Genomic DNA, 57671 nt, shown 5'->3' with positions numbered 1-57671 from the left:
GCACGCGGAGGAGGTCGCGTCCGGCGCGACGCTGCCGTCGCGGGCGTTGAGGAACCTGTTTCATCACACCGAAGTGCATCTGAACGTGGAATGGCGCGACCTGACCGATCAGGGCTGGGACGCCGTCGTTCGCGACGATGCCGGCCGCGACCTCCCGATCCGCCGGACCCCGTTCCTCCGGGCCCGGGAGGTCTGGGTGCGGGCCGTGGATCTCGACAACGGCGGATCGTTCCGCGATTTCCCGCCCGAGTTCCTCGACCGGTTGCGCGACGAGATCGTGGCCGGATGGTCTGCGTCGGGGGAGGGCCCGGACCTGGTGCTCGCCGCCTCCGACCGCTCCGAGACCGTCTCCATCGGGTCCGGTGCCGGGCCGACGGTTTCCGGCCGCCAGGCGGATCTGGTGCGCTGGATGACCGGACGCGGGACAGCCGGCGTGGCGAGCTCAGCCGGTGAGTTGCCGGCCCTTCCTCTCCATCGCTGATTGATCAGTCTGCCCGGCCCGACGGCATGTCTCCGTCCCGCCAGCCAGCTACGTGCAAGCTCCGGTTCGCAAAACGGTAGCAACTGCGCGCATCGTCTCCGTTCTGCTTGCAATCGCACCGCGTGATCCGGACATCGTGAAAAAAATGTGGCACCCCTGCCACTTTTTTGCCGACATTCGTGGTCGGTCGCGACTAAGAACGGAGCAGCAACTGACGTGCAGCGGTTACGCACGGCGCAGGCAGATTGGATTGGATTGTTCGGATGGGGCGTATGAACGAGAAGACCGGTTCGAAAGGTCGCGTGCCCGCCGACGCAGACGAACCGGGAGATCGGTCCGTTCCCCAGCGCACCGCCAGGCCCGGCCCGGGACGCGGCAAGATCAAGCGGATCGCATCCTCGCTGCTGTTCCAGTCCACTGCGCTGGCCGGGACGTTCGCCGGCATTCCGGTTCCGATCTACTCCCGCGCCTATGCCCAGTCGGTCACGTGCTCGCCGTCCCAGTTGACGAGCGAGACGGCGTCCAACATCGACTCAGATCAGTTCTACGACAGGAACGGGCAGGTTTCGGGTCAGACCGTTTCCTGCACGATTTCCGCGGGTGCGCTGACCACGCCGCAATACGCCTATGGCGGCCCCTACATCGCGCTGCTCAACGTGGGCGCCGGCGGCTCCGACACCTATCGCGGCAACACGTATAACGTTCATTCCAACTGGGCGTGGGACGGCCTTGACGTCAAGATCACCAACAACGCCACGATCACGGTCACTCAGGCCGCCGACACGAAGCTGCTGATTCAGCCGGGGAGGGACACGTCCGGCAACTTGATCCCCTACAGCGATATGCGGATTTCCGGCAAGCAACGCGTTGCGCTGTCGGGCGTCAGCCTGGGTGCGCTCAACTGGAGCGGATCGCGCGACAACATCGAGACGGGTGCGGGCAGCGGGGGCGCCGTCACGATCGTCAGCACCGGCGACGTCTCCAGCACGGTCGGGGGCGGCATTCTCGCGCTGTCGAAAGGCGGAACCAACAAGCACGCCCACGACAAGGGGAAATATCTGGCAGGGTGGGCCGGGCAGGTGACCGTCACCTCGAAGGGCACGGTATCCGGAACCACGTTCGGCATCGCGGCGCTGAGCATCGGCGGGCCGTCGACCTATTCGAGCGACGACGACTACAGCTACGGCGGCATCTCCGAGCAAGTCTACGTCTATGCCTATCAGTCGGTCGCGGCGACCAGCAGCGGGCCCGCAATCGCGGCCGTCTCCTATGGCGGCAACACGCCCTACAACATCAATCAGTTCGGCGACCATGTGGGATACGGCCCGACCGCCGGCATCAACCCGGGCGCCAACGCGGGTGACGCTACGGGGGGCGTCAAGGTCGTTGTCGGATCGACCGCGTCTCCGATGACCGGATCGATCACCACCACATCGGCCGGACCGGTCAACGCCTACGTCAACAACAACAACTGGCAGCTCACTCGGAACACGGGTGCCGGCATCTTTGCCATCGCCCGGTCTGGCGACGGAATTCCCGGCGGCGGGAAACGTGCGTTCGGTGCCGGCTATTCCGCCCGCGTCCAGGTCACGGTCACCGGCAGCGACACGACCCGGATCACGACCAAAGGAGCGCATTCGCCGGGCATCTTCGCGGTGAGCCAGGGTGGAACGGCGTACCAGTCGGGCAAGGACGATCACGAACAGCAGGGCGGCCGGGGATATCTGGCCTATGTGACCGTCTCAGGCGGCGGGGCCATCAGCACCGCCGGGGACTACTCAACGGGCATTATCGCCCAGTCGCTCGGCGGCGGCGGGTCGTCCAATTACAAGGGCACGAACAACTGGGGCGGGAAAGCCGGTAACGTCAACGTCACCAACGACTTTTCGATCACGACCCAGGGCACGCATTCCCACGGCATTCTTGCCCAGTCGGCTTCCGCGGCCGATGGCGATGGCATCTACACCTATTCCGGCAAGGGCCAGGTCACCTGGGGTGACACCTCCAGCAACGGCTCGACCAGCGGCACGGTAAGAGTCACCAATACCGGTGACCTCGCGGTCCACGGGGTCGATTCCCACGGCATCGTCGCGCAGTCCATCGGCGGCGGCGGGGGCACGCTGCGATCCACCGCGGCGCTTTCGACCACGGCCCAGGGCTCGGTCGATGTTCTTCCCTACAGCTCGAACACCTCCGGCGCCTATCAGACCGTGGGCGGCCAGAGCGAGGGCTCGGTGCCCGGCTCGGTCTATGTGACCAACCACGGCACCATCTCCACCTACGGCGGATATTCCAAGCCGAGTTCCGGCAGCAGCACGTCATCCAGCTCCAGCAGCGATACCCTCGCGCTCGGTGGCGGCATCGCGATCCTGGCGCAGTCGATCGGCGGCGGCGGCGGCATCAACTCCGGATCGGGCGCCAATGGCGCCGTCGGCGCCGGCACCGGCAGCAGCGATGGGTCGGGCAGCGACGGCGCATATGTTCACGTCGTCAACTACGGCACGCTGACCACCCAGGGCTCGGAAGGCCACGGCATCGTCGCCCAGTCGATCGGCGGCGGTGGCGGCCAGGGGCGCAACAAGAAGGGCCTGTTCCACTCGGTCGGTGGCCAGGGCGGTCCGGGCGGCGACGGCGGCAAGGTCTTCGTCGAGCAGAAACAGAATTCCATCACGGTCAGCGGCGACTATGCCCATGGCATCATCGCGCAATCGGTCGGCGGCGGCGGCGGTGTCGGCGGGCAGGCGACGGCCTGGGGCCTGTTCGGGTCCAGTGCAACCGGCGGCAAGGGCGGCGGCGGCGGCGACGGCGGCCACGCTCAGGTGACCCAGTGGACCAAGGACAGCGCGCTGACCACCAGCGGCGATCACGGCACCGGTATCCTGGTCCAGTCGATCGGCGGCGGTGGCGGTGTCGGCGGCAACGCGAAAGCGGACAGCATCGGCATCGGGGTGAGTGTTGCCGTCTCCCACGGTGGCAGCGGCGCGAACGGCGGCTCCGGCGGTGAAGCCAAGGCGTTCCTGAACGGATCGGTGACGACCAAGGGTACGGATGCCCAGGCGCTGGTGATCCAGTCGATCGGTGGCGGCGGCGGCAACGGTGGCCAGGCGACCTCGAAGGCAATCGCGGAAGGCGTCCCGGTCGACGAAGACGACGACACCGTCTCGCTCACCGTCTCGATCGCGCACGGCGGGTCGGGCGGAGCCGGCGGCGACGGCGGCGAGGCGTTCGCCACGCTCTATGACACGGCCTCGATCACCACCGAGAAAGATGGCTCTGGCGCGATCGTGGCCCAGTCGATCGGTGGCGGCGGCGGCAACGGCGGCGATTCCACCGCCAGTTCCTCCGCGCAAACCATGAACAAGCTTTTCGAAGGCAAGAACGACGACGAGGGCGAGGGCCCGAAGAACTTCTCGCTCGCGGTCAACGTGGCGCTCGGCGGGACGGGCGGCGCGGCCGGCGCTGGCAGCACCGTGAAGACCTATAACGACGGTGTGATCATCACCAAGGGCGGCTATGCCGACGGCATTCTGGCCCAGTCGATCGGCGGCGGCGGCGGCAATGCGGGAACCGGCTCGGGGTCCACCAAGAAGGCGGACGCCATCAAGTCGGCGGCCGTGAACGTCGACATCGGCGGCGACGGCGGCGGCGGCGGCGATGGCGGAAACATCTATTCCGCGCTCCATGGATCCAAAGCGGCGATCACCACCTACGGTCACGTCTCGCGCGGCATCATCGCCCACTCGATCGGTGGCGGCGGCGGCAACTCGTCCGGCGGCGGCGGCATGGGCGACGGCGACTGGAACGTCGGCCTGACCATCGGCACGGGGTCGGACGGCACCGGCGGCGGCACCGGCGGCAGCGTCAATGTCTGGAGCGAGGGCACCATCGTCACCCACGGCGACTGGTCGGACGGCATTCTGGCCCAGTCCATCGGCGGTGGCGGTGGCGCGGCGGGCTCGGGCACGTCATCGCTCTCCATCATCAGCGACAACAAGGACGATGACGGCGGAGACGACGGCGGCGGTGATGACGAGGATGCCGCCGAGGCGACCTCGGTGTCGGCCTTCGCGCTGACGGGGGCGTCCGAGGACGGCGAGGATGATGGCGGGGACGACGACGGCGGCGATGACGATGGCGGCGATGACGATGACGACAACCTGACCCTCGGTCTGACCATCGGCATGACCGGCGGATTTGGCGGCGACGGCGGAACGGTCACGATCGGCGTCGACAAGGGCAACAACAACGCCATCGTCGGCACGGGCACCATCAAGACCTACGGGGCCCTGTCATCGGGTATCGTCGCCCAGTCGGTCGGTGGCGGCGGCGGCGCGGCTGCGGTGTCTTCCGGAAGCGACGATTCCGACGACGGCGGCTCGTCGGGCGGCAGTTCATCCAGCAGCAGCTCCAGCGACAGCAGTTCCGGCTGCGAAACGAGCAGTTCCAGCAGCTCCAGCGGTTCGGGCGGCGATGGGTCGGACGATTCCGACGACAAGGATTCCTGCGCGCAGCTGACGATCGGCGGTTCGGGCGGCAGCGGCGGCGCCGGCGGCAAGGTCGAGGTGCACGCGGGCTCGATCGCGACCGAAGGCTTTTCCGCCCACGGTATCATCGCCCAGTCGATCGGCGGCGGCGGCGGTGTCGGCATCTCTTCGGGTCTGGCCGTCGACAAGGTTCACATCAAGCTCGGCGGTGGCGGAAGCGGCGGCGGCGGACAGGGCGGAGGCGTCACCGTCAGCACGCTCTCCGGCGCCACGATCCAGACCAAGGGCGAAGCGTCGCACGGCATTGTGGCCCAATCGGTCGGCGCCGGCGGCGGCCTCGGCATGGTGGCGCTCGGCACGTCGAGCAAGGTCAACGACGATACGTTGAAGGACATCCTCAACGTCACGCTGGGGACCGGTGCCGACCAGTCCAGCCTGAACGCGCTCGACGGCGGGACGGTCTCCATCGACCACTACGGGTCGCTCAGCACCGGTGGCGAGCGGGCAGTGGGCATCGTCGCCCAGTCGATCGGTGGCGGCGGCGGCTTCGTCACGGCTTCGGAATCCGTGCTGAGTTCGGTCGCGTTCGAGAAGGACCAGTCGCGGGGGGCGGGCTACGGCGTCACGGTCACCCTGCACGAGGGCTCGTCGATCGTGACGACCGGCGACGGCGGCGTCGGCATTCTGGCCCAGTCCATCGGCGGTGGCGGCGGTGTCGCCGCGGACCTCAACGCCAAGCTGAACACGTACTATGTCGCCTACGACCAAGGCACCTACACGGCGAGCGACTACAGCGGCGATGGTCGCCATTCGAGCGCCGTCACGGTCTCGGTCAATTCCGGCGCCTCGATCACGACGTCGGGCAATTATGCCCACGGCATCATCGCCCAGTCGGTGGCCGGTTCCGGCGGTATTTTCGAAAAGAACGGCAAGACCTATGCCGGCTCGCTCCACCGCAACGGCCCCAATACCCAGGCGAGCGTGAGCGTGACGGTCGACGGCACCGTGACCACCAAGGCCGACAACGCCTGGGCGGTCTGGAGCCAGACGCAGGACCAGTCGGTGACCCTGACGGTCGGGTCCACGGGCATCGTTTCGGGCTCCACGGGGGCCGGCGGGGACGGCGGCGCGGCCTATGCAGCCGTGGACAGCGGAGGCACCGCGACGCTCGACAACTCCGGCACCCTGACCGGCAATGTGATGGTGTCGAAGGGCGGCCAGGTGAAGTGGTCGAAGGACTACGGCGCGAGCTCTGCATCGGCGGCGGACGGTGCCGTGCGGCTGAGTGCTGCGCCGCTCACCGGGCAGTCGCTGTTCCTGAACCAGGGGCGCGGCACCTTTGCGACCGGCGCCATCGCCGATGTCGACACCATCCTGAACGCAGGCTCCCTCAATATCGGCGGGACCGACCGGTTCCAACAGACGCTCGTAACCGGCGATCTGGTCGGCGTGGGCACCAGCGACCGCGGCAGCACCTACGATGTGACCGCAGCGCGGCTGGACCGGGCCTTCGCCGCCTTCTCCTATCTGGACGGGTTGGAGAAGAAGGTCTGGCGGGACGAGACCGGCAGCCGGGGCGGCCTGATCGAAGGGCTCGACCTCGACATGGAGTTCGGCGAATCTGACAGCCTTCTTGTTCGCGGCGACTTCGCGGGCACGTGGGGCGTGGCCCTGTCGCCGGAGGCGCTGCTGCCGAACGTGCGGACCGAGTTCCTCAAGGTGGAAGGGACGAACACGTCGGACATCTCCGTCCTGCCGGGCCTCGTGTTCTCCTTTACCCGGCCGGCCACATCGTCATCCGGCTGGACCGGTTTCCAGGTGGAGACGGCGAACTTCGCCAATACCGGCGTATCGCTCGGTCGGAACGCGGCAGAAGCCAGCCGGGGGCTGCAGAGCGCCTGGGACCGGATCGCGGACGGCTCGGCCCAGGCGGTGCGCTATTCCCGCGACGAGATCTCCATCGCCAATGCCTTTGCCGCCTTCCATGCCGCCACGCCGGAAACGCTGGAGAGCATGTTGAGGACGGTCGCCTCGGAGACCACCGTGGCCGGGCCGGCCGGCGCGCCCCAGAAGGCGATCACGGCGGCAACCAGCGTCCTGTCCTGCCCGGCCTTCACCACCGGCACGGTTCTGCAGGAGGGCGAATGCGTCTGGGGCCGCTTCCTCGGCGGTCGCGCGGAGCAGGATCCGACGCCGGATTCCCGCGGCTACAAGGAAGAAACCACCGGCATGCAGGCCGGTGGGCAGAAGGCGCTCGGGGGTGGCTGGTTCCTCGGCGGAAGCCTTGCCTACGAGGAGTCCTGGCTGCGCAACGACGCCGGCAGCGAGAAGCTCGAGGCGAAGGCGTTTACCGGTGCGGCCGCGCTCAAGAAGGAGATCGGGCCGTGGCTGTTCGCGCTCGCCGGTGGCGCGGGATACACGTGGAGCGATTCCTCGCGCTATCTCGCCCTTGGTCCGCTCTCGGCGGTCGCCGAGGCCGAACCCAAGACGGCGACCTTCTTCGGCAGGGCGCGCGCCTCCTACGAGTTCGCCTTCGAGCAGAATTTCTACATGCGTCCGATGGTCGACCTCGACGTGATCACCGTGCACCAGGGCGGGTATCGTGAAAGCGGCGCCGGCGGCCTGAATCTGGTCGTCGACAGCGCCACGGAGACCATGTTCGGCGTGACGCCCGGGGTCGAATTCGGGTCGCGCTTCGATATGGGCGGAGGCCTGCCGGCGCGGCTGTTCGCGGGCGTCGGCGTGTCCTTTCTGTCCGACGACAGCTGGGACTCGACGGCCCGCTTCGCCGGCGTCACCAACATGGACAAGTTCACCACGGCGATGCCGATCGCCGACACGGTCGGGCGGGTGTCGGCCGGTATCGACCTGCAGAAGGTGCACGGCATGCAGCTCAAGCTGCAGTACGATGGCTCCTTCGCCGACGGCTACCAGTCCCACGGCGGCTCGCTGCGCTTCGGCTACCGGTTCTGACCGCCGAAGTGCGACGGCCGCTGTCGGCCGCTGTCGCTCCATAGGAGCTTCCGGCGAGGGCTTCCCGGCATTGCATGTCGGCGGGGGCTGACGCCCTCCGCCTTGTGATCTGCTTGCCCGCCTTGCCCGGACCGCCTGCCCAACCGCGCGCCAGTCGTGCCGGATGAGCAAGGCCATGCCGAATCGGCATAACGAACGCATTCAAATGCAATGGATGCGTTCCGCGTCAGCCTCTAGCCTTTCCGTCAAGTGCCGTCGAAATCTGCGGGTTTGCGAGTGTCAGGCCGCGAGGGGAGTGGCTGAGCGTGCGGGAGACAATCAGATCGGGCTATGCCTTTGCAGGCGGCCGACGGACCGGGGTGGCGCCAGGGGCGTCGCATTGCCCGGTTGTGCGGCCATGCGGTCCCGGCGGCATGGCTTGATCGGATCCCGCGTGGTCCGGCCTGGCCGCCTTGCGGATCGGTCCGGATCCTCCCCGCTCTCTCGCTCACCTTGTCATCCCTTGCGGATATTCGCTGTCCCGGAATGCGCGCTGCGCCCCGCATTCGTCGCGCCCGCTTGATCCGTGACCGCCTAGAAAAGAAACGACCTTCGACCAGAGACCAGGAGCAGAGCCATGTACAGGAAGCTTCTCACCGGACTATCGGCCGCGGCGCTGACGCTCGCCATGGGCGCCGGCGCCCAGGCACAGCAGGCCGCGATCGGGACGCTGCCACAGGGGGCGCTGGGCTATTCCATCGCGGCCGGTGTCGCCAACGTGATCACGCAGTTCTCCGACCTCACGTCCACGGCGGTTCCGACCGGCGGCTCCAACGTCGTCCTGCCCCAGGTCAACAACGGCGAGATGGAGTTCGCGACCTCCAACACGGTCGAGGCCGTCTACGCGGTGACGGGGACAGGTAATTTCGAAGGCCGGCCGCTGGAGAACCTGCAGGTCGCCGCCGTGCTGATGCCGTTCACGGTCGGTGTCGTGGTGCGCGAGGATTCCGAGTACCAGAGTGCGGCCGACCTCAAGGGGCAGCCTTTCCCGACCGACTATTCGGCGCAGAAGTTCGTCGAGATGTGCCTGAAGGCGACCCTGGCAGCCGAAGGCCTGTCCGTGGAGGACTTCGAACCGGTCTCCGTTCCGAACTTCGCTCGGGCCGTGGATCTGATGGTCGCGGACCGGGTTGCCGGCGCCTATTCCGCACCCGGTTCCGGCGTCATCCGGCAGGCCGATGCCGACGTTGGCGTCCGCTTCATCGGCATCAAGCCGACCCCGGACGGAGAGAAGGCGATGCAGAAGATCGCGCCCGGCTCCTATTTCGCCGAAGTGGAGCCGTCGCCTGCCGCAGCAGGCGTGAAGGAGCCCGTCACGCTGCTCGGCTACGAGTACACGCTGATGGTCGGCGCGGACGTGCCGGAGGACACGGTCTATCAGGCGGTCAAGGCGCTCTACGAGAATCCCGATGCGCTGTCCGCCGCCCACGGTATCTTCAGGCGCTGGGACCCGGAGCGGATCTACATTCCGCTGGACGCGCCCTATCACCCCGGCGCGATGAAGTTCTACCGGGAAATCGGCCTGGCGCAGTAGTCCCACCGGCGAGCGCCGAGACGAAACCATGCGGCCCCGGCCGGCCTCCGCCGGCCGGATGCGCCGGTGGTCGCCGGCACGAGCCCGTCGCAACGCCTTCGGTCCGGCCGGACCCATGGCCGCCGGGCCCGCCCGGATCGCTCTTGAAATTCATCGGGCCGTGTTCCGTCATTCGGATTGACACAATCCGAACCGGACGTGCGGTGCCGGCCCCGGGGTTTGCACAATGTCCCAAACCATCTATCGCCGCACCGTCGAAGCCGTCCGGGCCCTGCTTTCGGTCGCGTTGCCGCTGCTTGCATTCGCCTTCATCCTCGGCCTCCAGAGGCGCATCGGACTGGCCATCTACGACGAGCAGTTCCTGGCGGCGATCCTGGCGATTGCCCTCGCGCTCGCCTTCCTGGCGCATCCATTCAGGCGGGCGAAGGGCGAGGGCGCCGCACTGCCGGCCTGGCACGACCTCGTCCTGGCCGCACTCGGGTTCGCCGCGCCCGCCTATGTGGCCGTGCGCTATTCGTGGCTTGTGGACGAGGCGGCGTTCGATCCGAGCGTCGCCCTGATCCCCGGAGCCCTGGTGATCGTTCTTCTTCTCGAAGCGCTCCGCCGCACGGCCGGACCGGTCCTAACCGGCATCACCGCGGTGTTCGTGGCCTACGGACTCTGGGGCAATCTCGTTCCGACCCCGCTGCAGGGCCGCGCGATCGCTCCGGAGCGGCTGGTGTCCCAGGTCGCCTTGGATCCGAACGGAATTCTGGGCACTCCGCTGATGATCTCCGCCACGGTGGTGGTGGCCTTCGTGTTCTTCGGCCTGATCCTGACCCACGCCGGCGGATCCACCTATTTCACCAACCTGTCGGTCGCCCTGATGGGCCGGTTCCGGGGCGGTTCGTCGAAGATCGCCATCGTGGCGTCGGGTCTGATGGGGTCGATTTCCGGCAGCGCCGTCTCCAATGTCGTCTCCACCGGTGTGGTGACCATCCCGCTGATGACCCGGGGCGGCTACAGGTCGCGCACGGCCGGCGCCATCGAGGCGGTGGCCTCGACGGGCGGACAGCTCATGCCGCCGATCATGGGGGCGGCCGCCTTCCTGATGGCGGAGTTTCTGCAGGTGCCGTACGGCGAGGTGGTCCTGGCCGCGCTGCTGCCGGCGGTTCTCTACTATGCCGCGCTGTTCATCCAGGCGGATCTGTTCGCCGCGCGCCACGGCATCCGGGCGCTGCCGGCGGCGGAGATCCCCGCGGCAGGGCCGACGTTCCGCTCCGGGTGGTTCTTTCCGATCCCATTCGCCGTGCTGCTCGGCGGGCTCTTCCTGCTCCACATCCAGGTGGAGGAGGCGGCGCTCTGGTCGACCGCCGCGCTCGTGCTCCTGGCCTTCGGGATCGGCTTTGCCGGCCGCCGCATGGCTCCTTCGGCCCTTCTGAAAGGGCTCCGGGAAACAGGTCTGGTTTCCCTGTCGGTGGTTCTGATCTCTGCGGCAGCCGGCATCATCATCGGCGTGCTCAACCAGTCCGGGCTCAGCTTCAATCTGACGCTGCTTCTGACCCAGCTCGGCCAGACAAGCGTGATCCTGCTGCTTCTGATCGCCGCCCTCGTGTCGATCGTCCTGGGCATGGGCATGCCGACCGTCGGCGTCTACGTGCTTCTGGCGACCCTCGTCGCCCCCGCCCTGGTCGAGCTCGGCATCGAACCGATCGCCGCGCACCTGTTCGTCCTTTATTTCGGCATGATGTCGATGATCACGCCGCCGGTCGCGATCGCAGCCTTCGCCGCCGCCGGGCTGGCCGGCTCCAACCCGATGCAGACGGCGCTGGAGGCGACCCGGCTCGCCTGGCCGGCCTTCATCGTGCCGTTCCTGTTCGTCGCGGCTCCGAGCCTGCTCCTGATCGGCTCTGTCTGGCAGGTGGCGCTGGCAATCGTGACCGCGCTGGCCGGTGTGTGGCTGGTTTCGGCCGGCATGATGGGCCACTTCGTCGACCGGCTCTCGGCTTTCGAGCGGGTTGGCTTCCTTGCCGCCGGCGTGTGTCTGCTGATTCCGGCGACGGCCTTCGACGGGGCGGCCGTTCTGGAGATCGCCGGAGCTGCCCTCGCGGCCGGTCTGACGGCCTGGAAGCTTCGGCGCGGCCCTCGGCATGCTCCGATTTCAGACGGAAACGCATGACCCTGGAGCACGGCCCGTCGCCGATGCGCCATGACATGTCGATTTGCTCTCAGGGAACTTTCCGATCCACCGTCGCTCCCGCGGAAGGGGAGGTGGTGGGCGCACACGGACTCGAACCGTGGACCCGCTGATTAAGAGTCAGCTGCTCTACCAACTGAGCTATGCGCCCGGAAAGGTCACCCGTATAGGGGGCCGGCGCGGAGGATGCAAGGGCCCTTTCCATCGGGTATCCGATTACGGTCTTCCTGTGGACGGAATCGGGCGGGGATGCGAGCCTCTCTTTCCGCGATCTTCTCTGCGGGTAGGGTTATCGTCTAGAACCGGACTTCGGGAACCTGAAGAACACGGTTTCGACGTGGACTGGGGAGTAGGCGTGCGCACCTTTTGGCGGGGCGGGACGGTGCGGATCACCGTCGCAACGGTTGTCTTGTCGTTCGGTCTTGGAGCGGCTCCGGCGTCGGCCCAGTTCAACCGACCCGTGGAGGCGATGCTGTCGGCCGCGGTCGAGGGCTATATCCGTCCCGGATATGCCGCGCTCGCGGACGCCTCCAACGCGCTGCAGACGGCGACGGTCCGCTACTGCGCGAATCCGTCCGATACCACCCGCGCGGCGGTCGACGAGAGCTTCGGACGCACCGTCCAGGCGCTGGGCGCGGTGGCGTTCCTGGATTTCGGGCCTGCGAGCATCAACCAGCGGCTGGAGCGGCTGAAGACGCCGGCGCCGGCTGCCCCGGAGGATGGCGCGGCGCCTCCGGAACTGGTTCCCGGCGAGGAGGGCAACGGTCCCCAGGATGTCGGCGCGCTGTCCCAGGAGCCGCCGGAGCTTCAGGGCCTGCCGGCCTTCGAGCGACTTCTTGTCGCGGATCCGGCCGAAACCGGCAGCGATCAGTTCAACGAGACCTGCCGGGTCGCCGGCCTGATCGCCGCGAACGTGAAGTCGATCGCCACCGCGCTGGATTCCGAATGGACCAAGGATGGCGGGTACGGGGACTGGCTCACGTCGCCGGCCGCGGACAACCCGGCCTACGCGCGGTCGGAAGATGCGCTCCTGGAGGTGCTGTCGGCCTTCTCGCGCGGGGTGGACAAGGTCCATGCCCGCCTCGGACGAATCGGTCTGAGCGATGAGGACACCGACGCAGACCGACAGATCGGACCGTTCGGACAGGTCGATTTCGTCTTCCTGCTCGACCAGGCGCAGGTGAGGGGGCTCGGGCAGTTCTATCAGGCGACCGATCTTGCCGGCGCCACCGAGCCGCCGCTCAACGAGCGCGCGGCCTGGATCGAAGCCAAGATGACGGAGGCCGCCGAAGGTCTGGCCGCGATTCCGGCCGATACCGTGGACCAGCCCGACGACGAGACGATCGAGCAGATCGCCGCCGCCCGCAGCGCGCTTGCGGAGGTCTCCGAGGCGATGCGCGGGCTGACCGCGGACCTCGAACTGGGTCCTGCCAACTGAGGCAAGGCCGGCTGCCGGAGCCGATTGTTCAGGATATTCAGACCGGAGCAGCTCGGTTTGCCGTCGAGCGGGTACGAACCGGGCAGGCCGGCCTGACGGACCCGGCCGTCAGCGCACGGTCGCGACGATCCAGCGGACCATGTCGCTCACCACCTGCTGATTGGCGCGGTCCAGCCCACCGACAGCGGCCTGAACGGAATCGCCCGAGGTGGGCTGTTCGGCGGTGAAGATGCGGCTGGCGACCACCCGTCCGTTGCGGTCGTCCAGGATCTTGGCCGACACGGTGACCGCGGCCCGGTCGGAGCCGGTGGTCTCGGCCTGGAAGGCGCGGATTTCCGTGACGATCTGGTAATTGATCAGCAGGCTCTGGCCCGGCAGGCCCACGGCGCGCACGCGGTTCGTATTCTGCAGCGCCTCGGCGAGCACCGCCTGGAACACGACCGGAAGCCGGTCGGCCCACTGTACGCTCGGATAGTAGGACAGGGTCGAGGGTGTGGGCCGGACCGCGATCATGTTCGTGTCGAGGGCGTCGAGGGCGACCGGCGTGGCGACCAGGAGCTGGGAGTTCACGCGACCGCGCAGATCCGAAATCTCGCGGGGCGCGTCCAGCGTGTAGATCGCTTCCACCGAGGGGCCGCCGCCGCCGAGGGCCGCGCAGGCCGACAGGCCCGCCGCGAGAAGCGGTGCCAGGAAGACCCTGAGGCCGGGACGTCGGGCCGGCATCGCGCCGCTCCTCGATCCGCCGATGAACTGCTGAAGTCTCAAGCGTCCGCTCCCTCGCATCGCCCGGTCACCGTCTCTGCGGTTCGTAACGCGGACCGTTGGGCCCGCCGAAGATGACCCGGCTCGGATCGCGATCGATGTTGCTGAAGGTCCGCTCGATCTCGCGCAGGGTCTGGCGGGCCTGGGTCATGACGCTGGCGAAATCGTCGACGCCCGTCGTCGAGAAGCGGGCGAGACCGGACGAAATCGTGCCCGCGCGGCTCTCGAACTCCTGGGCGACGACCTTGATGGCGCGGGCGGCCTCGGTCGCCTCCTGGATGAAGCCCTGGCCGTCACCCTCGACCATGTCGGAGACCTTGTCGACCAGCGTGTTGACCCGGGTGGAGGCCGCGTTGAGCTTGTCGGAGATCTCGCGCGCGTTCTCCGCGACATGGTCGACGGTCGGGGCCTGGGCCTGAAGCGAGTCGGCGAACGTCCGGGCGCTGGTCGCGGCCTCCTTGGCGTTGACCAGGATCGCGGAGATGTCCTCCGAGCGGGCGGAGACCGCCGTCGTCACTTCGCGCACATTGGCGAGGATCGTGCGGACTTCCGAAGGATCGATGGCGGCGATCAGCCCGTCGAGGCGGTCGGCGGCCGGCTGCAGGCTGGTCAGGAGCGAATCGGCGCGATCGGCAACGTTGGTGGCCGACGCCATGAACTGCTCGATCTGGCCGTTGTTGTCGGAGAGCGTCTGGGACACCGTGCGCAGGTTGGCGGCGCTTTCCCGAGCGTCGGCGATGAAGCCGTCGATGTCCTGGGACCGGTCGGAGAGAACGGTGGTGATCTGGCGCAGATTGCCGACCACGGCCTGCACGTCGTCGGGATTGACCGCCCCGATGATGCTGTCCACGCGATTGGCGGCCGGCTGCAGGCTCGCGACCAGGTCGTCGGCCCGCTGGGCGACGCTTCCCGCAGACGCCATGAACCGCTCGATCTGGTCGTTGTTGTCGGAGAGCGTCTGCGACACTTCACGCAGGTTGGCAGCGCTTTCGCTGGCGTTCTCGATGAAGCTGTCGATCTGGTCGCGCCGACCGGCGAACATGCCGATCACGCTGTCGACGTTGTCGACGATGCTCCGGACCGCGGTCGGATCGACGGACTGGATCAACTGGTCCACGTCCGTGAGCGCCGTGTTGAGGCCCTGAGCGAACTGCTGCAGGTCCTCGGCCGCCGAGGACACGTTGGTGATCACGCCCTGGACGCTGTCCTGGAAGCGGGTGAGGTGCTCGCTGAAGGTGACCACGTTGTCGACCACCGTCCGGACGTCCTCCTGGGAGACTTCGCCCAGGAGATCGTCGGCGCGGGAGACCAGCGATTCGACGCGCGGGGCGACGTTGGCGATCGCGTCGCCGGCATTGCTGATGTCGGTGATCAGCTTCGCGAGATTGTCCGAATTGTCCGCGAGCGCCTTGGAGAAGGTCTCCACGTTGGAGACGGTCTGGGCGATGTCGCCGCGGTTTTCCTCGATGATCCTGTTCAGGTTCTCGACGGTCGTGTCGGCCTTTTCCAGAATGTCGCGGGCGCCCTGCAGCAGGTCCTGAATGGCCGAGCGCTGGGCGGTGATCTTGGGCACGCCGTCCTGGGCGAACAGGGACTGGGAGTCGGCCTTGCCGCCGGACAGCGAGATGTAGGAGACGCCGGTCAGTCCCTGGACCCCGAGCTCCGCCTTGGTGTCGGTCTTCAGCGGCGCGTTGCGGTCCACCATCGCCCGGGCGAGGACGGTGGGGGATTCGGAGCTGACGAAGCCGAGATTGGTGACCTCGCCGATCCGGATGCCGTTGAAGATCACCGGACTGCCGACGGACAGGCCCGTCACCGGGTCGTCGAACACGACCTGGATCTCGGTGCGCTGGGTCGAGTTGCCGGAGGAGTACAGCCAGTAGACAAAGCCGAGCGCGCCCGTCACGACCACGATGACGAACAGACCGACGGCAATGTAATTCGCGCGCGTTTCCATGCGTTAGCTTGCCAGCCTGCTGCCACGGACACCGTGAAAATAGGACCGGACCCAGGGATGGTCCGATTTCAACATGTCGTCCATCGTCCCGGTGAGAAGCACGCGCTTTTCGGCGAGGACGGCAATTCGATCGCACACGGTATGGAGGCTGTCGAGGTCATGGGTCACCATGTAGACGGTCAGGCCGAGCGTGTCGCGTAGATTGCGGATCAGGATGTCGAAATCCCCGGCGCCGATCGGGTCGAGCCCCGACGTCGGCTCGTCCAGAAAAACGAGTTGCGGATCAAGCGCAAGGGCGCGGGCGAGGCTCGCCCGCTTGACCATGCCACCGGAGAGTTCGGAGGGAAAGCGCTCCGCGGCCTGGCGCGGCAGTCCGACCAGCTCCAGCTTCAGAAGGGCGAGCTCGTCCATCAGCCGCTGGGACAGGTCCATGTGCTCGCGCATCGGGACCTGGATGTTCTGCTTGACGGTGAGGGACGAGAACAGCGCGCCCATCTGGAAGAGCACGCCCCAGCGCTGCTCCAGCTCCGACAGTTCGCTCGGCGACTGCTGGTCGAGATCGTGGTCGAACACCTCGATCGTGCCGCCCTGCTTGGGGATGAGCCGCAGGATCGTGCGCATCAGCACGGACTTGCCCGTGCCGGAGCCCCCGACGAAGCCGAGGATCTCGCCGGAATAGACGTCGAGATCGAGCTTATCGAGCACGAGGCTGTCGCCGAAGCCGACGGTGACGCCGCGCGCCTTCACGATGACCTCGCGGTCGGAATCGGGGCGACCCGCGTCCGAAGGCGCGCGCGCTTCCGTGGTCGGCTGGTTGGTTTCGGACTCGGCCGCCATTCAGATTCCCATCGCGGAAAAGAAGATGGCGAACAGCCCGTCCACCACGATGACCATGAAGATAGCTTTGACCACCGACGTGGTCGTCTGCTGGCCGAGCGATTCGGCACTGCCGCCCACCTTGAGGCCTTCCGAGCAGGCGATCAAACCGACGATCAGCGCCATGAACGGTCCCTTGGCGAGGCCGACCATCAGCTCGTGGATCGAGACCGCCTGGTGGAGGCGCTGGAGGAAGGCTTCCGGCGGGATCGACATGTAGGTCCAGCAGACCACGGCGGCCCCGGTGAGAGCCGCAATGTTGGCGATGAAGGCGAGCAGAGGCAGCGCCAGCATCAGCGCCATCAGGCGCGGGATGACCAGGATCTCGACCGGATCGAGACCGAGCACCTTCAGGGCGTCGATCTCCTCACGCATCTTCATGGAGCCGATCTCGGCCGTGTAGGCGCTGCCGGACCGGCCGGCGACCATGATGGCGGTCAGGAGCACGCCCATCTCGCGCAGGACCAGCACGCCGACGAGGTCGACCACGAACGTCTCGGCCCCGAACTGGCGCAGATAGAAGCCGCCCTGCTGGGCGATGATCAGCCCGATCAGGAACGACATGAGCGCAACGATGGGCACCGCGCCCCGGCAGGCCCGGTCGAAGTTGGCGAGGATGGAAGTGAACCGCAGCCGGCCCGGATTGAACAAGGCGGCCGCGAGTCCGATCCCGAACGCGCCCAGGATGCTGATGACCGACACGGCGTCGCGGGCAATTTCCTCGGTCTGGCGACCGACCGTCTCGAGCCCGTTCAGCAGCGACACGCTGCGCCGACGCGGTTTCCACTGCTTCGGGACGTGGGCCTCGATCTCCGAGAAGAGCGATTCGAAGCGTTCTTCGACGTTGACCAGCTCGACCCGGATCCCGCGGAACTCCAGTCGTGCGCGCAGCCGGTGAATGAGCCACGTGCCGGCGGTATCGAGCGCCTCCACTCCGGCCAGATCGATCGTGACCGACTGGGCGTTCGGCAGATCGACCGATTCCACCAGGTCTTCCGCGGCACGCGCGGTCTTCAGCGTCCAGAATCCGGACACGGACACGGTGGGCATGTCCGCGTCGGCGTCATCGACGGTGAGGCGCGCCTTGCCAGGTGCCGACTGTACATTCATGCCCGAACTGCTGGTCCCGTTGGATGTGCCCCGTCGGGCATCTGGAAAAGCGTCTCCAAAGTGTTAGTGTCTCGCGCGTTCCGCGTCGAGATCACGTCTCCGCGCGCTTGCGTCATGTTCCCAAATTTGGAGCCACCATGGAGCTCAAGCACCCTTATCTGTTGTTTCTGGGTGACGTTGCCGACTCGCTCGCCGCCAAGACCGCCCTGGGTATCGTCGACTGGCGCCCCAACTGGTGCGTCGGGCAGTGGCGCCTCGAAGGCTGCAAGGCCGATGCCGGTCTGCCGGAGATGGACGCGCGCGCTGCCGCCGAGGCCGGCGCCAAGACCATGGTCGTGGGCGCGGTGAACGCCGGCGGAGTGCTGCCGGCGCACTGGGTCGCCTCCATCGTCGCCGCGCTGGAGGCCGGCCTCGATGTGGCGACGGGTCTCCACCAGAAGCTGGCCGACGTGCCGGAGATTCGCGCCGCTGCGGAGAAGTCGGGCGGCCGGCTTCTCGATGTGCGCCATTCGACGGAGAAGTTCGCGACCGGCAAGGGAACGAAGCGTCCCGGCCGACGGCTCCTTACGGTGGGCACCGACTGCTCCGTCGGCAAGAAGTACACCGCACTCGCCCTGGAAAGCGCCATGCGCGAAGCCGGCATGGACGCGGATTTCCGGGCCACCGGCCAGACCGGCGTGTTCATTTCGGGTCGCGGTGCGGCGATCGACGCAGTGGTCGCGGACTTCATTTCGGGTGCGGCGGAATGGCTGTCGCCGGCGGCCGATCCCAATCACTGGGACGTGGTCGAGGGGCAGGGCTCGCTCTACCACCCGTCGTTCGCAGGCGTGTCGCTCGGCCTTCTGCACGGAGCGCAGCCGGACGCCTTCGTGGTCTGCCACGAACCGACGCGTACGAAGATGCGCGGCGTCGAGCATCCGATTCCCTCGATCCGCGACGTGATCGACCTCACCATCCGCTGCGGCAGCCTGACCAACCCGGACATCCGCTGCGTCGGTCTTGCGGTCAACACGGCCGCGCTCGGCGAGGCGGAGGCCCGCGCCTTCCTGGACCAGGTCTCCGGGGAGCACGGCCTTCCCGCCAGCGATCCGGTCCGCTTCGGCGTCACGGCGATCGTCGAGGAACTGCGGAAGAGCTTTGCTTAGACCATGAGCCGCACCCTCAGCGCCAGAATCGAGAAGTTTCCGATCGCGGGAGAGTTTCGCATCTCCCGCGAGAGCCGGACCGAGGCCACGGTGGTGGTCGCCGAGATCACTGACGGCTCCCACCGGGGGCGCGGCGAAGGCGTGCCCTATGGCCGCTACGGCGAATCGCCCGAGGCCGTGCTTGCCGCCGTCGAAGCGATGGCGGCGGCGATCACCGGCGGGCTCGACCGCCAGGGCCTGCGTCAGGAAATGGCGCCGGGAGCGGCCCGCAACGCGCTGGACTGCGCGCTGTTCGACCTGGAGGCGAAGGCCTCCGGCGTCCGGGCCTTCACGTCCGCAGGCCTGAGCGGACTGGAGCCGCTCACCACCGCCTACACGCTGAGCCTCGGCGAACCCGAGGCGATGCGGGCGGCGGCGGAGGCGGCGGCCGACCGGCCGCTTCTCAAGGTGAAGCTCGGCGGACCCGGCGACGTAGCCCGGATCAAGGCCGTGCGGGCGGGAGCCCCCAACGCGCGGCTGATCGTGGATGCCAACGAAGGCTGGAGCCACGACACCTATTTCGACAACATCACCGCCTGCGCGGACGTCGGTGTCGAACTGGTCGAGCAGCCGCTTCCGGCCGACCGGGACGGGCTTCTGGCGACCGTGCGCCGTCCGGTTCCCGTCTGCGCGGACGAAAGCGTCCACGTCGCCTCCGATCTGAAGGCGCTGACGGGGCGCTACGATGCGGTCAACATCAAACTCGACAAGGCCGGCGGGCTGACCGAGGCCCTGACCATGGCCGAGACGGCCGAAGAACTCGGGCTGACCATCATGGTCGGCTGCATGCTGGCGACCTCGCTGGCGATGGCGCCGGCGGTCCTCGTCGCCCAGAAGGCGGCGGTGGTGGACCTCGACGGTCCGCTGCTTCTGGCTCAGGACCGGGAGCCTGCGCTGCGCTATGACGGCTCGATCCTGCATCCGCCCGAGCCTGAGCTCTGGGGCTAGGGACCGGTACCGGCCGGGCATCCAGGCAAAATGCCGGCCGGGGGAACCCCCCGGCTCAGTCGCCCGGCCAGAAGACCCCTTCCGCCGGGGAGAACGGATAGGGCCCCGGGAAGGCCTCCACGTAGGCCACGTGGGAGACCAGATCCTCCCCCGTCCAGGCGTGGATCCCGTAGGCCGGCGGCTCCATCACGAACTGGGCCGCGGATGTCGCCGTCAGATCGAGGGCGACCTGATGCGCCACGCCCGGCACGATCATGGCGTGAGTGCCGCCGAACGGCGCGACCACCGTGCGGTGGACATGCCCGCAGACGATACGCCGCACCTGCCGATGGGCGGACACGATTTCCGCGAACGCATCCGAATCGGTGAGCCGCGTCCGGTCCATGTGGGCAATGCCCGTGGTGAACGGCGGATGATGCATGGCGATCAGGGTGGGGCGGTCGGGCGCTGCGGCGAGCGTGGCGTCGAGCCAGGCGAGCTGCTCGTTGCCAAGGCTGCCGTAAGGCTGCCCCTCCACGGACGTGTCCAGCGCGACCAGCCGAAGGTCGCCGATCTCCGCCGCGTAATGGACCCGGTCCGACGGTGCCTCCGAGACACCGGGCCAGTCTGCGAAAGCTGACCGCATCGTGCGGGCGGAATCGTGGTTGCCGGCAAGCAGATAGACCGGGACGGGAAGGGCTGCGAGCAGCTCGTGCGCCAGCTCGTAGGCGCGCGGGTCGGCCGTGTCGGCGACATCGCCGGTGACGATGACCGCATCCGGGCGCGAGGTGAGGGTTGCGACGGCCCGAATGGCGCGCGCGGCGAACATGTTCGTCTCCACCACCCTGAGGGCGGGTGTGCCGCGCGGTCTCAGGTGGAGATCGGTCAATTGCACGATCGTCGTCATGTCCGGCCTTGCCCCAATTTGAACGCGTTGACGCTGTTCACCGGCAACGGCTATCACGCAGCGTCCGATCCGGCGAGCTGTCGTCGCACCGTCGCGGGTCGCGACCGCACCCCGTCATCAGAGGATTTCGGCCATATCCACGTCCGCCCCTTCGTCGAGCGCGCCAGAGGGCCGTTCCGCATCCGCGCCGCCGCCCGCATCGGGCGCGATCCAGGCGTTTGTGGCCGCACGCTTCCGCCTGTGCGTGGCGCTGCTCGCGGTCATGGCCGCACTGACGTTCCTGCCGGGTCTTGCGGGCGTGGGACCGATCGACCGCGACGAGCCGCGCTACACCCAGGCGAGCAAGCAGATGGTGGAGCGGGGCGATTATGTCGACATCCGACTGCAGGAGCAGCCGCGCTACAAGAAGCCGATCGGCATCTACTGGCTGCAGGCGCTCTTCGTCGAAGTTTCCGGATATGGCGCCGATGCGCCGCTGTGGGTGTACCGGCTGGTCTCCGTCCTGTCCGCCGCGCTGGCGGTTGCCGGGACATGCTGGGCCGCGCGGGCGTTTCTGGGACCTCAGGCCGCCCTGGTAGCCGGCGGTCTTCTCGCTGTCACGATCATTGTCGGCTTCGAGGCGCGGATCGCCAAGACCGATGCCGCGCTGCTGGCCACCATCGTGCTGGCCCAGGCGGCACTCGCCCGGCTCTGGCTGATGGAGGCCAGACCGCGCTTCTTCGGATTGCCGTTCGTGTTCTGGCTGGCGGTTTCGGCGAGCATCCTGGTCAAGGGACCGATCGTTCTTCTCGTCACCGGCGGGACCATCGCAGCACTTCTCTTCGTTGGCCCGGAGCGCCGGGCGTTCCTGACGCGGCTGACGCCACTGCGCGGCCTGGCCATGACCGTGCTTCTGGTCGCCCCGTGGTTCGTGGCGATCTGGCTGGCCAGCGACGGGGCCTTCTATCAGGAGGCCATCCTCAACGATTTCCTCGGTAAGGCCGCCACCGGCCAGGAGGGCCACTGGGCGCCGCCGCTGGCGCACATGTTCGTCTCGGTGGGGACGGCATGGCCGCTGATGGCGCTGCTCCTGATCAGCCTGCCGAGCCTGTGGGTGCTGCGGCGCGAGAAGCTGGTCGTGTTCTGCGCGGCCTGGGTGCTGCCGGCCTGGATCGTCTTCGAAGCGGTTCCGACCAAGCTGCCGCACTACACGTTGCCGCTCGTCCCGGCGCTGGCGCTGGCGGTGTCGGCGGTGCTGGTGGAATGGCGGCGCGAGCTGGGCCCGCGCTGGCTGCGCATTCTGGCGGCTGTGGAACTGGCCGCCATTCCGGTGCTCCTGATGCTGGCGTCGGTCGGGCTTCCCCTGGTGCTGGGTGACCCGATCAGCTGGGTCGGCGTGATCCTGAGCATTGCGGGTGCAGCACTCGGCGTGCGTGCCGCGCTGCTGCTTGCGGCCGACCGCTCGCGACTGACCATGATCGGCAGCGTTGCGGCGGCCTCGGTGCTGCTCGGGGTCGCGGCCTGGGGGAACGTTCTGCCCAAGCTCCAAAGCGTTTGGCTGAGCGGCCGGGTGGCGGCAGCGGCCAAGGCTGCCGCCGACTGTCCGGATCCGACCCTGATCACCGTCGGCAATCACGAGCCGAGCCTCGTCTTCCTGGCCGGCACAGAGACACGGCTGGAGCACCACGGGGGCGCGATCCACGCCATCTCGCAGGTGGCGTGTCCCGTTCTCGCCGTCGACGAGAGCCACGTCGACGAGGTTCTTGCCGACGCGGACGCTGCCGGGATCGTTCTGGAGCGCCGGGGAAGCGAAAGGGGCGTCAACATCGGCAACGGCCGGTCGTTGAACATGGTGATCTATACGACTAAACAACGCTGATCTTTTTGCCGGACGTGCCTGCCAGCCGCCGGCGTCGATCTATCTCCGACTGGAAACGGCCCGATCTTGCAAACGTCTTCCGCGCAGTCCCCAGACCCGGCAGTGTCCGTGGTCATTCCCGCCAAAGACGAGGCGGGCAATCTTCCCCCGCTCCTCGAGGAGATCCAGGGGCAGCTTGCCGGTGTCACGTTCGAGGCGATCGTGGTCGACGACGGGTCGGACGACGGGACCGATGCGGCGATCCTGGCCCTGACCAAAGAGCTGCCGTGGCTGCGCCTGGTCCGCCACGAGAAGGCGGCCGGCAAGAGCGCCGCGCTGCGTACCGGGGTCAAGTACGCGCACGCACCGCTGATCCTGATGATCGACGGCGACGGCCAGAACAATCCGATCTTTCTGCCGAAGATGCTGAAGATGCTGCAGGACGATCCGGATCTGGGGCTCGTCGTCGGACAGCGGCTGAAGCGGCACGATTCGGCGCTCAAGCAGCGGGCGTCGAAACTCGCCAACGGCCTGCGCTCCTGGCTTCTAGGCGACAAGACCCGCGACACCGCCTGCGGTCTCAAGGCGATCCGCCGGGAGCTTTACCTGGACCTGCCCTTCTTCGACACGATGCACCGGTTCTTTCCGGCGCTTGTGCTGCGGGAAGGCTGGCAGATCGCCCATATCGACGTCGAGGATCGTGTCCGGATCCACGGCAGTTCCAAATACGGGGTCCTGGACCGCGCCCTCGTCGGGCTGCCGGACCTGTTCGGCGTGTGGTGGCTTCTGAGCCGTCGTCGACGCGTACCCAGCGCCCAGGAGGCGACCATCGATGCTGATCGATAATCTTGCGGATTGGGCCCACTCGGTCTTCGTCGAGCAGTTCGACACCTGGCTGGTGATCGGCTTCGTGGCGCAGGCGATGTTCTCCGCCCGGTTCCTGATTCAGTGGATCGCCAGCGAACGGGCCGGGCGGTCGGTCGTCCCGGTCGCCTTCTGGTTCTTCTCGATCGCCGGCGGCGGTATGCTGTTCGCCTACGCGCTCTATCGGGAGGATCCCGTGTTCATCGCGGGGCAGGGCGCCGGCCTGATCATCTATATGCGCAATCTCTGGCTCATCTTCCGCGAGCACCGGGCCGCGCTCGTCAATTAGAGCCCCGTCCGTACGGGCCCCGGGGCGGGGCGCGTCTATGCCCCGCCGCCCCGCGACCCCGCGTCAGCCGACCAGCCGGGCGAGGCCCGCCTGCAGATCGGCGATCAGGTCCTCGGGATCCTCCAGACCCACATGGAGCCGGACCAGCGGTCCTGCCGCGTCCCAATTGGTGGCGGTGCGGATCGAGCTCGGGTCCGGGCACAGCACCAGGCTCTCGAACCCGCCCCACGACGCGCCGATCCCGAAATAGGCGAGGCCTTCGATGAAGGCCGCAAGCTGGGCGTCGGTGCAGGGCTGAAGCTCGATCGCGAACAGGCCGCAGGCCCCGGAGAAGTCGCGCTTCCAGATCTCGTGCCCCGGATCGCTTTCCAGCGCGGGGTGACGCACGCGTGCGACCTCCGGCCGGGTTTCCAGCCAGCGCGCGATGGTCACGCCGCTCTCGAAATGGCGCGCGAGGCGCAACGGGAGCGTGCGCATGCCGCGCAGCGTGTTGAAGACATCGTCGGGACCGACGTTCACGCCGAAGTTGTTGCGCGTCTCGCGCAGCGACGGCAGGGCCGCCTCGCTGGCTGCAACCGTGCCGAGCAGCAGGTCGGAATGGCCCGCGAAATACTTGGTTGCCGCCTGGATGGACAGATCGACCCCATGGTCCAGCGGCCGGAAATAGACCGGCGTCGCCCAGGTGTTGTCCATGGCGACGGTTATGCCCCGCGACCGGGCCGCGCCGGCCATGGCGGGAATATCCTGCATCTCGAAGGTCAGGGAGCCGGGCGCTTCCAGGAAGAGGGCACTTGTCGTGTCGCGGAACAGCCGGTCGATCTCGGCGCCGACCGCCGGATCGAAATACTCCACCTCGACCCCGAACCGCGTCAGAACCTTGTCGCAGAAGCGGCGGGTCGGACCGTAAACGTTGTCGGCCACCAGAAGATGGCTGCCAGCCTGGGTGCAGGACATCAGCGCGATCGATATCGCCTCGAGCCCGGAACCGGTGAGGACCGTCCCGGCGGCGCCTTCCAGATCGGTCACGGTGTCTTCCAGCGCCTCGGTGGTGGGCGTGCCGGTCCGTCCGTACATGTAGCGGGAGGTGCGGTTCTTCGCGGTGTTCAGGCTGTCGTAGATCACCGTCGATGCATGCACCACGGGCGGATTGACGAAACCGTGATACTCCGACGGCGCCGGGCCGGCGTGGGCGAGGCGGGTCGCGAGTCCTGCGCGCCCGAATGGTTTTTCATTGGTCATGGCAAATTTTTCATCACGAGCGGGGAAGGGTGGAGGAGTCCTGCGCAGTGATCGGCGCTTTTAGCGTCACGCGCAACCCTTGACCACGGTTGCGTAATAGCCTGAGATACATCCCGTCTTCGAAACCATGGCGACCGGCGGGCGGAGGACCCATCTGGGATTTGAACGCTTCGGTTGCGGGTCGATGACTCAAGCCACGTCACCTCAAGGGGAAAGCAGGGACAATCATGAACAAGATCGTGCTTACGATCGCAGCAGCCGCGGCGCTGGGACTTTCCGCAGCTGCAGCCGATGCAACGACGCTCGAAGACGTGAAGACCAAAGGCTTTGTTCAGTGCGGCGCGAACGCCAGCGGGCTCGCCGGGTTTGCGACCACCAACGACCAGGGCGACTGGTCCGGCTTTGACGTTGACTACTGCCGCGCCTATGCGGCGGCGATCTTCGGTGATCCCAGCAAGGTGAAATTCACGCCGCTGACCGCCAAGGAGCGTTTCACCGCGCTTCAGTCCGGCACGGTCGACGTCCTGGTTCGCAACACCACGTGGACGATGTCGCGCGACACGCAGCTCGGCCTCAACTTCACCGGCGTCAACTACTACGACGGCCAGGGCTTCATGGTCCGCAAGTCGCTCGGCATCACCTCAGCGCTCGAACTGTCCGGCGCGTCGGTCTGCGTGCAGACCGGTACGACCACCGAGCTGAACCTGTCCGACTATTTCCGGGCCAACGACATGGATCTGAACGCGGTGGTGTTCGAATCGGCGAACGAGGCCGTTCAGGCCTATGACGCCGGTCGCTGCGACGCCTTCACGACGGACTCCTCCGGCCTCTACGCCGAGCGCCTGAAGCTCACCAATCCGAGCGATCACATGATCCTGCCCGAGGTGATCTCCAAGGAGCCGCTCGGTCCGGTGGTGCGCCAGGGCGACGACGAGTGGTTCAACATCATCAAGTGGGTCGGCTTCGCGCTCGTCAACGCCGAGGAGCTCGGCGTCACCCAGGCCAACGTCGAAGAGATGAAGGGCTCCGACAATCCGGAGATCAAGCGTCTGCTCGGCCAGGAAGGCTCCTACGGCGAGGGCATCGGCCTGGAGAACGACTGGGCGGCACAGGCGATCACCGCGGTGGGCAACTACGGCGAGATCTTCGACCGCAACATCGGGCCCGACACGCCGCTCGAGATCGAGCGCGGCATCAACGCGCTGTGGACCGATGGCGGCCTGCAGTACGGCATGCCGGTCCGGTAACCGCGTCTGACCGGCGGCTGCCTGCCTGCCAGGCGGCCGCCGGCTCACGACGTCTCCCGTGTCCCATATAACAACCCACCTTCCGAGGGGCACTGATGGCTGTTCATGACGACGGTGCGGGCGCCGCGCCGGCGCCCGCTCGGCGCAACTCGATCATCTACGACCCGAAGGCACGCGGCCTCTTCTTCCAGACGCTCGTGGTCCTGGGGGTCGGCTTCTTCCTCTACGAAGCGGCCAGCAACGCGATCGCCAACCTTCAGCGCCAGAACATCGCGTCCGGCTTCGGGTTTCTGGACGAGACGGCCGGGTTCGAGATCTCGCAGACGCTGATCGCCTACTCGCCGACGTCCACCTACGGGCGGGCCTTCGTGGTCGGCCTTCTGAACACGCTGCTGGTTGCGGTGGTCGGCATCGCGCTGGCCACGGTGGTCGGATTCATCGTCGGCGTCATGCGCCTGTCGAAGAACTGGCTGATCCGCCAGATCGCCACGGCCTATGTCGAGGTGATCCGCAACGTGCCGCTGCTGCTGCAGCTTTTCTTCTGGTACTTCGCCGTTCTGAAGCAGCTGCCGGGGCCGCGCCAGTCCATCCCGCTCGGCTTCGGTACGTCGCTGAACATCCGGGGCCTCTACATTCCCGCACCGGTTCTCGGTCCCGGAAGCGGCCTGGTCATCGCCGCCTTCGTGGTCGCCGTGGTCGGCATCGTGGTGCTGGCGCGCTGGGCCAAACGGCGGCAGATGGCGACCGGCGAGCGCTTTCCCGTCCTGCCCGTTTCCGTCGCGCTCTTCGTCGGGCTGCCGCTGCTCGCCTATTTCGTGGCCGGACGCCCGATCACATTCGAAATTCCGGAACTGCAGGGCTTCAACCTCCAGGGCGGCGTTCAGATCATCCCGGAATTCGTCGCGCTCCTGCTGGGGCTGGCGATGTACACGGCGGCCTTCATCGCGGAGATCGTGCGGGCCGGCATTCTGGCGGTGAGCAAGGGGCAGACCGAGGCGGCCCATGCGCTGGGCATCAAGCCGGGCACCACGCTGTGGCTGGTGATCATTCCCCAGGCCATGCGGGTGATCATTCCGCCGCTGACCAGTCAGTATCTCAACCTGACGAAGAACTCCTCGCTCGCAGTGGCGATCGGCTATCCGGATCTCGTGTCCGTTTTCGCCGGCACCGTGCTCAATCAGACCGGACAGGCCGTCGAGGTCATTTCGCTGACCATGCTGGTCTATCTGGTGATCTCTCTGCTCACGTCCGCCTTCATGAACTGGTTCAACGCCCACGTGGCGCTGGTGGAGCGATAGCCATGGCATCGTCGGTTGCCTATGTCCGGACCGAGCCGGCGGCCACGCTGCCGCCGCCCATTCGCGTCGGCGGCGTCGTCGGGTGGATCCGCGAGAACCTGTTCTCGGGGCTCGGAAACACGGTCCTCACGCTTCTGGCGCTCTACGTCATCTGGGTGACCGTTCCTCCGATCATCGAGTTCTTGTTCGTGGATGCGGTGTGGGAGGGGTCCGACCGCGAAGCCTGTGTGGGGCCGAATGTCGGTGCCTGCTGGGCGTTCGTGGAAGCACGGTTTCCCCAGTACATCTACGGCCGCTACCCGATCGAGGAACGCTGGCGGGTCGACATCGTCTTTGCCCTGCTGGCCATCGGGCTGATCCCGATGGCGATCCCGCGGGCGCCATTCAAGCGCGCCAACGCGGTCTTTCTTCTGGTGGTCCTGCCGGTGGTCTCGCTGATCCTGCTCAACGGCGGCGACTTCGATGTGTGGCTGTCCTGGTGGATCATGCTGGCCGTGGGTCTCGCGATCGCCGAGGCGATCGTGTTCCTCCCGGCTCTTCTGGGGGCCGTGCCCTTCAGCGACCGGCTACGGCCGGCCCTGGTCGCCATGGTGCCGTTCGCGGTCCTGGCGGCTGTCTTCGTCGTCCTCAGTATCGACTTCGGGCTGATGGAGGTCGAGACGGCCTTGTGGGGCGGCCTTCTGGTCACGCTGGTCGTGGCCTTGTGCGGCATCGCCGCCTCGCTGCCGATCGGCATCCTGCTGGCCCTCGGACGCCGCTCGGACCTGCCGCTGGTCCGGCTGTTCTCGGTGATCTTCATCGAGTTCTGGCGCGGCGTGCCGCTGATCACGATCCTGTTCATGTCCAGCGTGATGCTGCCGCTGTTCCTGCCCGACGACGTCTCCTTCGACAAGCTGCTGCGGGCCCTGATCGGCGTCGCCATGTTCGCCTCTGCCTACATGGCGGAGGTGGTCCGGGGCGGGCTGCAGGCGATGCCGAAGGGGCAGTACGAGGGCGCCGACGCGCTGGGGCTCGGCCACTGGCAGAAGATGCAGCTCATCATCCTTCCCCAGGCGCTCAAGCACGTCATTCCGGGGATCGTGAACACCTTCATCGGCCTGTTCAAGGACACGTCGCTGATCCTGATCGTCGGCCTGTTCGATCTCCTGGGCATGGTGAAGCTGAGCCTGGTCGATCCCAAATGGGCGAGCCCGGTCACGCCCGCCACCGGTTACATCTTTGCCGGGTTCGTGTTCTGGCTCTTCTGTTTCGGGATGTCCCGGTACTCTATCTTCATAGAACGCCGTCTCGACCGGAGCGGGCGATGATCGCGACCGCAGAAGACACCGCGCCGCGGGAGCGACCCGCACGACATTTCGTACAAGAGGTGAGTTCGTCATGACCGATCGGTCCGCAACCACGACCCGGCCGTCCGGCGAGGTCGCCGACATGAAGATCTCCGACGAGGTCATGATCAACATGACCGGCGTCAACAAATGGTTCGGTGAGTTTCACGTCCTCAAGGACATCAACCTGACGGTCAACCGAGGCGAGCGCATCGTCATCTGCGGGCCGTCCGGGTCCGGCAAGTCGACCCTGATCCGCTGCATCAACCGGCTGGAGGAGCATCAGTCCGGCTCGATCGTCATCGACGGGACGGAGCTGACCGACGACCTCAAGCGCATCGACGAGATCCGCCGGGACGTCGGCATGGTGTTCCAGCACTTCAACCTGTTTCCGCACCTGACCATTCTGGAGAACTGCACCCTCGCACCGATCTGGGTCCGCAAGACGCCGAAGAAGGAAGCGGAAGAGATCGCGATGACCTACCTGACCCGGGTCAAGATCCCGGAGCAGGCGAACAAATATCCCGGTCAGCTGTCCGGAGGGCAGCAGCAGCGCGTCGCCATCGCCCGCGCCCTGTGCATGAACCCGAGCGTCATGCTGTTCGACGAGCCGACCTCGGCGCTCGATCCCGAAATGATCAAGGAAGTGCTGGACGTGATGATCGACCTTGCCCAGTCCGGCATGACCATGCTGTGCGTGACCCACGAGATGGGCTTCGCCCGGCAGGTCGCGAACCGGGTGATCTTCATGGATGCGGGCATGATCGTGGAACAGAACGCGCCGGAGCCGTTCTTCACCAACCCGCAGCACGAGCGCACCAAGCTGTTCCTGAGCCAGATCCTGCACAACTGAGCGAAGCGGGCGTCTTCTCCGCTTCGCCGGCTGATCGGAAGGCTGCGTCGGTCGTCAGGCGTCGACGTCGTGGCCGGTGGCAACCGGCAGCTTCGGGTCGCCACCCCATTCCGCCCACGATCCGTCATAGACGGAGATCGACGTGTGGCCGAGGGAGCGCAGCGCCAGATTGAGGATTGCCGCGGAGACGCCGGATCCGCAGGAAGTGATCACCGGCTTGGACAGGTCGACGCCTGCATCCACGAAAGCCTCGTTCACCGCGTCGATGGCCTTGAGCGAGCCGTCCGGTCCGATCAGCCGGGTGTAGGGAAGGTTGCGGGCTCCCGGCATGTGACCCGACCTCACGCCCTTGCGCGGTTCCGGAGCGGTCCCGGCAAAGCGCTCGGCGGAACGGGCGTCGACGACGGTCGCCTCGCCGGTGCGCAGCGCATTGATGACGTCGTCCCTGGTGGCCACCATGGCGTGGTCGAGCCGGGCGGTGAAGTGGCGCTGCGGTCGGCGGACCACCCCGTCCTCGACGGGGCGCTCTTCCGACAGCCAGCGGGGCAGCCCGCCCTCCAGCACGAAGACGCGCGGCGCTCCCATGGCGCGGAACATCCACCAGACCCGGGGGGCGGAATAAATGCCCACGCTGTCGTAGATGACGATGGTCTGGCCGTCGCCGACGCCGAGCCGACGCATCGTGCTGGCGAACTGAGCCGGCGAGGGCAGCATGTGCGGCAGGTCGCTGTCCTTGTCGGAAACGGCGTCGATGTCGAAGAAGATGGCCCCGGGGATGTGGGCCTGCCGGTACTCCGTTTCGGCCTTGCGATCACTCGTCGGCAGATGCCAGGACCCGTCGAGGACGACGAGATCCGGCGCGCCGAGATGATCCGAGAGCCACTCGGTGGAGACCAGGTATTGGTAGCGATGGTCTTGCAATGGGCTTGCCCCTAGAACGCACGTCATTCGGATAAACGGACCGGCACCGCAGGCGCGGCCGTTCAAACGGAGGGCGGGAGATTTCCGTTAAGCGCCGTTCGGACGCCCTCGTTTTCCCGCCAGTCTTCTTCTCGTTAACGGCAACGGCCGCAGGCCAACCGCTCGGCTGGATGCGCTTTGGCCCGATCGGCGGACCGGGATCAGCTTTCGCTCAGCTGGATCCGGACACGCCGGTTCTGCCGTCCCTTCTTTTCTATCTTCGTTACCGCAATCGGCCCGATCTCGGCGGTGCGGCGCACATGGGTGCCACCGCAGGGCTGCAGATCGACCTTGTCCCCGATCCGGACCAGGCGGATGCGGCCTGAACCACGGGGCGGCTGAACGCTCATTGTCTTCACGAGCGCCGGGTTTGCGTCGAGCTCCGCATCGGTGATCCACTCGGCTGCGATCGCGTGGTCCGCCATGATCATTTCATTGACGGCGGCCGCGATCGCGTCCTTGTCGAGACCGCCATCGGGGATGTCGAAATCGAGCCGGCTTTCGTCCGCGCCGATCTGTCCCCCGGTCACCGGGTAGGTGAGGACGGCGGTCAGAAGGTGAAGGGCCGAATGCATGCGCATATGGCGCTGCCGACGGTCCCAGTCCAGTTCGGCCCTGACCTGGGTCCCCACGGCGGGCAGTGCCTCGCCATCAACCTGATGGATAATGCTTGTCCGGTCCTCGCCATAGCGGCTGGTGACGATCGCAAACCGCGTCCGGTGCTCGTCTTCCAGATGGCCCGTGTCTCCGGGCTGACCGCCGCCGGCGGCATAGAACACGGTCCGGTCGAGGACGATGCCGCCGTCGGGCGCATGGGCGACCACCGTGGCCTCGCAGGAGCGCAGGTAGGCATCGTCACGGAACAGGGGAACCGTGGTCTCGACCATACGCCGCCTCAGTCAGCCGTTTCGAACGGAATGTCGATCTGCGGCGTCCGTTCCAGCCACTCCGGCACCGGCAGATCCTTGGAGCGCAGGAACTCGGGATTGAACAGCCGCGAGGCGTACCGGTTCCCGTAGTCGCACAGGATCGTCACGATGGTGTGCCCGGGTCCGAGCTCGCGGGCCATGCGGATCGCGCCTGCGATGTTGATGCCGGACGAGCCGCCGAGGCAGAGGCCTTCGTGCTCGAGCAGGTCGAACACGATCGGAACAGCTTCGGAGTCCGGAATCTGGTAGGCGACGTCGACCGGCGCCCCTTCGAGATTCTTCGTGATCCGGCCCTGGCCGATGCCCTCGGTGATGGAGGAGCCCTCGGATTTGAGCTCGCCGGTGGTGTAGTAGCTGTAGAGCGCGGCGCCCATCGGATCGGCGACGCCGATCCTGACTTCCGGATTGCGCTCCTTCAGGGCCATGCCGACGCCGGCCATGGTGCCGCCGCTGCCCACCGCGCAGATGAACCCGTCGACGTTGCCGTCAGTCTGCGCCCAGATTTCCGGACCGGTGGTGCGGATGTGGGCTTCCCGATTGGACACGTTGTCGAACTGGTTCGCCCACAGTGCGCCGTGGGGCAGTTCGCCCTTCAGCTTCTCCGCCAGCCGTCCGGAGACCTTCACGTAGTTGTTCGGGTTCCGGTAGGGGACGGCGGGGACCTCGACGAGTTCGGCGCCCGCGAGCCGCAGCATCAGCTTCTTCTCGTCCGACTGGGTTTCCGGAATCACGATCACCGTGCGGAACCCGAGGACGTTGCCGACCAGCGCGAGCCCGATACCGGTGTTGCCCGCGGTGCCTTCGACGATCGTTCCGCCAGGCTCCAGCTCGCCGCGCTCCATTGCGTCGCGCACAATGTAGTAGGCGGCACGGTCCTTGACCGACTGGCCCGGATTGAGGAATTCGGCCTTGCCGAGAATTTCGCAGCCGGTCTCCTCCGAAGCCCGGTTGAGCCGGATGAGCGGTGTGTTGCCGATGGCGTCGAGAGCGGATCGAAGAATGGCCATGAGATTGCTTTCGCGCTGATGAGCGGCCAAGCTAACGACACCGCCGTGTCACATCAACACCGATCCGGGTCGCTCGGACCCCGGAGGCCGCTCAGGTGGTCTGCAATTTTCGTATAGGTGATTGATCCGACCGCCCGGTGTCGACGTAAAGCCGATAGACCCACACTCCAAGGTGCCAGAACGGACAATGGCTTCCGCGACCGACAACACTCCGTCGTCTGAGGCGACGCTCGATACACTCCTGACCGGATATCTCGCGGGAAGCCTTCCGCCTCCGGTGCAGGTGCTTGTCGAGGCGCATCTTGAGCTCAATCCGGAAAGCCGGCGATGGGCTTCGTGCCTGGAAACAGTCGGCGGAGAGGTGCTCGACCGGCTCGACCCGGTCGCGCCGCGCGGCCGCGACGCCAAACTCGATGCGATCTTCGCCCTCGATGCCGATCCGGCTCCGGACGCCACCCTGGGCTCGCCGGTCGCGCTCCCGACCGGGATCGGACCTTCCGGACTGCCCGCGTCGATCGAGCGTTATGTCGGTCGCTCGCTGAGCGACGTGCCGTGGCGCACACGGCTGCCCGGGATCCGGGAATGGAAGGCGCGGTCCGAGGACGGGTACGTCGCGAGCCTGTTCTGCCTGCGGGCCGGCCACGGCCTGCCGCCGCACACCCACCGGGGAACCGAGATGACTCTGGTCCTTCACGGCAGCTTCACCGACACGACCAGCCGGTACGGGGCGGGAGACATATCGATCGCCGACGACGAGATCGACCACCGTCCGGTCGCAGATCCCGGCGGCGACTGCATCGGCTTCGTCGTGACAAATGCCGGCCTTCGCCTGACCGGACGGATCGGACGCCTGCTTGCGCCGTTTACCCGTCAGTGAGGTCGGCCGATCCGGCCGACCCCGACAGGAAGGCGTGAGCACTCTAGTGGCCGCCTGATCAGGCAAAGCGAGGCTCTCATGGCAAAGCCCTTCGTCGCGACCCCGAATGACGGTGTCGCGTGGGTGACGGGTGCAAGTTCCGGTATCGGTGCGGCAGTGGCGGCGCGGCTTGCGGCGCAAGGCTTCACGGTTGCCGTCACCGCGCGCCGGCAGGAGGAACTCGAGGATCTGGCCGAGAGCGTATCCGGTCCCGGCAGGATCGTGCCGATGGCAGGCGACGTGACCGATGCCGAGGCGATGGACGGGCTGGTCGGGCGGATCGAGGCGGAGCTGGGCGCGCTTGCCCTGGTCGTCCTCAATGCGGGCGTCTACATCCCCGTCTCGGGTGACGAGCTCGACCGGGACGCCTTCGCCAAGACCTTCGACGTGAACCTGAAGGGCACGGTCAACGCGCTGGTGCCGGCCGCGAATGCGATGAAGAGCCGCGGCAAGGGCCAGATCGCCATCGTCGCCTCGGTGGCCGGCTACTCCGGCCTGCCTACCTCGGCGGCCTATGGGGCCAGCAAGGCCGGATTGCTCAATCTCGCCGAAGCCCTCAAGTTCGATTTCGACCATCTCGGCCTGACCATCCAGGTGATTTCGCCAGGCTTCGTGGACACGCCGGCCACCGCCGACAATCCGTTCCCGATGCCCTTCCTGATGGAGGTCGACGACGCGGCCGACCGGCTGATCGCCGGGCTGGCAACCGGCCGGTTCGAGGTCACTTTCCCGCGTCGGTTCACCTATCAGCTCAAGCTGCTGCGGGCGCTCCCGTACTGGCTCTTCTTCCCGCTGCTGGCCCGGGCCACCGGCTGGAACAAGGACAAGGCCACGGGTTAGACCGCAGTGTCGGGACACGCAGACCCTCGGCCTCGGCTTTTTCGACTGAAGGTCAGCTGTTGGCGTCGATCTGTCGGGCCAGGCGCTCCTGCTCTTTCTGGTCGAGCGGAAAGCGCCACATCAGTGCAATCGCCCCGAGCTTGAGGGCAACCGGAACCCAGGCGTAGAGGACGGCAAGGGCAAACAGGCCGTCGGTCGCGGACTTGTCGTCCGGCTGGAAGCCGAACGCCTGCAGGAGCGGGAAGGCGATGCCGACCGCGGCGGCGAGAGCGACCTTGGTCGCGAGCCCCCAGAGCGCGAAATAGAGCGCTGTGCGCTGGGTTCCGGAGGAGGCGGTATCGAGGTCGACGACGTCGGCCTGAATGGAGGCCGGCAGGACCAGATCGGCGCCGACCGCAAATCCGGTGAGCACGCAGATGATGATGAAGGCCGTCAGGTCCCCGGGCCCCAGCGCCGGGACGAAGGCGAAGACCGCGCACGCCCCGATCATGGCGAACGACCAGGCGCGGTGCTTGCCGAGGCGCCGACTGGCGGCCAGCCAAAGGGGGATGCCGGCGATCCCGCACAGGAAATAGAGAAACAGCAGTCCGCCCTGCCATTCGGGCGTGGCGAGCACGCGGCCGACGAAGAACAGGAACAGGGTGGCCGGGAATCCGTTGGCGAGGCCGTTGATCGCGAAGGCGGCGATCAGGCGCAGAAAAGGGCGGTTGCGACGGATGTGTCCAAGACCCTCGCGCAGCCGGACCCGCTGCTTCGAGCGGTCTTTGGGCTCGGGCACGAACAGGACCGCCGCGATCGCGGTCGTCGGGAGAAGCAGAACAACAGTCAGTGCGATCCAGGAGAGGGCGAGGCCGATATCGTTTTGTGCCAGGATGGCCGGTACGCCGGCCGCCAGCAGCGTGCCGGTGACGATCAGGCCTTCGCGGGCGCCGGCGATCCGGCTGCGGCCGTGATAGTCCGTCGAGAGCTCGGCGCCCCAGGCGTTGAAGGGAACGAGGGACGCCGTGCTCGCAATCGATGCCAGAATGCCCCACGTGAGCAGATAGGCGATGGAGGCGCTGTCGCCCGGCACGAACAGCATGTAGCTGGTCAGTGCGGTGAGGGGGGCTGATGCCAGAAGCCACAGCCGGCGGCGGCCGAACCGGGGCTGCCAGCGGTCGGCCAGCACGCCGACCACGGGATCGGAGACCGCGTCGAACAGTCGGACCGCCAGCAGCGCGGCGCCCACCGCCGCGAGCGGCAGTCCGAGCCCCTCCGAATAATAGGTAGGGACCAGGATGAAGAGCGGGAACTGGAGCGTGGCCAGAGGCAGCGCGGGGAGCGCGTAGAGGATGACCGACAGGATCCCGCTGTCGCGTGACTTCGGGGCGCTGCTCACGGGCGCGCGAAGACGAACTGCTTCACGTCGATGGAGCCGGCGCGGAAGCCTGCCTCGCAATAGTGCAGGTAGAATTCCCACATCCGGCGGAACCGCTCGTCGAAGCCGAGCGAAACGAGCCGCGGCCATGCCTCGCGGAAGCGTCCCCGCCATTCCGCGAGCGTGCGGGCATAGTCGCGTCCGAAGCCGATTTCGTGGGCAAGCGAGAGGCCGCTTTCGCTGCCGAGCTTTGCGACGCCGCTCGGCGGCGGCAGCATGCCGCCCGGGAATATGTAGCGCTGGATGAAGTCCGGGCCACGCCGGTAGGTATCGAAGCTCTCGTCCTCGATGGTGATGATCTGAAGCCCGGCCTTTCCGCCCTCGCGCAACCGGTCGTGCAGCATCCGGAAATAGCCCGGCCAGTAGCTCTCGCCGACGGCCTCGAACATCTCGATGGAAACGATCCGGTCGAACTTGCCGTCAAGGTCCCGGTAATCCGTGAGTTGCACGGACACCTTGTCGGAGAGCCCGGCGTCCGCGATCCGGCGGGTGGCATAGTCGTGCTGGGCCTGGCTGATCGTGATCGCCGTCACCCGGCAGCCGATCTCGCGAGCGGCATACTCGGCAAATCCACCCCAGCCGCACCCGACCTCAAGGACGTGGTGATCCGGGCTGAGGCCGGTCCGGCGCGCGAGTTCGCGGTATTTGTCCCGCTGGGCGCTCTCCAGATCGTTGGCGCCGGCGCCGTAATAGGCGGAGGAGTAGGTCATGGAGGGATCCAGCCACGCCTCGTAGAAGGCGTTGCCGAGATCATAGTGGGCGGCGATGTTGCGCTTTGCACCCGACCGGGTGTTGCGGTTGAGCCAGTGCCGCACGGACAATGCGGCCCGGGCGAGGGGATGACCGGCGAGCGCGCGCCCGACGGCGGCCCGGTTGGCGGCGAACAGCTCCAGGAATTCCGTGGGGTCGGGGCTCGACCATTCGCCCGCCATGAACGCCTCGGCGACGCCGATGTCACCGGACTGGAGCAGGCGCCGCACGAAGCGCCAGTCGTGGATGGTGCATTCAGCGGCAGGCCCCGGCTCTCCGGCCCTGACCTGGAACGTGCGGCCGTCCGGCACCGTGACCGTCAACGAGCCCTTCTGCAGCTTCAGCGCAAGCGCAAACCCCCGCTTGGCGACGAGCGGAATGTTGCGCAGGGCGGTCGCGAGATTGACCTGATTGAGAAGGATCGGTTCGGACATAGCGATCGTCATGGTGTGGACTTTCCCGGTTCGGTCAAGTGGCCGGGTGGCCGAATGAGGCAGGTTATCCCGAGGAAGATGACGGGACCGATGGCGGCGACTGCAGTGTCACATCCGCAGGCGAGGTGTGGGTGGCGCGGCTCTTCCCGTCCGGCCGCACGCGCGGTACCAGCGGCACGCGCTTCCACCAGAGCCGGAGCGCCTCGTAGTGGATGCCGGCGATCACCTTGAAGGTCATCAGCGGGATGGTGGCGAACGCATGGGCGAGGCTCCGCCGGGTGGCCGGCCGGTGTTCGCCGACGAAGGTGGCGGAGAGCGTCGGGCCGTCCCGGTCGCGCTCCATGATCCGCAGCCGCACGGCATGCCCCGGCGGCAGGATGTGGAAGCGATAGGTCTCGTCCATCGGCATGAATGGGGACACGTAGAACGCCTTGTCCGCCTGCTGAACGATGCCGGCGGCGGTCGCTTCACCGTCGCGGACCGGAGCGACGTAAGTGTGCCGCTCGCCGAACGTGTTGCGCACTTCGTAGAGCAGCGCGGCGAGCTCGTCGCCCCGATAGGCGAAATAGACGGTGATCGGATCGAACACGTAGCCGAGGATGCGCGGGTAGCTCAGCATCAGCACCCGGTCGGGACGGGCCACACCCGCCTCGGCGAGCAGGCGGTCGACATGGGGGCGCAGCGGAGAGCCATCGCCCGGGCCGTGATCCCTCTCGTGAAGCGAGATCGGCGCGAAGCGGTTGACCGCGAAGAGGGGCGACAGCCTGCGCGCCTCCCCGAGACGGTCGAGGTCGGCGAGAACGGAGAACACCCGGTAGGTGAAACGGTGGCCGACCGGCTTCAGCCGGGCGTGCATGACCGAGCCGACGAACAAGCTGAAGGCCGTGTCGGGCGGAGCGCCATTGGCCGCAACCGTCGTTGGTGTCCGCTTCGTCATTCCGCCGCCTCAAGGAACACCGGATCCGATATCCGTTCCGTGCGCCAGGGCACCGATCCGCCAAGAGCTTCGGCCGCTGCAATCCCGGCAGACAGGCCATCCTCGTGAAAGCCATAGCCGCACCAGGCCCCGGCATACCACGTGCGCTGCCTGCCCTGCAGAGAGGGCAGGCATGCCTGTGCGGCAAGGGCCGCGCGATCATATTGCGGGTGGCTGTAGGAATAGGTGCCGAAGGTGAGGTCCGGCTCGGGGGCGAAGGGCGGATTGAGGGTCACGAACAGCGGGCAGGACCGGTCGATGTTCTGCAGCCGGTTCATCCAGTAGCTGACGGCAACGCCCTCGCTCGGGTTGGTGCTCGGCCAGCTCAGATAGTTCCAGGACGACCACACGGCTTCGCGCTTCGGCATCAGGCGCCGGTCGCGATGGAGATAGACTGTGTTCTCCCGGTATCCGATGGCGCCGAGCAGGTCGCGTTCCGCGGCGCTCGGCTCGGCGAGCATGGAAAGCGCCTGATCGGAATGGGCCGCGATGACAACATGGTCGAACCTATCCCGGTTGCCCGCGCGGTCGATCACGGTTGCGCCGTCCCGATCGCGCTCGATCCGGGCGACCGGCGTCGCCAGCCGGACTTCACCGCGCCGCCTGATCTTGTCGAGCATCCGATCAACATAGACCCGGCTGCCGCCGCTTACCGTCCGCCACTCAGGACGATCGCGGTCAATGAGCCTGTGATTGTCGAAAAAGGCGAGGAGGGCGCAGGCGGGGAAGTCGAGCATGCGGTCGGCCGGCATCGACCAGATCGCCGCCCCCATCGGGACCAGATAGTCGGCGGCGAACGAAGGCGCGAACCGGCGCTCGGCCAGATACTCCGCGAGCGTGATGTCCTCTGCGATGCCCTCGGCGAGATCGGCGCGCGCGCCGGCGTTGAAGCGCAGGATGTCGCGCAGCATCCTCAGAAAACGCGGCGAGACCAGATTGCGCTTGCAGGCGAAGATGGAGCCGAGCGAGTTGCCCGACCACTCCATCGCTCCGCCGCGGGCGGAGACGGCAAAACTCATGTTGCTGGGCTCGGACGGGACGTCCAGCTCGTCGAACAGGCTGACCAGGTTCGGGTAGTTGTGGTCGTTGTAGACGATGAAACCGGTGTCGACGGGGATCGTGCGCCCGTCATAGTCGACGTCGACCGTGGCGGAATGGCCGCCCGGCCGGCCTTCGGCCTCATAGAGCACCACGTCGTGCCGGTCGCACAGGGCCCAGGCGGCGGAATTACCGGAAATGCCCGCACCGATAACGGCAATCCGGGCGGCCTGCGGGTCTTTGATGGAAATGTTCACGCGGCCTGTCCCTTGATCTCTTCATAGGCGGCGAGCGCCTTCTTACGGGCGCTTCCGTGATCGACGACGGGTTCGGGGTAGGTCTCTCCGAGGGTCACGCCGGCGGCCTTCAGGATGTCGGGCGGCGCTTTCCAGGGTTCGTGGATGTGCTCGTCCGGCAGCTCGGCGAGCTCCGGCAGGAAAGTGCGGAGATAGGTGCCGTCCGGATCGAATTTCTTGCTCTGGAGGACAGGATTGAAGACGCGGAAATAGGGAGCGGCATCGGCGCCCGATCCGGCGACCCACTGCCAGCTTGCCGGATTGTTCGCTGCGTCGGCGTCCACGAGCGTGTCCCAGAACCAGTCCTCGCCGACATGCCAGTCGATGAGCAGGTCCTTGGTCAGGAACGAGCCGACGATCATCCGGACCCGGTTGTGCAGCCAACCGGTCTGCCAGAGCTGCCGCATCCCGGCGTCCACGATCGGATAGCCGGTCCGACCCTTCTTCCACGCGCTGAGCGCCGTGCCGGTCTTTGCCCAGGGAAAGTCGTCGAACTTCGACTGGACGTTCCCCTCCTCCAGCGGCGGCAGGTGGTAGAGGAGGTGGTAGGCAAACTCCCGCCAGAGAAGCTCGCTCTGGAATTTCTCGGCTGAGCCGCGAAGGGAGGAATCGTCAGTGTCTTCGGCCCGCGCCGAACAGGCGGACCAGACCGTTCGCGGCGAGATCTCGCCGAACCGCAGATGGGGGGAGAGCGCCGACGTGGCCTCGTCCGCGGGACTGTCCCGGTGGGTCTTGTAGCGGGGGAGTCGCTCGTCGAGGAACGCCGCCAGGCGCTCGCGCGCGCCGGCTTCCCCGGGCGCCCAGGTCTCGCGCAGCCCCCCGGCCCAGTCCGGTTTGGTTGGGCGCAGCTTCAGATCATCTAGGGCGCATCCGTCAGGCCAGTGCTTCGGCGCATTGATCTTCTTCGGGGCGGGCAGCGGAGAGCCGGGATCGAGAATCTGGCGGGCAGCGCGCGCGAACGGTGAATAGACGCGGTAGAAGGAGCCTTCCCCGGTCTGCACGTCCCAGGGCTCGACGAGCAGCGACCCGTTGAAACTCTGGACGTCCAGTCCCTGCTCCTTGAGAGCGCTCTTCAGCCGCGCATCGGCGGCGCACGCCTTCGGATGATAGCGGCGGTTCCAGTAGACGGCCTGTGCCTCCGCCTCGTCCGCGAGCCGAGGCAGCAACTCGGAGGGATCGCCGTCTAGGAGAACCAGGCGTGACCCCGCTTTCTCCAGATCCCGCCCCAGCTTTTTCAGAGAGCCGTGCAGCCACCATTTCGCGGCGCCGCCCAGCGGTCGGAGTGTTTTGGGGCGGGTTTCCTGAATGAAGACAGGAAGCACCGGGCAATCGGTCCCGACCGCCTCGGCGAGAGCGGGATTGTCGGAAAGGCGCAAGTCGTCACGGAACCAGACGATGATGGTCGAGCGGGTCGAAGGCGAAGCGCTCATTTGGTCTCCGTGCGTCGGAAAAGGGACTGGATTTGTTACGCCGGCCGGTTCGGGTCGGATCACCAGGTTTTCGGTTTCTACCTGCGGCTCCGGCGACCTATCCCGAAGTCGTGATCGGGTCCGATGCCACCGCAAAAAGGAGCAGAGACGCAAAAAAAGACCCCCGGCGACAACCGGGGGTCAGAAGACAAGCTTGGAAGTTTGGAGTTTGGGTCAGTCAGATCCAGTTGAGGGCCTTGTCGAGCGCGCGCTGGGCGCTCTGATGGACGCTCTCACCGAATTTCGCGAGAAGCAGAATCTTGTCCTCCGAAGCCTTGGATGCACGCGGCTGATAGGCTTCGATCGTCACCGCATCGCCAGCAGGAGCCGGTTTGGTCGCGACGGTGGTCGGCGCGCCGGGCAGCCGATCCGACGTCTTGCCGACGACGCGGGTATCGCCGCCATCGACAGGGCGCGCACTCACGGCCGGGCCATTCTGCATCAGCACGGTCTCGTTGGACGCAACAACCGTCTGCGCGATCTCCTCACCGTCGCCGTTCAGGATCGCAACCTGATAACCGCCAGAAGACGTCGGCTGAATCGAACCGATCTGAACGCTCTGGTCGATCGGCGCAATGCGCGAGGTCTCGGCGGCTTCACCGAGACGGTCCGACCGGAAGCTCTCGGCGACTGCGAGAGGCGCAGTAAACGCAACCGCACCAGCGAGCACGGCGGCCACGACAAGGGTTTCGTTGTTGCGCTTCATCTTTTTGCACTCCCAGAAACTGCCCTGGAACGGCAAGGGCGATACTTGCGAACTCGCAAGGCTAACGCGCCAGTTTCCATCTTGTTCCTTGGAAATGGGAATCGAATGCCGCGGCGCTAGGTCCGTTCTCGAAAAAGTGAGCGCGGGAACGGCGCATATCCTGAGGATTCGGGCCCTCTGTGTTCGCCGAACGCTCGGACGAATGTATCGCCCCAGGAAGTGCCCGTCGGCATCGGTCGTCAGTGGAGCGCGCTAATAGGGTCGCTCGTCGGGGCCGTGCTCGTACAGCACGACGCGTTCCGCCTTCGCCGAGATTTCGGTCTCCGGCCGGTAAGCCGGTTCAACCGGCGGACGGGGGCGGTCGTCGCGCGGATCTGAGGGCCTTGGACGGGTGAACAACGCCACAAGCGTGCCGATCACGACGAGCGCTATGCCTTCGACCGGAATCCGGGCCTCGCCCGGGGCGACGCCGACCGAGCGATCCCACCAGGAGGCGATGACCGCGTTGGCGATCAGGGTCACTCCGAAAAAGAGGCTCGCCAATGCGACGCCGAACAGGATGCGCATCCGCTCCCCTAGTCATATCCACATGGATCCGACTGTTATTAGCAGTGTCTGCTAAAGTTACCAAGAGTTGAGGTGGAGGGTGGCCTAAGCTTGCGGGCGGCGGCCAAGAACGCGGCATGCCTGAAAATTGGGCGCGCCCCTGCAATTTTAGGGGGAATTCATCGCTGCGTCGTTAAGGAAGCGGATGGCGGTGGAGATCGCCTCGGTCGTCGCTTCCGGATCGAAGCGAAGATTGCTGAGCGGCGTCCGATGCTGCTGGTCGAAGCCGTGGGTCACACCCGAAAAGCTCAGTTCTTCAACGTCGTGACCGGTGTCCCGCAGAGTCTGTTCCACAGCGCGACAGTCACGGGCAGGGGCGATCATGTCGTCGTCGGCGAGCACGAACAGGACGGGCGCCGGGTGGTCCCAACCCGCGTCCACAGCGCGATTTGTGGGACCGCACCAGGGATAGACCAGCACGGCCGCGCGCACGCCGGACAGGGGCGGATCGTTCGCGTCGCCCGGCCGACTGCGAAGATTGAGGGGGAGCCTGTTTTCCGCATCGAGGGCGAGCAGGTCCATGATCGACCAGCCGCCGTGGGACATGCCGATCAGGGCGAGTCGATCGCGGTCGACGAAGGCCATCTCCCGCGCGTCCGCGAGTGCGACCAGCACGTCACCGGCCCGTTCCCCGCCGGTCATCAGCTGTCCGACACAGACCAGCCGCCAAGCTTCGTAGTCGTCGTATCCGCGGGGGCCGTGGCTGTCGACGATGATCGCGGCCCAGCCATCCGCAACCAGGGCGTCGGCCCACCGCTCCATGTTGTCGTGAGGTCCGTCACAACCGGAGAAGAGCAGGGCGGTCGGAAACGGTCCGTCGCCGCCTGGCCGGAACACTTTGTAGGCCGGGCTCAGCATGGCCGACAGGGCGTCCGGATCGAGCCGCTCGACCGTCCAGCCACGGTGGTGCGCGATGGTGTTCAGGCCGAGCGCGGCCAGACCGACACCGACGGCGGCGGCCAGGGAAAGAAAGCCGATCCGGAGAAGACGGCGACGTCGAGGGCTTTGCATCAGTCGGTTCCCAGAGTGCTACTGTGCGAACCGGGCTTTCAATCGATCGATGTCCGCTGGGTCGATGTCCGGCGCGGTCACGGCGATCCAGCCGTCGATATAGCTGGCGGCTGCGTACTGGTGCCCGTGTCCGATAGGCGCGTTGTTCGACAGCGCCATGTCGGCGGCGACCTGCAGGGCAGTAACCACGGGCACCCAGCGCATCTTCGGCGACACGTCCGGTCCGCGCGGGTGCCGCATCCAGTCCGGCACCTGCCACAGCATATCGGTCGAGAAGAAGACGATCGGGTCGCTCGCATGCTGCAGGTAGACGACCCTGAGCGGACCCCAGTCGCTTTCGCCTTCGGGGATTTCCGGCTTGTTCATGAAGCGGATCAGCGATCCGTCCTCGAACGTCGGGAGCCATTCCGGCGATTGCGGGTTCCTGTCGGCCGTTGCCCAGGAATGGATCGGGCTGGGGAACGGCGGACCGCTCCACAGCGCGCCCTGGAGCGGATCTCCGATGATCTCGTGCAGCCGCAGCGACTGTTCGGAGGACAGCGCGCCCAGGCTGAGGCCCTGGAGATAGAGGCGGGGCCGATCGTTTTCCGGCAGCCCGGTCCAGTGGTCGTAGACGGCCTTGAGCAGCGCATGGGCGGTCTCGGCGCCGTATCCGGGCTCAAAGATCAGGGAAAAGGGGCTCTGCAGATAGGAGTACTGGGCCGCGACCGTGGCCACGTCACCGCGATGCAGATACTCCAGCGTCTCGATGGCGTTCTGGTCCATGAAGCCGGTGCCGGTCGGAATGGCGACCGCGAGTACGGCCCGGTCGAAGGCGCCGACACGCAACATCTCCGCCAGCGCGATCTCGGCGCGCTCGTCGGCCGTGTCGGCGGCGTTGAGCCCGACATAGACCCGGACGGGTTGCACCGCGTCACCCGACCAGAACTCGGCGATGTCTGCGCGCTCCGGAATGCCGTCGATGAAGCGACGCCCCTCCCGGCCCAGGTCGATCCAGCTCACAAGGGACTCCGCGCTTCCCGTCTTCCAGGGTTCGGCCGGCTTTTCCGTGTCCGGTTCGACCAGCTCGTCGAGCTGGGCGTAGGAGGTATCCAGAACGACGAGCATGTAGCGGACCAGAACCCCGTCGATAAGGGTCGCGAAGAGGGCCGCCGCCACGATCAGCGCGGTGAGGATGGCAACGCGCTCGGGAACGTAGGGCCGCGCCGCCCGCATCAGGAGCCGGGCGAGGAGCTTGAACAGCCAGGCAACTGCAAACAGGACCGCAGCAGTTGCGATCGCAAGGCCGAGCACCTCGATCCGGTGCACCGATTCCAGGGGCGGAAGTCCCATCAGTTCGCGGATGGAATCCTGCCAGTAGGGCGCGCGCAGCAGGCAGGCGGCGGCGACGAGAGCTCCGGCCACGGCCAGCGCGAGGCCGGTCCGCCGCCCTCCGAGCGGGCGGAACCCGAGCCAGACCCAGATCGCGACGAGGCCGACCGCGATCCCGTAGCCGATCACGAAGGAGGCACCGCCGAGAAGGCCCTGCATGAGCGCGTTGCGGGGGATCAGCGACGGCGTCAGCGAGGCGGCGAACAGAAGGAAGCCGAGCAGCACGCCCGAGGGCGAGACGTGGCCGTTCAGCCATCGACGGTCCGTGGGATCCGTCCGATCGTGATCGCGCGTGGCCATGTCGGTTTGCATCGCATCGTCCTTCCGCGGGCGTGGCCGAACCGCTAAGAGCTAGGTCATGAATGATCCGACGCGTCGAGGCGTCCGGTTGCCGTGTTTCGTAGCGCGTTTCGCATGTCCGGGGGAACGATCCGATGAGCGCCTTGATGGAATGGTTCGGTCCGGTGACCGTGATGCAACGCGCCGTGATCGGGATCGCCGCTATCCTGCTGGTGCTGGCGCTCCTTGTGGGGCTCACCGCGCTTCTGATCGGCCTGCGCCGGGCGCTCGTGGCCTGGCTGGTTCTTCTGGTCGGCGGTGGCGGGCTTCTGGCCTTCCTGCCGGTTTCCACCGATGGGCTTGTCTCCGATCCGGATCCGACCTCGACCTACGAAGCGGGGGTCGCCCGTTTCGAGGCCGAAACCGCCGATCCGCCGCAGCTGCTCAACCCGTTGTGCGAGCCGAAGCTGCACGGACATGGCGAGCGGACCGATAAGGTGTTCGTTCTGGTCCACGGCGTTTCCAGCTGCCCGCAGGCCTATGTCGATTTCGCCCCGATTCTGTTCGAGCGCGGCCACAACGTCCTGGTTCTGAGGATGCCGCAGAACGGATATGCGGACCGGGCGACCGATGCGCTGCGCCTGATGACGGCCGAACAGCTGGCCGAATTCGGTGACAGCGCCGTGGACATGGCGACCGGGCTCGGTGAGGAGGTCGTCTTCGTCGGCATCTCCGCCGGAGGAACCATCGCGGGATGGGTGGCTCAGAATCGGGCCGACGTCGACCGGGCGGTGCTTCTGGCCCCGTTCTTCGGGCTGCACGGGTTCGGACCCGATATCAACCGCATGCTGATGCGGGCAATGCTGCTGATTCCCGACGTTTCGATCTGGAAGGATCCCGTCGCCCGGGAGAATGCCGAGAACGTGATGCCGCACGCCTACAAGCGGCAGTCGACAACCGCGACGGGCCAGATCATGCGGCTGGGGTATGCGACGTGGCACCAGGCGCGAGAGACCAAGGCCGCGGCTTCGCAGATCGTGGTCGTTACGAACGAGGCCGATACGGCCGTCTCCAACAGCACCACCGATGCCGTGGCTGAGACATGGCAGGAGAGCGGTGTGCCCCTGGTCTCCTACGTGTTCGACGCAAGCCACGGGCTCGGCCACGAACTGATCGATCCGATGGAGCCCGGCGCCGACCCGGACCTGACCTATCCCATCATCCTGAGCCTGGCGGAAACGGGGCGGCTGCCCGACTAGCGGCCGCCCGTTCTCAAAGTCCTGGGAGCGGGATCAGTCGTCGATGCCGACGTCGCAGTCGAGCTGGTCCTCGCCGGGCTCGCACCCGTCGGTGTTCTCGGACTCCTCGAGGGCCTCCATCGACCGCTCGGTGCCGTCGGCTTCCTCGCCGTCGCCGGAAATGGCGGCTTCCTCGGCGATCGAGGGCAGGTCCTTTTCCGACTCCGGAGTGGCTTGGCCGTTGTCCTGGGCACTGGCGCCGGCGATGGCGAGAAGCAGGGCGAATGTGCTCAGCGTGACGGTACGAAACATCGGATGACCTCGATCAAGGCGGAATTGGTGGCCGGAGCATGTCCGGTTCGATGTGAGCCCCCAGCGCCCGGTTGGCAGGTGGCCGCACGGCTCCGCCACCCTTCTTTCAGCAATCCGGGGATCAGCGCAAGCCGCGACGGAGTGCGCTGCCGCACGGATGCCGGGAGATCGCCGGCGGACCGGTCGGCACCGAGTGCGGATCAGGCGAACTCCTGAAGCCCGTCTTCGGTCACGACGACACGGCCGCGTCCGGCCCGTTTGGCCGAGTAGAGCGCCTTGTCGGAAAGCTCGATGAGGGTCGCCGGATCCAGCCCCTGGACGTTGGCGAGCGCGATCCCGTCGCTGGCTCCGATGACGACGGAGTGATTGTCGATCGCGTAGGGCTGCGACAGCTTCGCGATGATCTGCCAGCCGAGCTCCTCGGCATGGTCTTTCGAGCGCAGTCCCCGTTGAACGATGACGAATTCGTCGCCGCCGAACCGCGCGACGAAATCCGAATTGTGTACCGTACTGATCAGGCGCCTCGCGGCGATCTGAAGCGCCCGGTCGCCTACCGTGTGGCCATAGGTGTCGTTGGCCGTCTTGAACTGGTCGAGGTCGATGAAGTGGAGCGCGACGACCTCATTGGGTTTGAGGTCATTGAGGATGCCGGCCAGGCTGTCCTCCAGCATCTTGCGGTTGGGCAGCCCGGTCAGGTGATCGGTGAGGGCGTGGATTTCGAGCTGCCGCTGGGAGAGTTCCAGTTCGGACACGGTGCTGTGGAGAATATCGATGGTGGCAAGTCCGCCGCCATACATCATGATCGTCAGAAGCAGCAGACCCAGAAAAAACGGCTCCCAGGCGAGGAGCATGGTGACGGTGACGATCAGGGCCACGACGGTCAGGGCACCCTTGCTGATCCACGGGACGAGCGAGGCGCGGGCGACCAGTCCGCCGCCATAAGCGAAGAACAGGCTCATTCCGAGGATGCGGGCGACATCATCGCCCCAGACGAGTGCGCAGGAGACGGTGACCGCAAGCACCACCGAAAATGTGTAGCTTCCGACCGCGTATGCGGCCTCCCAGGCCCGGAAGTGCCGGGAGCGAAACCGGCGCCGGAACACGTAGACCAAAATCAGACGAAACGCCGAACATATGCCGCCGATGATGGCCAGACCCGCGAACACGGAGGAATGGCTGCCTTCCAGGGCAATGAGTGTCGTCAACGCGGCATGGGCGACGCCGATCATGATAACCGGCATCGGTGCTCGGTAGAGGGCTTCTACCAAGTGCCGTCGGATTGCAGCCGGATCATGGGATCTTGAATCGGTCACGACAGTCTCTTCTGCATTATCGGCTGCTGATATCAAGCGAGACTTGCGAGAAACTGACGTCTTAAACCACGTGTAGCAGCCAGGAGACGGCTCACTCTGACAGCAAAGTGAAGTGAGGGGGAGCAGATCCGGGGCGTTCACGCCAGGAATTGAACCCGCGCGAAGCGATGGCCCGCAGAGCCTCACGGTCATCGCCACTACACGGCCGCGTAGGCGGTCCTTCTTGCAAGCGGGTGCGTCTGAAGGCCCTGGTATCAGCCGGCCGACCGAGGGATTTCAAGCCACCTCAACGGCCGGCAGCTCCAGGAGATCGACGCGGTTTCCAAGCACGTCCCGTGCGAGCTCGGCGACGCGGCGGTGGTGGGTGAACAGGATCGGCTGGACCCGGTCGCCGATCTCCGCCAGGACCTTCAGCCCGTGCGCGGTGCGTTCGTCGTCGAAGGTCGCGAACAGATCGTCGCCGATGAACGGGATCGGCTCGGCGCGGCTGGCGTAGTCATCGAGATAGGCGAGACGCAGCGCGAGGAAGAGCTGGTCGCGGGTGCCCTCGCTCATGCCGCCGATGTCCACCGCCTTGCCGCCGGCGCGGCGGCCGACGAGGCGCGGCTGGTCCCGTTCGTCGTAGTCCTGGTCGAGCTTCTCGAAGCCTCCGCCGGTGAGGGTTGAAAACAGCGCGCCCGCCCGCATCATCAGCGGATCCTCCTGGGCCGCCCGGTGACGCTCGATCGCGGCCTGGATCATCGTGCCGGCCAGCTTCAACACCACCCACTCGCGTGCCGCCGCCGCGAGCTCCGCCTCGGCGCCCGCCTTGTCCTGCGCGGCGGTCTCGGCGCCGGTGCCGACTTCGAGGGCACGACGACGCTCGATCTCGCGTTCACGCTCGGCGTGGACGACAAGGCGATCCTCCTCCAGCCGGGTCTCCTCCGCCTCGAGCTCGGCAATTCGGGCCTCCGCCGCATCGGGGTCGAAGGCCTGCAGTTCGTCGCGCAGCACCGCTTCGGCCAGCCCGTCGCCCAGCTCGGCCAGCTGGCGGCGGCGCTCAGCCAGTTGCGCGTCGAGCCGGTCGCGCTCGGTGAGCCGCCGCAGTTCGGCTTCAAGATCCGCACCGTCGGGGAACCGACCTGAAAGCTCGGCGAGCGCGGTTTCCGCGGCATGTAGCTCCGCGGCCGCTGCCTCGGCCGCTTCCTGAGCCTCGTTCCGGCGCTCCGCCGCCTGGGCCTTGCGGACCCGGGCGGCCTTGGCCGCTTCCAGCGTGTCCTGAAGCGACTGCAACATGACGTCCGGCGAGGCGCCCTGGACGTCGGGGCGCAGCCTGCCGGCGACTTCGCCGAGGCGGGCCTCGTAGTCGGCGATGTCCCGCTCCATACCCAGAATACGGCGGCGCCGGTTGTCCCGCTCGCGCAGCGCGCCCGGCACCTCGCGCCAGACCTGCAGCGCCGTTTCGGCCTCCTCGATGCCCGCTTCGGCACGCAGTCCGAGGCTCGGGAGCGCGGCGCGCCAGCGCTCCGACCAGTCGGCGCTCCTGGCCGCGTTCGCCTCGGCCGCGGCCTGAAGCTCGGCGATCCGCCGCTCGGCATCGCGGCGGCGCGTCTCCATGTCCCGCGCCGCGTCCCAGCTCTGCGCCAGGGTTGCGATCTTCTCGTCGAGTGCGCCGGCGAGAACGACCGCGCCGGCCGCTTCCAGTCCCGAGACCCCGACCTCGTCGGCGAGCGTGGCCAGCACCGGCAGAATGCGTGCTTCGACCGCTTCCAGCGCCGCGATGTCGTCGGAAAGCCGGGTGACCTCGGTGCGGCGGTCGAGCAGCGCCGCGACCGCGCGGACCCAGTCGGCCATGGCGGCGGGCGACAGCGGCCGGTCCGTGATGCCGCGCCAGAGGTCCGTCCACTCCGCGTTCCGCGCCTGCTGGGCGTCGTCGAGCGCCGTCAGCCGTGTGCCGAGGTTGGTGAGTGCCTCGGCCTGCCGCGTCCGCTCGCGCACGGCCACGGCATGGCGCGCCACGCGGTCGGCGTCGCGCATGGCCTCGTCGGCAAGACCGTCCGCCTCGCTCTTCGCCGTCTCGAAGGCGGTAATGGTCGCCGGCACCTGGTCTGGTTCCGCGCCTCCGGCCTCCGACAGCAGCGTTCCCCTGAGCAAACGCCACGCGCTGTCGCGGCGGGCGCGCAGGTCCGCGATCGCCTCGGCCGATGGCACCGGGCGGCCGGACGCCAGTGCGGCGATTTCGTCGTCGCGCTCGGCGATACTGGCCTGCGTCTCCTCCCGCCGCTGCCGGATCTGCCGCATCTGGCTGTCCGCGGCTTCGAAGGCGTCCCGGAAGCGCTGGATCGACTCGCCCGCCGGCAACGAGTAGTGGGCGAGCGCTTCCAGGTCCGCAGACGGCGACAGGCGTGCGGCATCTTCGACGAGGCTGCGCGTTCGGGTCCGTGCCGCTGTCCGCAGCTCCTCCAGCCGATCGAGCCGGCGCAGGTCTCCGCCAAGCGCCGACAGCCGGTCGCGCAGCGGGCGGGGATCGACAAGATGGCCGCGGGCCGCGCGCTGGCGCTCGAGGCTGGCGAGTTCGTCGCGCGCGGTGCGCAGGTTGCTCTCGCAGGTCTCCTGCGTCTGACGCAGCGTGCGCCCCTCCTTCAGAAGCAGCTCGACGTGGGCCTGGGCCGCATCGGTCGGACGTGCGGCCTCCAGCGCTTCGGCGTCGGCAAAGCCGAGCCGGGCGGCGAGCGTCCTGAGGGTGCCGGCGATCTCGTCCGCCTCCGCCCGCACCCTCGGATGATCGACGCGATCCTTGGCTGAGGCGCCGCTGCGGGTGACGAGGTCGCCGATCTCCTGCGCGCTCGCGAGCACGTCGGCCGCGACATCGATGGCCGCGTGGACGGCCTCGGACCGGTCGCGCTCTTCGCCGGCGCGGCGCATCTCTTCGCGGGCGGCGCGCACCTTCGCAAGGCGCGCGTCGAGGTCCTGGGTGAAGGAGGCCGGCAGGTCGGGCAGGGACCCGAGTGCCGCGCGGTCGGCCAGAACCTCGTCGATCATCCTCAGGCCGGGTGCGACGCGCTTGAGGCGGGCGAGCCGGGCGCGCTCGGCAATCGCAGCCCGGCGCGCGCTCACGATCTCGTCGAGCCGGTCGCCGAGTTCCGAGATGCGCGCGTTGAGCGCCTTCCAGTCTCCCGCCTTCAGTTCGGTGTCGCGGAGCGCCCGGCGCGCGTCCTCGTGCCGGGCAAGCGCCTGATAGAAGCGGCGGTTCTGGGAGGCGCGCTGGGCGAAGATCGTGTCGGCCTCGTCGTCGATCGAGCGGCGCAGATCGTTCAGCCCCTTCAGGCCGGAGGCGGCGGCGAACAGCGCCGCACCAAGGTCGCCCTCGCTCTTCAGCATCTCCTCGCCACCGGTCCGGAGCGTCTCGGTCGACAGGCCGAAGGCGCGGGTGAAGACGTCGCGGGTCACGCCGCCGAGAAAGGGCAGCAGGCAATCGTCGGGCAGGGGCGCGTCGTCCGCATCGACGAGCGTGTTCTTGTTGCCGCGCCTGCGGCGGAACGCGATCTCCGCAGCATTCGCGGCGGCGAGCCGGGCGCCGACGCGCATCTCGCGCGGATCGTGCAGGAAGTGATGGGTGGCGAGATGGCCGAAACCGAACAGGAGGTCGGTGATGGCATCGAGCGCGCTCGACTTGCCGGCCTCGTTCGGTCCGTAGACGACGTGCAGCCGCGCGGCCGGATCGAAGGTCAGGCTGCGTCCGGTGAAGGGCCCGTATTTTTCGAGGTCGAGGCGGAGGATGCGCATGCCGGCTCAGCCTCCGTCCGCCCGGCCGAGCACGAGATCGCGCGCTTCGGCCAGAAGCTGGTCGAGGTCGTCGGCGCGCGGCGCATCGATGTCGTCTACGCCGGCCGGCATCTTCCGGCCGATCTCCGCAAGAACCTCCGCCGCCTTCGCCCTGACCCCTTCCTCGGTCTCGATGCCGGCCAGCACGGCGGCGAGGTCGAGCTGCGCCAGATCGCTGGCCGCGCTGCCGGCCGGCACGCCCGGCCCATGGGTGGCGAGCTTCAGCTTCTCCAGCCAGGCGTCGCCGTGGCGGCGCTGCAGGGCGGCCTGCACCTCGTCGGCGATGCGCGCGTGGTCGCCGCGCCAGCCGGCGTGGAGCGGCGTGGTCCCGGTGAGGGTGACCCGGACCGCCATCGGCCGGTGCTCGGCCCTGTCTGCGGCGGGTTCGAATACGGCTTCGACGGCCCGCAGCGCATCGGTCTCGGTCTCGACACCCGAGACGTCGACCTCGAGGCTTTCCCAGCGGGCACGGTCGAACACGACGGGCTCGACCGATCCGACGCGCCCGTCCTCGACCTCGACCAGCATCGCGCCCTTCGGGCCGCATTCGCGCACGCTGCGGCCCTGCAGGTTGCCGGGAAAGACGATCCACGGCTCGCGCGAGACGATTTCCTGCTCGTGGACATGGCCGAGGGCCCAGTAGTCGTAGCCGCGCAGCTGCAGGTCCTGGACAGAGCAGGGGGCGTAGACGGCATGCGGCGGCCGGCCGTCGCAGGAGGTGTGCAGCACGCCGATGTTGAACCGGCCCGGCGTCGGATCGGGATAGGCGACCGCGTAGTTTTCCGGCACCGCGCGATCGGGAAAGCTGCGGCCGTGGAGCGCGACCTTCAGATCGTCGATCTCGAAGGTCTCCGGGCGCGCGGCCGAAAACTGCCGGACGTTGTCCGGCAGGGTGATGGACCTGGTCACCACGCTTTCGGCGTCGTGATTGCCGCGGATCAGGAACACCGGGATCCCGGCCTGATCGAGCCGGGCCATCTGGCGGGCGAAGAACAGCCCGATGGAGGTGTCCTTCCAGTCGCCGTCATAGACGTCGCCGGCGATGACCACGAAGGCGACACGCTCCTCGATCGCCCGCGCGACGAGGTCCTCGAAGGCGCCGCGCGTCGCCTGCGCGAAGACCTTCGCGACCTCCGGGTCCTTCGCGGCGAGGCCGCGCAGCGGACTGCCGAGGTGCAGGTCGGCCGTGTGCAGGAACCGGAATGCGCTCACATCAGCCCCAATCGATTCGCGGGTTTCGCCAGGTGCCCACTGTTGTCCCGCCCCGGAGCGGATGACGGAAGCCCCCGACGGGAACGCGATCGAATTTACGTCTGGATCACGCGGGTACGGTCCATCTCGGGAAGGCTTTCGCAATCGGACGTCGTTGATCTCCGCAGCGTGAGCTCGAACCGGTCAGCGCGGCAAGTGTCTGCGGTGGTTATGGGAGCCGCGGATTCGTAACCCGCAGTGCCTCCAGACCGACATTCATTGGGAGCTATGTCAGGAAGGAGCGCGCCTGGGGCGGATTTCCTGGGTGAAATCAACGCCCTCGGCGAAAGGTTGGCTCCCCGGGCCGGATTCGAACCAGCGACCAATCGGTTAACAGCCGATTGCTCTACCACTGAGCTACCGGGGACCACGACACATCGTGTTCGTGAGCGGCCCCTATATCAAGCCGAGGGAGCGTTGCCAAGTGCGCCGCACCGCGCAATCAACATATCCAGAACAAAGGCGCGACCAGAAAGGCTGCCTGTGGCTGACGTCAAATTCGCCGGTCGGAGACTTCCGTTGCCAAGATCCCGCGGCCTGCGGGTGGGGCTGGGCAGTGCCCTGATTCTGGGCGGTTTCCTTGGGTTCCTGCCCATTCTCGGGTTCTGGATGGCGCCGCTCGGCCTCATCGTCCTGTCCGTCGACAGCCCGCTCGTGCGGCGCTGGCGCAGACGCCTGGACGTGCGGCTGGGCAGATGGGTCGCCCGACGGCGAGGCAAGCCTCGCGAAAGCGAGGCGGCCAGCCGGACCGGAGACGGCGGGCCGACCGGCGGGCACCCGTAGAGCGTTTTCCGTTCGGAGGATGACGGCCGGGCGAGAGAAGGGGCATCGGCTTCTGACGCAGGTCGATCCCGGTCCAGCCAGCCGGGTCTCGACCGGATCTGCCGATTCCGGATAGGGCTGGCGCGAGACGGCGCCTTCGGCCGGCATCGGCCGACCGGCGGCAAAGGAGACGACATGACGGAAACAGGCGGGATGGAGGCACGTTCGGTCCTGGTTCTGGGCGGCGCGCGCTCGGGAAAGAGCCGAACAGCGGAGACCCTCGCACAGACATCTGGGCTCCGGCTGGTCTATCTCGCGACTGCGGGGCCGCCTCGCGACGGCGAGATGGCCGACAGGATCGCCCTGCATCGGCACCGGCGGGGGACGGAATGGACCACTGTGGAGGAGCCGCTCGATCTCGTGGGTGCGGTTGAGCGATCAGCCGGGGCGGAGACGGTCGTCCTTGTGGACTGCCTGACGCTCTGGCTCTCCAACCTGATGGCGGAGGGCCGGGACGTGGATGCGGAAACGGAGCGGCTCTGCGGGGCGCTTCGCGAGGTGGCCGGTCCCGTGATTCTCGTCTCAAACGAGGTGGGCGGCGGCATCGTGCCGGAGAACGCCCTGGCGCGTGCCTTCCGGGACCATCAGGGACGGCTCAATCAGGCCGTTGCCGCCATCGTCGACGCTGCCGTTCTGGTGGTTGCCGGGCGGGCCCTCGTTCTGCCGGGTGCGTCCTGCCCGGACATCGCGCTCCGCTGAGGGCGATCGGGCAGGCACAAATCGGTGAAATGTGCCTGCGGGCGGTGACCCTCTGCGCCGAATCAGCCCGGACCGCCCCCTCCCGTATCGACTGGCAAGCGCAATGACAGGGGTTCTGAGCCCTCTCCGCTCGGACAGGACCGCCGGATCCCTTCGGCAGGACACGGCTGCGGACAGGAGTGCTTGAGAAAGCCGTGCCCTTAGACCGGTTCGACTCAGAAGGGGGAAGTCTACGGGCAGCGCACCGCGCGGCCGTAGGCATCGCGACAGGCTTTCGGTGTGGTCGCTCCGCCGAGGATCGCGCCAGCCGCGCCGCCGATAATGCCGCCGGCAAGGGCCGCTCCGCCCGTCCCGGCCGCCGCACCCGCAATCAGGGCCCCCGACCCGGCACCGACAGCGCCGCCGACCAGAGCCCGGTCGCGGGTCGAATAGGAGTTGCAGGCCGCCAGGCTGGCAGCAAGGGCGAGGGCGAGCACGATTTTCATGAAGAGACCTCTTGTTGGCGAAGCAGCGGAGACGCCGGGACGATCGCGAACAGTAGAGACATACTGTCGGCCACCGGCAAGCCCCACGGAACGCCAGGGTCTCTTCCCAAGCTTGCGCGAGACCGGCTCGGGATGGTCACGAACCAGTCCACAAAACAATGTCTCCGGACCCGGAGGTCCGAAGACATCGATCAGATCACTGCATGGAAGTGACCGGCGTTACGGGCAGGCGACAGCCCGACCATAGCGATCGCGGCAGGCCTTGGGCGTGGTGGCCGCACCGGCGAGCGCGCCTGCGCCAGCACCGATCGCGCCGCCGGCCAGTGCCGCACCCGTGGAGCCACCGGCGGCCGCGCCGATCGCCGCACCCGAGGCACCTCCGATCGCGCCGCCCGCAAGCGCACGGTCGCTCGTCGAATAGGAGCTGCAGGCGGCGAGGCTTGTGGCCATAATGGCGGCGATTACCAGAACTTTCATGCCGTATTCCTCCGGAACAAAGGGTCATGCCGGCGCGAACCCCGTCTGATGGACGGTCGGATCGTTCGCCCGGTCGCTGCGAATGCGCGGGGAAGGGCCAGGGTTCCAAAAAAGTTGGAAAGGGCGCCGATATCGGTGCCTGAAAACGCAAGAAGCCCCGGACCTTCCGGCCCGGGGCTTCGTGCGTTCGACAGGGGAGGCGGATGCCTCCGATGCGATCGATCAGACCGAGTAGTAGAGGTCGAACTCAACCGGGTGCGGCGTGTGCTCGTACCGGATGACCTCTTCCATCTTCAGCTCGATGTAGGCGTCGATCTGGTCGTCGTCCATCACGCCGCCGGCCTTCAGGTAGTCGCGGTCGGCGTCGAGAGATTCAAGCGCCTCGCGCAGGCTTGCGCAGACGGTCGGGATCTCCTTCAGCTCCTCCGGCGGCAGGTCGTAGAGGTTCTTGTCCATCGGGTCGCCCGGATGGATCTTGTTCTTGATGCCATCGAGGCCGGCCATCAGCATCGCGGTGTAGGCGAGGTAGGGGTTCGCCGACGGATCCGGGAAGCGGACCTCGATGCGCTTGGCCTTCGGTGAGGAGCCGAACGGGATGCGGCAGGACGCCGAGCGGTTGCGCGCGGAATAGGCCAGCAGCACCGGCGCCTCGTAGCCCGGGACCAGACGCTTGTAGGAGTTGGTCGACGGGTTGGTGAAGGCGTTGATCGACTTGGCGTGCTTCAGGATGCCGCCGATGTAGAACAGGCAGTCTTCGGAGAGGTCGGCATAGAGGTTGCCGGCGAAGACTGGCTTGCCGTCCTTCCAGATCGACTGGTGGCAGTGCATGCCCGTGCCGTTGTCGCCATAGACCGGCTTCGGCATGAAGGTCGCGGTCTTGCCGTAGGCGTTGGCGACCTGGTGCACCACGTACTTGTAGATCTGCATGTGGTCGCCGACGAGGGTCATCGGCGCGAACTTCAGGCCGAGCTCATGCTGGGCGGCCGCCACTTCGTGGTGGTGCTTCTCCACGGAGACGCCCATCTCGGCCATGACCGAGAGCATTTCCGAGCGCATGTCCTGGGCGCTGTCGATCGGCGGAACCGGGAAGTAGCCGCCCTTGGTGCGCGGACGGTGACCGAGGTTACCGGTGTCGTATTCGGTGCCCATGTTGGACGGCAGCTCGATCGAATCGATCTGGAAGCCGGTGTCGTAGGGCTCGGTCGCGAAGCGCACGTCGTCGAACACGAAGAACTCGGCTTCCGGGCCGAAGAACACGCTGTCGCCGAAGCCGCCGGACTTCACGTAGGCCTCGGCCTTCTTGGCGGTCGTGCGCGGGTCGCGGTTGTAGGCCTCGCCGGTGACCGGATCCAGGATGTCGCAGAAGATCGACATGGTGGTCTGGGCGAAGAAGGGATCGACGTGCGCGGTCTCGGGATCGGGCATCAACGTCATGTCGGACTCGTTGATCGCCTTCCAGCCCGCGATCGAGGAGCCGTCGAACATCACGCCGTCGGCGAACATGTCCTCGTCGACGACCGCCACATCCATCGTGACGTGCTGCAGCTTGCCGCGCGGATCGGTGAAGCGCAGGTCAAGGAACTTGACGTCTTTGTCCTTGATCGTCTGCAAGACGTCTTGGGCTGTGCTCATGGAAACTATCCTCAGATTTTAGGTTTTGATCCGGGTTAAAACTCGGGAGGGGAGGGGATTGATCGGCGAAGGCTTAGGATCAGATCGCATCTATGCCGGTTTCGCCGGTGCGGATGCGGATAGCATCCTCGACGTTCGAGACGAAGATCTTGCCGTCGCCGATACGACCGGTCTGTGCCGCATTCCGGATGGCGTCCACGGCCTTTTCGACCAGCTCGTCGCCAAGCACGATCTCGACTTTCACCTTGGGAAGGAAATCGACAACGTACTCGGCTCCCCGATAGAGTTCGGTGTGGCCCTTCTGGCGCCCGAAGCCCTTGGCCTCGGTCACGGTAATCCCTTGAAGGCCAACCTCCTGGAGCGCCTCTTTCACTTCATCAAGCTTGAAGGGCTTGATGATCGCCTCGATCTTCTTCATCGCCTCCCTTTCCGCGGCTCCACTGAAACCGACATGTGCCGGTACTCCGACCGTCTAGCATGGGGCGTGCCATCTTCCGCGAAGGCATGATGACACAGGAATTTTCGTGCACGCCGACCGGGTCGCAGGGACGGAACCCAACAGCCGGCAGGTGTCGCCGCACCGGCGCGCTGGGCGCGGCGGGCGGCCGGTTGCGTGCCCGGATCGGCACAGTGGGCCACGGACGACGTGCGGGCAATCCCGAAAACGTAGCCTAACAAATAATCAATTTGCCCATAAATTAATCGGGGTACCTGCGCGTTTTCAGGGCCGCCGTCGGATTTGATCTGCGCCGTTTCGCAGTGGCTCGGATTCTGGGAAGAAGGAGACGCCGGCCTTCTGGCCGCAGCGACAAAGGCGACGAGGATCGGAAGGG

The 57671-nt window shown here is 67.0% G+C and carries 45 protein-coding genes and 2 tRNA genes (1 of these 47 cut by a window edge); 19 read left to right on the top strand and 28 right to left on the bottom strand.

The window, feature by feature from the left end:
* The 4 genes from J2S73_RS14075 to J2S73_RS14060 all read left to right on the top strand — a co-directional run.
* Nucleotides 1-481: the 3' portion of a maleylpyruvate isomerase family mycothiol-dependent enzyme gene (locus tag J2S73_RS14075; RefSeq protein WP_306886179.1), read on the top strand. It extends 299 nt beyond the left edge of the window; 481 of the gene's 780 nt are visible here — the last part of the coding sequence; its start codon lies beyond the left edge, outside the window; it ends in the stop codon at nt 479-481.
* A gap of 272 nt (nt 482-753) precedes the next feature.
* Nucleotides 754-7938 carry an autotransporter outer membrane beta-barrel domain-containing protein gene (locus J2S73_RS14070; RefSeq protein WP_306886178.1) on the top strand — a complete coding sequence of 2395 codons (7185 nt, stop codon included), beginning with the start codon at nt 754-756 and terminating at the stop codon, nt 7936-7938.
* Between the two features lie 616 nt (nt 7939-8554).
* Nucleotides 8555-9511: a TAXI family TRAP transporter solute-binding subunit gene (locus J2S73_RS14065; RefSeq protein WP_306886177.1), complete on the top strand. Its 957-nt coding sequence runs from the start codon at nt 8555-8557 to the stop codon at nt 9509-9511.
* Nucleotides 9512-9737: 226 nt separating this feature from the next.
* Nucleotides 9738-11669 (top strand): TRAP transporter permease, encoded by a 1932-nt coding sequence (locus J2S73_RS14060; RefSeq protein ID WP_306886176.1) that lies wholly within the window; start codon nt 9738-9740, stop codon nt 11667-11669.
* A 93-nt stretch (nt 11670-11762) separates the two neighbouring features.
* On the opposite strand, the gene J2S73_RS14055 is transcribed toward J2S73_RS14060, so the two are convergent.
* Nucleotides 11763-11838, bottom strand: a tRNA-Lys gene (locus J2S73_RS14055).
* Between the two features lie 204 nt (nt 11839-12042).
* Here J2S73_RS14055 and J2S73_RS14050 point away from each other — a divergent pair.
* The gene (locus J2S73_RS14050; RefSeq protein WP_306886175.1) at nt 12043-13125 is read left to right on the top strand and encodes an imelysin family protein; all 1083 of its coding nucleotides are present in this window, start codon (nt 12043-12045) and stop codon (nt 13123-13125) included.
* Between the two features lie 108 nt (nt 13126-13233).
* Here the strand turns inward: J2S73_RS14050 and J2S73_RS14045 are convergent, their stop codons facing one another.
* From J2S73_RS14045 to J2S73_RS14030, 4 genes are all read right to left on the bottom strand, one after another.
* Entirely contained in the window at nt 13234-13848 is a 615-nt protein-coding gene (locus tag J2S73_RS14045; protein ID WP_306886174.1) for an ABC-type transport auxiliary lipoprotein family protein, read from the bottom strand.
* A gap of 67 nt (nt 13849-13915) precedes the next feature.
* Entirely contained in the window at nt 13916-15844 is a 1929-nt protein-coding gene (locus J2S73_RS14040) for an MlaD family protein (protein WP_306886173.1), read from the bottom strand.
* Between the two features lie 3 nt (nt 15845-15847).
* Nucleotides 15848-16681 (bottom strand): ABC transporter ATP-binding protein, encoded by an 834-nt coding sequence (locus tag J2S73_RS14035; RefSeq protein WP_306886172.1) that lies wholly within the window; start codon nt 16679-16681, stop codon nt 15848-15850.
* Nucleotides 16682-17830: an ABC transporter permease gene (locus J2S73_RS14030; protein WP_306886171.1), complete on the bottom strand. Its 1149-nt coding sequence runs from the start codon at nt 17828-17830 to the stop codon at nt 16682-16684.
* 137 nt (nt 17831-17967) lie between these two features.
* Here J2S73_RS14030 and dgcN point away from each other — a divergent pair, with 137 nt between their 5' ends.
* Both dgcN and dgcA read left to right on the top strand, forming a co-directional pair.
* On the top strand, nt 17968-18975 hold the full coding sequence (gene dgcN / locus J2S73_RS14025) for an N-acetyltransferase DgcN (RefSeq protein WP_306886170.1): 1008 nt from the start codon (nt 17968-17970) through the stop codon (nt 18973-18975).
* Nucleotides 18976-18978: 3 nt separating this feature from the next.
* Entirely contained in the window at nt 18979-19962 is a 984-nt protein-coding gene (gene dgcA / locus J2S73_RS14020; RefSeq protein ID WP_306886169.1) for an N-acetyl-D-Glu racemase DgcA, read from the top strand.
* A gap of 55 nt (nt 19963-20017) precedes the next feature.
* Here dgcA and J2S73_RS14015 read toward each other — a convergent pair whose 3' ends face one another.
* Nucleotides 20018-20848, bottom strand: coding sequence for a phosphodiesterase (locus tag J2S73_RS14015; protein WP_306886168.1), 831 nt, complete (start codon nt 20846-20848; stop codon nt 20018-20020).
* A gap of 220 nt (nt 20849-21068) precedes the next feature.
* Here J2S73_RS14015 and J2S73_RS14010 point away from each other — a divergent pair, with 220 nt between their 5' ends.
* From J2S73_RS14010 to J2S73_RS14000, 3 genes are all read left to right on the top strand, one after another.
* On the top strand, nt 21069-22706 hold the full coding sequence (locus J2S73_RS14010; RefSeq protein ID WP_306886167.1) for an ArnT family glycosyltransferase: 1638 nt from the start codon (nt 21069-21071) through the stop codon (nt 22704-22706).
* Nucleotides 22707-22814: 108 nt separating this feature from the next.
* Complete coding sequence (locus J2S73_RS14005) at nt 22815-23531, top strand: glycosyltransferase family 2 protein (RefSeq protein ID WP_306886166.1); 717 nt, start codon at nt 22815-22817, stop codon at nt 23529-23531.
* A complete protein-coding gene (locus tag J2S73_RS14000) occupies nt 23518-23838 on the top strand; it encodes a lipid-A-disaccharide synthase N-terminal domain-containing protein (RefSeq protein WP_306886165.1) in 321 nt (106 codons plus the stop codon). Before J2S73_RS14005 ends, J2S73_RS14000 begins: the two co-directional genes overlap by 14 nt.
* Before the next feature lie 63 nt (nt 23839-23901).
* Here J2S73_RS14000 and metC read toward each other — a convergent pair whose 3' ends face one another.
* Nucleotides 23902-25077, bottom strand: a complete 1176-nt coding sequence (metC, locus tag J2S73_RS13995) for a cystathionine beta-lyase (protein WP_306886164.1) — start codon at nt 25075-25077, stop codon at nt 23902-23904.
* Between the two features lie 227 nt (nt 25078-25304).
* On the opposite strand from metC, the gene J2S73_RS13990 reads away from it, so the two are divergent.
* From J2S73_RS13990 to J2S73_RS13975, 4 genes are all read left to right on the top strand, one after another.
* Nucleotides 25305-26324: an amino acid ABC transporter substrate-binding protein gene (locus tag J2S73_RS13990; protein WP_306886163.1), complete on the top strand. Its 1020-nt coding sequence runs from the start codon at nt 25305-25307 to the stop codon at nt 26322-26324.
* Between the two features lie 95 nt (nt 26325-26419).
* Nucleotides 26420-27622: an amino acid ABC transporter permease gene (locus tag J2S73_RS13985; RefSeq protein ID WP_306886162.1), complete on the top strand. Its 1203-nt coding sequence runs from the start codon at nt 26420-26422 to the stop codon at nt 27620-27622.
* Between the two features lie 2 nt (nt 27623-27624).
* Nucleotides 27625-28929 carry an amino acid ABC transporter permease gene (locus tag J2S73_RS13980; protein WP_306886161.1) on the top strand — a complete coding sequence of 435 codons (1305 nt, stop codon included), beginning with the start codon at nt 27625-27627 and terminating at the stop codon, nt 28927-28929.
* Between the two features lie 121 nt (nt 28930-29050).
* Entirely contained in the window at nt 29051-29800 is a 750-nt protein-coding gene (locus J2S73_RS13975) for an amino acid ABC transporter ATP-binding protein (RefSeq protein WP_306886327.1), read from the top strand.
* Between the two features lie 54 nt (nt 29801-29854).
* Here the strand turns inward: J2S73_RS13975 and sseA are convergent, their stop codons facing one another.
* From sseA to J2S73_RS13960, 3 genes are all read right to left on the bottom strand, one after another.
* Nucleotides 29855-30721 carry a 3-mercaptopyruvate sulfurtransferase gene (gene sseA, locus J2S73_RS13970; protein WP_306886160.1) on the bottom strand — a complete coding sequence of 289 codons (867 nt, stop codon included), beginning with the start codon at nt 30719-30721 and terminating at the stop codon, nt 29855-29857.
* 200 nt (nt 30722-30921) lie between these two features.
* Entirely contained in the window at nt 30922-31647 is a 726-nt protein-coding gene (locus tag J2S73_RS13965; RefSeq protein WP_306886159.1) for an alanyl-tRNA editing protein, read from the bottom strand.
* An 8-nt stretch (nt 31648-31655) separates the two neighbouring features.
* Nucleotides 31656-32696, bottom strand: coding sequence for a cysteine synthase A (locus J2S73_RS13960; protein ID WP_306886158.1), 1041 nt, complete (start codon nt 32694-32696; stop codon nt 31656-31658).
* Between the two features lie 187 nt (nt 32697-32883).
* Between J2S73_RS13960 and J2S73_RS13955 the strand changes: the two genes are divergently transcribed.
* On the top strand, nt 32884-33573 hold the full coding sequence (locus tag J2S73_RS13955) for a ChrR family anti-sigma-E factor (protein WP_306886157.1): 690 nt from the start codon (nt 32884-32886) through the stop codon (nt 33571-33573).
* Between the two features lie 78 nt (nt 33574-33651).
* Nucleotides 33652-34452, top strand: coding sequence for an SDR family NAD(P)-dependent oxidoreductase (locus tag J2S73_RS13950; RefSeq protein ID WP_306886156.1), 801 nt, complete (start codon nt 33652-33654; stop codon nt 34450-34452).
* 52 nt (nt 34453-34504) lie between these two features.
* Here J2S73_RS13950 and J2S73_RS13945 read toward each other — a convergent pair whose 3' ends face one another.
* The 9 genes from J2S73_RS13945 to J2S73_RS13905 form a co-directional block, all read right to left on the bottom strand.
* The gene (locus tag J2S73_RS13945; protein ID WP_306886155.1) at nt 34505-35830 is read right to left on the bottom strand and encodes an MFS transporter; all 1326 of its coding nucleotides are present in this window, start codon (nt 35828-35830) and stop codon (nt 34505-34507) included.
* Entirely contained in the window at nt 35827-37065 is a 1239-nt protein-coding gene (locus J2S73_RS13940) for an SAM-dependent methyltransferase (protein WP_306886154.1), read from the bottom strand. The genes J2S73_RS13945 and J2S73_RS13940 overlap by 4 nt, the downstream gene beginning before the upstream one ends.
* 52 nt (nt 37066-37117) lie before the next feature.
* Nucleotides 37118-37990: a DUF1365 domain-containing protein gene (locus J2S73_RS13935; RefSeq protein ID WP_306886153.1), complete on the bottom strand. Its 873-nt coding sequence runs from the start codon at nt 37988-37990 to the stop codon at nt 37118-37120.
* Nucleotides 37987-39324 (bottom strand): NAD(P)/FAD-dependent oxidoreductase, encoded by a 1338-nt coding sequence (locus J2S73_RS13930; protein WP_306886152.1) that lies wholly within the window; start codon nt 39322-39324, stop codon nt 37987-37989. The genes J2S73_RS13935 and J2S73_RS13930 overlap by 4 nt, the downstream gene beginning before the upstream one ends.
* Complete coding sequence (locus tag J2S73_RS13925; protein ID WP_306886151.1) at nt 39321-40793, bottom strand: cryptochrome/photolyase family protein; 1473 nt, start codon at nt 40791-40793, stop codon at nt 39321-39323. Before J2S73_RS13925 ends, J2S73_RS13930 begins: the two co-directional genes overlap by 4 nt.
* A gap of 217 nt (nt 40794-41010) precedes the next feature.
* Nucleotides 41011-41511, bottom strand: coding sequence for a hypothetical protein (locus J2S73_RS13920; RefSeq protein ID WP_306886150.1), 501 nt, complete (start codon nt 41509-41511; stop codon nt 41011-41013).
* 279 nt (nt 41512-41790) lie between these two features.
* Nucleotides 41791-42105 carry a hypothetical protein gene (locus J2S73_RS13915; RefSeq protein ID WP_306886149.1) on the bottom strand — a complete coding sequence of 105 codons (315 nt, stop codon included), beginning with the start codon at nt 42103-42105 and terminating at the stop codon, nt 41791-41793.
* Between the two features lie 147 nt (nt 42106-42252).
* Entirely contained in the window at nt 42253-43155 is a 903-nt protein-coding gene (locus J2S73_RS13910) for a dienelactone hydrolase family protein (RefSeq protein ID WP_306886148.1), read from the bottom strand.
* A gap of 18 nt (nt 43156-43173) precedes the next feature.
* Nucleotides 43174-44838, bottom strand: coding sequence for an alpha/beta hydrolase (locus J2S73_RS13905; protein ID WP_306886147.1), 1665 nt, complete (start codon nt 44836-44838; stop codon nt 43174-43176).
* 122 nt (nt 44839-44960) lie between these two features.
* Between J2S73_RS13905 and J2S73_RS13900 the strand changes: the two genes are divergently transcribed.
* Nucleotides 44961-46064, top strand: a complete 1104-nt coding sequence (locus J2S73_RS13900; RefSeq protein WP_306886146.1) for an alpha/beta hydrolase — start codon at nt 44961-44963, stop codon at nt 46062-46064.
* 33 nt (nt 46065-46097) lie between these two features.
* On the opposite strand, the gene J2S73_RS13895 is transcribed toward J2S73_RS13900, so the two are convergent.
* The 5 genes from J2S73_RS13895 to J2S73_RS13875 form a co-directional block, all read right to left on the bottom strand.
* A complete protein-coding gene (locus J2S73_RS13895; protein ID WP_306886145.1) occupies nt 46098-46355 on the bottom strand; it encodes a hypothetical protein in 258 nt (85 codons plus the stop codon).
* 200 nt (nt 46356-46555) lie between these two features.
* Nucleotides 46556-47596 carry a GGDEF domain-containing protein gene (locus J2S73_RS13890; protein WP_306886144.1) on the bottom strand — a complete coding sequence of 347 codons (1041 nt, stop codon included), beginning with the start codon at nt 47594-47596 and terminating at the stop codon, nt 46556-46558.
* A gap of 348 nt (nt 47597-47944) precedes the next feature.
* Complete coding sequence (locus J2S73_RS13885) at nt 47945-51433, bottom strand: ATP-binding protein (protein ID WP_306886143.1); 3489 nt, start codon at nt 51431-51433, stop codon at nt 47945-47947.
* A 6-nt stretch (nt 51434-51439) separates the two neighbouring features.
* On the bottom strand, nt 51440-52684 hold the full coding sequence (locus tag J2S73_RS13880; RefSeq protein ID WP_306886142.1) for a metallophosphoesterase family protein: 1245 nt from the start codon (nt 52682-52684) through the stop codon (nt 51440-51442).
* A 331-nt stretch (nt 52685-53015) separates the two neighbouring features.
* Nucleotides 53016-53090: transfer RNA gene (locus J2S73_RS13875), tRNA-Asn, on the bottom strand.
* A 110-nt stretch (nt 53091-53200) separates the two neighbouring features.
* Between J2S73_RS13875 and J2S73_RS13870 the strand changes: the two genes are divergently transcribed.
* Nucleotides 53201-53506, top strand: coding sequence for a hypothetical protein (locus J2S73_RS13870; RefSeq protein WP_306886326.1), 306 nt, complete (start codon nt 53201-53203; stop codon nt 53504-53506).
* A 174-nt stretch (nt 53507-53680) separates the two neighbouring features.
* Complete coding sequence (cobU, locus tag J2S73_RS13865) at nt 53681-54244, top strand: bifunctional adenosylcobinamide kinase/adenosylcobinamide-phosphate guanylyltransferase (RefSeq protein ID WP_306886141.1); 564 nt, start codon at nt 53681-53683, stop codon at nt 54242-54244.
* A gap of 230 nt (nt 54245-54474) precedes the next feature.
* Here the strand turns inward: cobU and J2S73_RS13860 are convergent, their stop codons facing one another.
* The 4 genes from J2S73_RS13860 to J2S73_RS13845 all read right to left on the bottom strand — a co-directional run bounded on the left by J2S73_RS13860 (nt 54475) and on the right by J2S73_RS13845 (nt 57256).
* The gene (locus tag J2S73_RS13860; protein WP_306886140.1) at nt 54475-54729 is read right to left on the bottom strand and encodes a YMGG-like glycine zipper-containing protein; all 255 of its coding nucleotides are present in this window, start codon (nt 54727-54729) and stop codon (nt 54475-54477) included.
* A gap of 219 nt (nt 54730-54948) precedes the next feature.
* A complete protein-coding gene (locus J2S73_RS13855; protein ID WP_306886139.1) occupies nt 54949-55206 on the bottom strand; it encodes a YMGG-like glycine zipper-containing protein in 258 nt (85 codons plus the stop codon).
* Nucleotides 55207-55428: 222 nt separating this feature from the next.
* Nucleotides 55429-56838 carry a type I glutamate--ammonia ligase gene (glnA, locus tag J2S73_RS13850; protein WP_306886138.1) on the bottom strand — a complete coding sequence of 470 codons (1410 nt, stop codon included), beginning with the start codon at nt 56836-56838 and terminating at the stop codon, nt 55429-55431.
* A 79-nt stretch (nt 56839-56917) separates the two neighbouring features.
* The gene (locus J2S73_RS13845) at nt 56918-57256 is read right to left on the bottom strand and encodes a P-II family nitrogen regulator (RefSeq protein WP_306886137.1); all 339 of its coding nucleotides are present in this window, start codon (nt 57254-57256) and stop codon (nt 56918-56920) included.
* Between the last annotated feature and the right edge of the window lie 415 nt (nt 57257-57671).

It is taken from the genome of Amorphus orientalis (assembly GCF_030814015.1).
GTDB lineage: Bacteria > Pseudomonadota > Alphaproteobacteria > Rhizobiales > Amorphaceae > Amorphus > Amorphus orientalis.
This window is presented reverse-complemented; position numbering and strand designations above follow the sequence as displayed.

Excerpts from the sequence above, each read along its gene's own strand:
- J2S73_RS14070 (WP_306886178.1), top strand. The coding sequence starts at position 754 with ATGAACGAGAAGACCGGTTCGAAAGGTCGCGTGCCCGCCGACGCAGAC.
- J2S73_RS14065 (WP_306886177.1), top strand. The coding sequence starts at position 8,555 with ATGTACAGGAAGCTTCTCACCGGACTATCGGCCGCGGCGCTGACGCTC.
- J2S73_RS14060 (WP_306886176.1), top strand. The coding sequence starts at position 9,738 with ATGTCCCAAACCATCTATCGCCGCACCGTCGAAGCCGTCCGGGCCCTG.
- J2S73_RS14045 (WP_306886174.1), bottom strand. The coding sequence starts at position 13,848 with ATGCCGGCCCGACGTCCCGGCCTCAGGGTCTTCCTGGCACCGCTTCTC.
- J2S73_RS14040 (WP_306886173.1), bottom strand. The coding sequence starts at position 15,844 with ATGGAAACGCGCGCGAATTACATTGCCGTCGGTCTGTTCGTCATCGTG.
- J2S73_RS14035 (WP_306886172.1), bottom strand. The coding sequence starts at position 16,681 with ATGGCGGCCGAGTCCGAAACCAACCAGCCGACCACGGAAGCGCGCGCG.
- J2S73_RS14030 (WP_306886171.1), bottom strand. The coding sequence starts at position 17,830 with ATGAATGTACAGTCGGCACCTGGCAAGGCGCGCCTCACCGTCGATGAC.
- dgcN (WP_306886170.1), top strand. The coding sequence starts at position 17,968 with ATGGAGCTCAAGCACCCTTATCTGTTGTTTCTGGGTGACGTTGCCGAC.
- dgcA (WP_306886169.1), top strand. The coding sequence starts at position 18,979 with ATGAGCCGCACCCTCAGCGCCAGAATCGAGAAGTTTCCGATCGCGGGA.
- J2S73_RS14015 (WP_306886168.1), bottom strand. The coding sequence starts at position 20,848 with ATGACGACGATCGTGCAATTGACCGATCTCCACCTGAGACCGCGCGGC.
- J2S73_RS14000 (WP_306886165.1), top strand. The coding sequence starts at position 23,518 with ATGCTGATCGATAATCTTGCGGATTGGGCCCACTCGGTCTTCGTCGAG.
- metC (WP_306886164.1), bottom strand. The coding sequence starts at position 25,077 with ATGACCAATGAAAAACCATTCGGGCGCGCAGGACTCGCGACCCGCCTC.
- J2S73_RS13990 (WP_306886163.1), top strand. The coding sequence starts at position 25,305 with ATGAACAAGATCGTGCTTACGATCGCAGCAGCCGCGGCGCTGGGACTT.
- J2S73_RS13985 (WP_306886162.1), top strand. The coding sequence starts at position 26,420 with ATGGCTGTTCATGACGACGGTGCGGGCGCCGCGCCGGCGCCCGCTCGG.
- J2S73_RS13980 (WP_306886161.1), top strand. The coding sequence starts at position 27,625 with ATGGCATCGTCGGTTGCCTATGTCCGGACCGAGCCGGCGGCCACGCTG.
- J2S73_RS13975 (WP_306886327.1), top strand. The coding sequence starts at position 29,051 with ATGAAGATCTCCGACGAGGTCATGATCAACATGACCGGCGTCAACAAA.
- J2S73_RS13965 (WP_306886159.1), bottom strand. The coding sequence starts at position 31,647 with ATGGTCGAGACCACGGTTCCCCTGTTCCGTGACGATGCCTACCTGCGC.
- J2S73_RS13960 (WP_306886158.1), bottom strand. The coding sequence starts at position 32,696 with ATGGCCATTCTTCGATCCGCTCTCGACGCCATCGGCAACACACCGCTC.
- J2S73_RS13955 (WP_306886157.1), top strand. The coding sequence starts at position 32,884 with ATGGCTTCCGCGACCGACAACACTCCGTCGTCTGAGGCGACGCTCGAT.
- J2S73_RS13950 (WP_306886156.1), top strand. The coding sequence starts at position 33,652 with ATGGCAAAGCCCTTCGTCGCGACCCCGAATGACGGTGTCGCGTGGGTG.
- J2S73_RS13940 (WP_306886154.1), bottom strand. The coding sequence starts at position 37,065 with ATGACGATCGCTATGTCCGAACCGATCCTTCTCAATCAGGTCAATCTC.
- J2S73_RS13935 (WP_306886153.1), bottom strand. The coding sequence starts at position 37,990 with ATGACGAAGCGGACACCAACGACGGTTGCGGCCAATGGCGCTCCGCCC.
- J2S73_RS13925 (WP_306886151.1), bottom strand. The coding sequence starts at position 40,793 with ATGAGCGCTTCGCCTTCGACCCGCTCGACCATCATCGTCTGGTTCCGT.
- J2S73_RS13915 (WP_306886149.1), bottom strand. The coding sequence starts at position 42,105 with ATGCGCATCCTGTTCGGCGTCGCATTGGCGAGCCTCTTTTTCGGAGTG.
- J2S73_RS13910 (WP_306886148.1), bottom strand. The coding sequence starts at position 43,155 with ATGCAAAGCCCTCGACGTCGCCGTCTTCTCCGGATCGGCTTTCTTTCC.
- J2S73_RS13905 (WP_306886147.1), bottom strand. The coding sequence starts at position 44,838 with ATGCAAACCGACATGGCCACGCGCGATCACGATCGGACGGATCCCACG.
- J2S73_RS13900 (WP_306886146.1), top strand. The coding sequence starts at position 44,961 with ATGAGCGCCTTGATGGAATGGTTCGGTCCGGTGACCGTGATGCAACGC.
- J2S73_RS13895 (WP_306886145.1), bottom strand. The coding sequence starts at position 46,355 with ATGTTTCGTACCGTCACGCTGAGCACATTCGCCCTGCTTCTCGCCATC.
- J2S73_RS13890 (WP_306886144.1), bottom strand. The coding sequence starts at position 47,596 with ATGCCGGTTATCATGATCGGCGTCGCCCATGCCGCGTTGACGACACTC.
- J2S73_RS13885 (WP_306886143.1), bottom strand. The coding sequence starts at position 51,433 with ATGCGCATCCTCCGCCTCGACCTCGAAAAATACGGGCCCTTCACCGGA.
- cobU (WP_306886141.1), top strand. The coding sequence starts at position 53,681 with ATGACGGAAACAGGCGGGATGGAGGCACGTTCGGTCCTGGTTCTGGGC.
- J2S73_RS13860 (WP_306886140.1), bottom strand. The coding sequence starts at position 54,729 with ATGAAAATCGTGCTCGCCCTCGCCCTTGCTGCCAGCCTGGCGGCCTGC.
- J2S73_RS13855 (WP_306886139.1), bottom strand. The coding sequence starts at position 55,206 with ATGAAAGTTCTGGTAATCGCCGCCATTATGGCCACAAGCCTCGCCGCC.
- glnA (WP_306886138.1), bottom strand. The coding sequence starts at position 56,838 with ATGAGCACAGCCCAAGACGTCTTGCAGACGATCAAGGACAAAGACGTC.
- J2S73_RS13845 (WP_306886137.1), bottom strand. The coding sequence starts at position 57,256 with ATGAAGAAGATCGAGGCGATCATCAAGCCCTTCAAGCTTGATGAAGTG.